Raw genomic sequence first — 46,616 nt, 5'->3', positions numbered from 1 at the left:
TTTGCGCCCGAGTACAACATGGCGGTGAATCTCATCGACCGGTTGGGGCTACATGGGTCTCGAGAGATCTTGCATCGGTCCTTCGCGCAATTCCAAGCCGACCGCTCGGTGGTAGGGCAGGCCCGCAAAGTTGACGAAGCACAACGGGCATTACGCCGGATGGATGGGGAACTGGCAAACGCCGCGGCCCGGCGCGGCATCACCCCCGGCGACCCGACGCTCGGCGGATCGCGAGGACAGGGCGCGTCGGACTCGGACGCGTATGACGGCTTCCTGGGATATGTCCAACTGCGCGAAGACATTCGGTCGCGTGAGCGGGAACTCAAGTTCGTCCAACGCAACGCAGACTTGGCATCAACCACCGACGAATTGGCCGCACTCAAACGCGGCCACGTGATCGGGTTGTACGGCAACCGGCATCGGGGCATAGCGGTGGTTATCGAACCAGCGTCCAATGCAGCCGACCCCAAGCCGATGGTGCTGACCGAGGACGGTTGGTGCGGACGGGTCGGGGTCCGGGATTTCCTCAATACGCCCGAGGTACTGGGCAACATGCGACTGGCCAAACATATTGACCGGCGGACCGGCCGAGGTCGACGAGACCTCGCGTCGGCTTTGCGCTCGACCGGTATCGACCTACCTCGCGGCCGTCAGCGCAAGCGATCCGAGGCAGCCGACGACCGCGAACTGGCAAGTCTGCGAGCACAATTGCGGGCACACCCCGCGCATAAGCTGGACAACTCCGATGAGCTGTTCCGATTGGCCGAACGCCGAAACAGGTTAGTTCGTGACATAGCCACACTGGACGCCAGTATCGCCGCGCGTACGTCGACACTGCGGGTGACTTTCGATCGGGTCGTTGGCGTGCTGACTGACCTCGGATACTTACAGAAGGTCGGCGCCGGGGCCGAAGTGACCGATCCGGGACGGATTCTGGGTCGGATCTACAGCGAGAGCGATCTGTTGGTCAGCGAGTGTCTGCGCGAAGGGATCTGGGACGACCTGCCGCCACATGAACTGGCCGCCGTAGTGGCCGCACTCGTCTTCGAGGCGCGCCGCGACACCTACTCGGGAGTCGACGCAATGCCGGGCAGCGCCGGACTGCGCGCGGCGCTGGCCGATACCGTCCGCATTTGGCAGGACATCACCGAGGTTGAGTCACGTCATCGACTGACACCGACACGCGAACCCGACACCGGATTCTCGGTCGCTGTCGCATTGTGGGCGTCGGGACGATCGTTGACCGAGGCGCTCGTCGCCGCCGGCGATCGCGGCAATCTGTTGTCACCCGGGGATTTCGTCCGATGGAACCGGCAGGTCGTCGACCTGCTGGAACAGGTGGCCAAGAGTGTCGATTCGAAGACCCGGCTGGCGGCCACCGCACGCAGCGCGATCGGCGCTATAAGACGCGGCATAGTAGCGGTCGAGCTGAAATGACCCCGCTAACTGGCGGACAATCTCCGTGGTGATCCACCTGCGTATGAGCCTACTGCGATAGCATTTGTAGCCGTATCCGACAAATTCGGTTGCCACGGTGGCAACCCCTTCGGGAGGGACTCATGACCGAGCCTGAACAGCCGAACACTCCGAGCCCGTCCGACCCGAACGCGGCGTCGGATCCCACCTCGGGTTCTACACCGGCACCTTCCACAGGCCCGGGAAATTACGCGCCCACGCAGTTCAACCCGACCACTCTGCCCACTCAGGCGCAGCCGGCTCCTGCCCAGCCGACCACCCCTGCTCAGCCCGATCCATACGGCCAGCAGACTCAGTATGGCCAACCCACGCAGTTCTCCGGCCCCCAACCACAGCAGCCGCACTACGATGCCGCTCCGGGGCAACCCGCGCAGCAACCGCAATACGGCGCGCCGGGACAGCCCACGCAGCAACCGCAGTACGGCACTCCTGGACAATACGGGGCACCGCAATCGACATCGCAACCGAATCCGACTGCACCACTTACCAATCCGGAGCCGTTCGGTCAGCCCGGACAGTATGGTCAGCCCGGCCAGTTTGGACAGCCCGGGCAGTTTGGTCAGCCGTCAGGTCAATTCGGCCAGCAGAACGACCCGTTCGGTCCGATGGGCCAGCCGACCCCGAAGAAGTCCGGAAAGCTCTACTACATCGGTGCCGGTGTTCTCGCGGCGATTGCCGCGATCGTGCTGATCACCGCATTCCTCGTCCCGGGTTGGGCGCCCAAGACACTCTCACAGGACGCCGCGCAGCAGGGTGTTGAGCGGGTGTTGACCGAAGACTACAAATCCACCAATGTCTCCAACGCGCAATGTCCGTCCGGGCAGCGGGTCAAAGAGGGTGGATCCTTCACCTGCACGGTCAAGGTCGGCGATTCGGAACGGAAGGTGACGATCACCTTCCTGGACGGCGACGGCAACTACGAGGTCAGCCGACCCAGTTAGTTCGCTACGCCCACCGCAGGGCAGTCGCGAGACGCTTCACCGATGCACCGATACCCAGTTCATCCACCAACTCATCGAGCGCCGCTCGATCGGCTGGTTCGGACGGCATGGTGTCGGTGTTTTGGTTATTGAGAGCAGGAGTCACCACGATCTCGGCGTCGGTCGCGACGGTGACGACTGTGCGTGCGGCGGCAAGGTAATCGGATGCGGCGAGGATGGCACCTCGCGCTCGTGTCGGCAGTTTCGACGTCGGATCATTGGCCGCGGCCTCAAGCGCGTCGAGACTGCCGTATTCATTGAGTAGTTTGGCACCGGTCTTTTCGCCGATGCCTGCGACGCCGGGCAGACCGTCGGACGGATCGCCGCGCAGCATCGACATCTCCGCGTAGCCGACACCGGCCCGCTTCGGATCGAGGCCGTACTTTTCAGCTACCTCGACCGGGCCCATCAGTTCGGCCTTCGCCAATCCGCGACCGACATAGAACACCCGGACCGAAACCGGGTCGTCGGCGACGACTTGCAGGAGGTCGCGATCGCCGCTGACCACGATCACCTCATCGTCGGCTTCGGCGAAGGCCAACGTGCCGATCACGTCGTCGGCCTCGTAGCCGACGGCACCGGCACTCGAAATACCGGCTGCGGCAAGAACATTCATAATCATATCGACCTGCGGAGTCAGCGTGTCGGGCACTTCTTCGACGTCAGGTGCGGTGGCAGACTCTTCCGCGACACGGTGCGCCTTATACGACGGGATGAGGTCGGTGCGAAACGCCGGCCGCCAGTCGAGATCGAGGCATACCACCAGACGCGTGGGCTCGTGCTTGGTGACCAGCGCCGCGATGGTGTCGACAAATCCGCGGACCGCGTTCACCGGCCGGCCGTCGGGGGCGGTCATCTTCTCCGGCAGTGCGAAGTAAGAACGGAACCAGAGGCTTGCGCCGTCGAGGAGCATCAGGGTGCCAGGCATGCCCGCAACCTTAGTAGGCATTAGCCTGGCAACCGTGTCTGAGTCCACGTTGCTTCCGATATCCAGTTATGCCCGACGACTCTCATCGGCGGCCAAACTCGCTGCCGACGCTGGGGTCGACCTACTGCTCGTAAGTCCGGGACCGGACCTGGAGTACCTGATCGGGTCACGTGCTCAGACCTTTGAACGTCTGACGGTGTTGGCGATCGCCGCCGACCCCGACTCGGTGCCGACCGTCGTTGTGCCGCAACTCGAACTCGCGTCACTCACCGGGTCGGCGGCGGGGGACCTGGGGCTCACGCTGTCGTCGTGGGTCGACGGTGAAGACCCGTATGCGCTCGCGCTCGATGCGGCGACCGCCAATCCCGTTGTCGCGGTATCAGATTCGATGCAGGCTTTACATCTGGTGCCCATCGCCGAGCGAATCGGCGCGACACCCACGCTCGCGACCGATGTCTTGCGCGAGCTGCGAATGATCAAAGACGACGTCGAGATCGATGCATTGCGGACGGCCGGTGCGGCTATCGACCGAGTTCATGCGCGGATGGGTGAGTTCTTGCGCCCAGGTCGGACCGAACGGGCGGTGGCCGACGACATCACGGCTGCGATCATCGCCGAGGGACATACGTCGGCGGCGTTCGTCATCGTCGGCTCCGGCCCACACGGTGCCGACCCGCACCATGAGTATTCCGACCGCGTCATCGAAGCCGAGGACATCGTGGTTATCGACATCGGTGGACCGATTGCGACTGGCTACAACTCTGACTCCACGCGGACCTACTGTTTTGCCGAACCCTCGGCCGAAATCGCCGCCGCCGTCGAGACACTGGAACGAGCACAGACCGCGGCGACCGAGGCAGTTCGTCCCGGCGTTACCGCGTCCTCGATCGACACGGCGGCCCGGGACTTGCTCGCCGAGGCCGGACTCGCCGACGCTTTCATCCATCGGACCGGCCATGGGATCGGGCTGTCGGTACACGAGGAGCCCTATATCGTCGGTGGCAACGACGTCGTGCTACGGCCGGGTATGGCTTTCTCCATCGAACCAGGCATCTACTTTCCAGGGCAGTGGGGCGCGCGGATCGAGGATATTGTCATCGTCACCGACAGCGGCTGCGAGCCAGTTAACGTGCGTCCACATGGTCTGACGGTGTTGGACGGTCGCTAGCGTATCCACCTCGTTCACACGGATCCACCTCCCGAAACTGGCGAGGTGGATCCGAGCAAATGAGGTGAATTCCCGGAAGACGCCTAGTCGCCCCGTAGGGTCGACGAACCCATGATCCGAGTCACCGTCACCTCGATGACGATCCGGCGCGGGTTGGGCCGGGGCACGCGGTAGCGGTTCGCGTAGCGATTCTCCGCATCGCGTACCTGGTCAGGTTCGCGACGGATGCGCGCGGCGCCTTCCAGCGTGAGCCATCGTGCACCGTCGACCTGGGTCAGTGCGGCATAGCCAGCACGTTCGGAGTTTCTGGCCTTCTGATTGCCGTCGGAGGTGATTACACGCGCGGTTCTGGTCTCGGGGTCATAGGTAAAGCCGACGGGTACCACATGTGGCGTGCCGTCGGGGCGAACGGTCGAGAGGGTCGCCAAGTGCCGCTCGGTGAGAAATTCGTAAGCGGGCTCGGTCAGGTCGTCGGGTGTTCGGGTCACGGCCACCACGCTATCGTCGGGCCGACCCGGCGGTGTCGACGGCACCGCGCGAATGGGATGATCGAGAGATGTCATCTGCGGACACGGGCACAATCGTTCTGTTCGGCGGCCGGAGTGAAATCGGCGTCGCATTGACCGCTCGGCTGGCTGCGGGGCGTCGAGTCGTTTTGGCGGCGCGTCGTCCGGACGAACTTGGTGCCGAACGCGCGATCGTGCTTGCCGCGGGCGCCCTCGAGGTGAACACGGTAGCTTTTGACGCCGATGACACCGACACTCATCCGGCGCTGGTCAGCGAATTGATGGCCGAACACGGCCCGATCGAAGCGGCGATCGTTGCTTTTGGAATTCTCGGTGACGCGCCGCGGTCGGAGACCGACGTTTCCCATGCGCTGCAAATCGCGCAGACCGACTACGTGGCTCAGGTGAGCATTCTTACCCTGCTCGCAAATGCTATGCGGGAGCAGACGTTACCGTCGACGCTGGTGGTGTTCTCGTCGATCGCCGGAGCCAGGGTGCGTCGAGCCAATTATGTCTACGGCTCGACGAAGGCCGGCTTGGACGGCTTTGCCAGTGGGCTGTCCGACGCCTTGCACCACACGTCGGTGCGAGTCTTGTTGGCGCGCCCCGGTTTTGTCGTCGGGGCGATGACGGCGGACCTGATGGCCACTGGCGTCAAGCCGGCACCGATGAGTTCCACAGCGGACCAGGTGGCCGACGCGGTGGCGCGTGCCTATCGGCGCGGGAAGCGCGAGGTGTGGGTGCCGTGGGCCATCCGGCCGACCATCTTCGTGTTTCGATTGTTGCCTCGGGCGATCTGGCGTCGGCTGCCGCGATGAGCGGTGGTGTACCGAGGTTCGTCGTCGTCGGAATAGGTGCCGACGGCTGGGACGGCCTCACTCGCCCCGCGCAGGACGAATTAACCAGTGCGACAACAATTATCGGATCGTCGCGGCAACTATCGTTGCTGGCCGGCCATGTCACCGCCCGGACCGTGCCGTGGCGCTCGCCAATGAGTGCGCACCTCGATGAATTGATCGCCGATGATTCTGCCGCGTTCACGCATATCGTCGCCTCCGGTGATCCGATGTTCCACGGCGTCGGAGCTTCTATCGTCGCGCGAGTCGGACGCGATGGGGTGCGCGTCATTCCCGCGGTGTCGAGTGTGAGTCTCGCCGCCGCGCGGATGGGCTGGGATCTCGCGCGGACCGAGGTGGTTTCGCTGGTCAGTGCTTCGCCTCAGACCATCTTGGCCTCGGCGAGTCATGGTAAGCGTGTGCTGGTGTTGTCTCGTGATCAGCACACACCGGCACAGGTCGCGGAGATATTGGCGCGCAATAGTTTTGCCGGATCCACGCTAACCGTATTGGAACAACTGGGTGGATCAGACGAAAAGATGTATTCGGCTACGGCCGGTTCGTGGGCGTCGCCCTCAGGCGACCCACTCAATGTAGTCGCGCTGGAGATGAGTGGGCCGTCGCGAAGGCTTGCCCCGGGCCTTCCGGACGACGATTTTGACCACGACGGTCAACTCACCAAACACGTAGTCCGCGCGGTGACGGTCGGCGCATTGGCACCGACCGGCGGACAAGTATTGTGGGATATCGGCGCCGGTTCAGGAAGCGTCGCTATCGAATGGCTGAAGACCGACATATCCAGTCGCGCTCTGGCTTTCGAATCTCACCCGGAGCGCGCGGAGCGTATCGCGTCCAATGCCGCGCGGCACGGTGTGGCCGACCGGCTGAGTATCGTCGGCAGTGCACCGGAGTCGTTCGACCAGGCGCCGGCCCCGGACACTGTCTTTATCGGCGGCGGCCTGACACGCACGGTCTTGGACGAGGTGTGGCTGCGATTAGGCGCGGGCGGACGTCTAGTCATCAACGCCGTCACTGTCGAAAACCAATCGCTTCTCGCGGAATCGTTTGCCGCACAGGGCGGGACGCTGACTCGGCTGGGCGTCGAGCATGCCGCGCCACTGGGCACAATGACTACCTGGCGCCCGGCGTTGCCGATAGTGCAGTGGGTAGTCGAGAAACGGGGCGATGACCTGTGACTGTCTACGTGATCGGAGCCGGGCCGGGTGCGCCGGATCTGTTGACACTACGCGGCGCACAGATATTGGCCCGCTGCCAAACCTGCTTATACGCGGGCTCATTGGTACCCGCCGAGATGCTGACGCACTGTCCCGACGATGCCACGCTGATCGACACTGCCCGGATGCCATTGGCGGACATCATCAACCACATAGTCGCCGCGCATGCTCGTGGCGATGACGTGGTTCGGCTACATTCGGGCGACCCGTCCTTGTATTCAGCTGTGGCAGAACAGACTCGACAGCTGGCTGAACTCGGCATCGACTACGAGATTGTTCCGGGCGTGCCAGCCTTCGCTGCCGCTGCGGCGGCAATGGGCGCCGAACTCACTATTCCGGGCGTTGGACAGAGTCTGCTGATCAGCCGAGTGTCGACGTTGTCGACCGACATGCCGCCGGGCGAGGAGTTAGCAACGCTAGCGGCCTCCGGTGTGACGCTGGCGCTGCATCTCGCCGCCCATCAAGCAGACCAGATCGTCGACGCGCTGCTGCCGCACTACGGTGCCAATTGTCCTACTGCGACAGTCGCTTTCGCGAGCAGGCCAGAGCAGAAGATTGTGCGCGGCCCGCTGAGTGAGTTGGCCAGCACGTTGGCCGCGTCCAGCATCACGCGTACCGCGGTGATCTTCATCGGCCCCGTATTAGACGCCGCCGAGCACCCCGATGCCACCAACAGCTACCTGTATTCGCAGGCTCGGATGAGCAAGTTGCGTGCTGATGAGCAGCACTGAGAGACCAACGGGGCGAGTCCTCATTCTCGGCGGGACCGCCGAGGCACGAGAACTAGCGAAAGTCGTTACCGACGCTGGAATTGACGTGGTGTCATCGCTTGCCGGGCGTGTGCAGCGCCCCCGGCTCCCGGTCGGCGAGGTGCGCATCGGTGGGTTCGGCGGCACGCGCGGGCTGGTCGATTACCTTAGAGCACAAGATATTTCAGCAGTTGTCGATGCGACTCATCCGTTTGCCGCGTCGATGACCCGCAACGCCGCAGCGGCATGCGACCAGACATCGATCCCACTGCTTCGACTACGGCGACCACCGTGGGAACCGGGACCAACGGACAGCTGGCATCGCGTTCGGGATATGACGTCGGCTGCCGAATATGTTGCGGCGCAGGGCGGTCGGATCTTTCTGACCACCGGTCGGCAAGATGTCGACGTATTCGCCGGTATCGACGATGCGTGGTTCCTCATCAGGGTTGTCGATCCGCCCACCGCCCTCGTGCCGCTAAATGCTGAAATCCTTTCCGCCCGTGGGCCTTATCGGTACGACGACGAGGCCGCGTTGATGCGGACCTACGGAATCACCACGTTAGTCACGAAAAACAGCGGGGGAGCGCTCACCCGCGACAAACTTGACGCCGCTCGTGACTTGGGCATCGACGTCGTCGTGGTTGATCGGCCGGTTGAGCCGATCGGGTTGCGCAGTGTCGACGACGCGGCTGCGGCGTTGGGATGGCTGCTCGCTGCCCAAAGCCGCACGTAGCAACGACACCGAGGGCAGGGTGCCCTCGGTGGGTCAATCAGGTGCGGTTTTCCGAAGGGTAGTGGCGGGGAGTAAAGACCAGGTCCCCGCCTGTTCGGCGTACGACCCGCGTCGTCGAAGATCCGATGATGATCAGGGTCCGCATATCGACCTGCGCCGGATCCAAATCGTCGACGGTGGTGACGGTCTGTGATTGCGTCGGTCCACCGACGTCGCGGCCGAGCAGTACCACTCGATCACCCGGAAGATGTTGCTGGAGAAGTGTTTTCAATTCCCCGACCTGCCACGTTCGCTGCGACGACCCCGGATTGTAGATAGCCACGGCGAGATCGGCGGTCACCGCCGAGCGGATCCGCTGAGCGATAACCTCCCACGGCTTCAACCGGTCCGACAGCGAGATGATCGCGAGATCGTGGCCCAGGGGAGCGCCGAAAGCAGCGGCGACTGCGGTCGCCGCGGTTACGCCGGGCAGTACCCGGACGGCGACGTCGTGCCAGCGAGGTTCGGCAGCAATCTCGGCGACGGCAGTCGCCATCGCGAAGATCCCCGGATCACCCGATGACACCACAGCGACTCGTGCACCGCGCTGCGCCAGACTCAACGCGAATTCGGCGCGTTCGGATTCGACCTGGTTGTCGCTCGCGTGAACCCGCTGGCCGGGCCGCGCGGTAACCCGGGCCAGATAGGTCTTGTAACCGATCAGATCGGTCGCTTCGGCGAGTGCCGCGGCGACCTGCGGCGTTGTTTGGGTGTCGCCCCCGGGACCAAGCCCGACAACGGTGACAGCGCCGGGTGCGACCGGTCCTCGTGCCGGGGTTGGTGCGTCATCCGTCCAACCCTGATTGAGCGGCGAGGGCACCACGATGAGAGAGAAGTACGGCACCGATGTCGGGTCGACGTCGACGACGCGGGCTACTCGCTGTTGCGAGGTCGACGCTCGTTCGACATACCAGGCTTCGTCCAACCGGCCTGATTCCTCAAGTGCGGCAACAACAGTCGGGAAAGTGCGGCCCAGCTTCATTATTGCCAGCGCGTGTCCCGCGCGTAAGGCAGCGACGAGTTCGGCCTTGGGTGCTGTCCCCGGCAGAACGGTAAGATTCTCCTCGCCCTCGACAAGCGGAATGCCGATGGCAGCCGAAGCGGCGGACACTGATGTCACCCCGGGAATAATCTCCGCGTGAAACCGGGGGGCCAGGCGTTTGTGCATGTGCATATACGAACTGAAGAACAGCGGGTCACCCTCTGCGAGCACCACGACATCGCGACCAGCGGCCAAATGCACGGCCAGCCGTTCCGCACTCTCAGCGTAGAAGTCGGCGAGCGCGCCGGCGTATCCGCCGGGATGGTCCGTCGTCTCAACAGTCACCGGATACATCAGTCGTTCTTCTATCTGTCCGGGCGACAGATAGGGTTCGGCAACGCCGCGCGCGATGCTACGTCCGTGGCGCGCACAGTGATACGCGATCACATCCGCCGCACCGATCACCCGGGCGGCCTTGACGGTGACTAGTTCGCTGTCGCCGGGACCGAGGCCGACACCCCATAGCGTTCCGCTCATTCGACTGGACTCGCGAGTGCGTTGAGGGCGGCGGCGGTGATGGCCGAACCGCCGCGCCGACCGAGAACGGTGAGAAATTCGACATCGGTGCGCGCCGCCAATGCGTCGCAGGATTCAGCCGCGCCGATGAAACCCACTGGCGCGCCGACGATCGCGGCCGGTTTCGGACCACCGGCGTCGATCAACTCGAGCAGAGCGAATAGAGCCGTCGGCGCATTGCCGATAGCGACGACGGCCCCGTCGAGTTGGGGTCGCCACAACTCGACAGCGGCGGCCGTTCGGGTGGTATCCAACTCAGCGGCTAGCTCAGCCAAGCCGGGTGAACCCAGGAAGCAACGAACCGTGTTGTCGGCAGGCAATCGCGTTCGCGTTACGCCGGATGCGACCATATTCGCGTCGCAGAGAATCGGAGCACCCGCGGCGAGCGCACTGCGCGCGGCGGCGACGAGTCCGGTGCTGGCCCGCACATCGCCGGTGAGATCTGGTTGGCCACATGCGTGAATCATCCGCACGACCACCGTCGCGAGGTCGGCGTCGAACGCCGACAAGTCTGACTCGTCGCGGATGGTGGCGAAGGACTGCCGATAGATCTCCGCGCCGTCGCGGATATAGGAATACTGCTCACTCATGATGAAAGTCAGCCTATGACATGGGCGTTCGACGATAGGTGATCGCCCCGTCCGCCCCATCGGGTACCGCCTGGACCCGCGTGTGCGCATGCGTCGGTGTGCCGCAGGCCCGCTCGCATCCCACCCAGTGTTCCGGCTCGCTAATCGCATCGGGTGTCGATTCGACCAGCGCCGCGAGGTGTTCACGTACCGGTGCGAGCGCCTTTGCACAGCCAGGGGCTCCCGCACAACTCGATGCCAGGGTCCACGGCGAGTTGGCGTCGAAGATCAACCCCATCGGCGCGAGAACTCGGACCACCGTGTCGGCGACACCTTCGCCAAGGTCGCAGATGACGATCTCCCGGTGCGGCGTGACGATCAGCGGGGCACCGATGGCCGCGAGGAATTCCGCGGTCCGTGCCGGGAGCCGCCCCAGTGGAGTAGTCGCTCCCAGTAGGACGCGGCCGTCGTCTTGGGCGAACCACCCGACCAATGGGCTGCGCACAGCGGGCCGGAGTGGTTCGTCGTGAGTTGGCGGTTCGAGTGTTGCCGCGACTCGCGAACGGATAGCGGCGAAGAGTCGGGCGTCGATGTCGGAGACACGCCACGCGTCCGGCGCAGCGGCAACGAATTGACGTGCCACGTCGAGTAAGACATCGACCGCGGCAGTCGCCGACGTCGAGCCCACGTGGTGGCCGCCGAGCACCACGTCGAACTGATCGGCGGCAGTGGCCAGGAGCGCGACGTCGGGACGTTGCGCGATCACGTCGGTGTGCCCAGCGTCGAGGCCGAACCAAAAGCGACGCGACAACGATTCAGGAGCGGCACCCGAGTTCAGGGCATCGTCGAGTTCGGCCACAATCGCGCGAATGTCGGCGATGCCATCGATTCGGCCGGATAGCGGCGACGCGACGATATTGCGCTGGCGATCGGTGGTGGAGTCGTGGACCAGACCCGAATCAGCGATCAGTGCCGCGACCGCGTCGACATCGGCGATTGCCCGCAGTTGAATATTGCCGCGGCCGGTTAACTCGAGGTAACCGTCCCCATAGTCGGCGGCTGCCGTGGCGAGGGTCTGCAGTTGGTCGGCTCGCAATGCGCCACCGGGCAGCCTTATTCGTGCTAGCGGGCCGTCGGCTGCCGAATGAGTAGCGAAAACCCCCGGGCAGCGATCGGCGACGCTGCGTTGCGCGGATTGCGCTGCCGACTCGGGCCGAAGGGTCACCTCACTAGCCTAGCTACTGCGCTATTAGGGTTGTGGTCACCATGACTGACACCGTCCAAGATTCGCGCACCGCACAGATCCTGCTGCTGTCCACGTCGGATACCGACCTCATCACCGCGGCGGCGGTCACCGATCGGATCGGCGGAGAACGACCACCATTCACCGGGGCAAATCCGTCCCGGATACTGGTCGACGACATTCCCGCGCTGGCGGCCGACGCCGACTTGATCGTCGTGCGCATCCTCGGCGGCAAACGCGCGTGGGAGGACGGACTCGACGCCGTGTTGGCACTGGCTAAACCTGTCGTCGTCTTGTCTGGCGAACTCTCACCTGATCCGGATCTGATGGCCCTGTCCAATCTGCCGGCCGGCGTTGTCGCACAGGCGCACAACTACTTGGCGGCAGGCGGCGTCGAGAACTTCGCGAACGCCTACAACTTCTTGTCCGACACCGTGCTATTCACCGGACTCGGATTCAGTGAGCCAGTCCAAACGCCGTCGTGGGGAGTTCTGGAACGGGAGGCCAGCACGGTAGACGGCGACGCACCAACCGTCGCCGTGCTGTACTACCGAGCGCAACATCTGGCCGGTAATACCCGTTACGTCGAGGCGCTTTGTGCCGCAATAGAATCCGCTGGTGCCCGTGCGATTCCGGTGTTCTGCGCATCGTTGCGCACCGCACCCGACGAACTCATTGACCTACTCGGAACCGCCGACGCGTTGATCGTAACGGTGCTCGCAGCGGGTGGTACCACCCCGGCGACCGCATCCGCCGGCGGCGACGACGAGGCATGGAATATCGAACGTCTTGCCGCCCTGGATATTCCGATCCTTCAAGGTCTATGCCTCACCGGATCGCGGGATGACTGGGCCGCTAACGACGACGGCATGTCACCACTCGATGTCGCCAGCCAGGTCGCGGTACCCGAGTTCGACGGCCGCATCATCACCGTTCCGTTCTCGTTCAAAGAATTCGACGAGAACGGCCTGCCCTGGTATCAACCCGACGTCGAGCGCTGCGCTCGAGTCGCCGGCATCGCCGTCCGCCACGCGCGACTCGGGAAAATCCCGGCCGCACAACGTCGAATTGGCATGTTGCTCTCGGCTTATCCGACCAAACACGCCCGCATTGGCAACGCCGTCGGTCTCGATACGCCGAAAAGCCTGCTCCGACTGCTCGACGCGCTGCGTGAAGCCGGCTACGACATTGGACCAGTAGACGGTGACGACGCTATTCCTGGTCTGGCGCAGGATGATTCCGATGCCCTGATGCACGCGCTGATCGCCGCCGGCGGCCAAGATCCGAATTGGCTGACCGAAGAAACCTTGGCGGCCAACCCGATTCGCGTCGCCGCGGCCGACTACCGAAAGTGGTTCGCTACGCTCCCCAGCGGTCTGCGCGACGCTGTTGACGAACACTGGGGTCCGGCGCCAGGCGAACTCTTCGTCGACCGCTCGGTTAACCCCGACGGCGATATCGTCGTCGCGGCAATGACTTTCGGCAATATCGTCCTCATGGTGCAGCCGCCGCGCGGGTTCGGTGAAAAGCCGGTTGCGATCTACCACGACCCCGACCTCCCACCGAGCCACCATTACCTTGCCTGCTATCGGTGGCTCGCCGATCAGGACTGGGGTTTCGGCGCGGACGCCGTGGTCCACGTCGGCAAACACGGCAATCTGGAATGGTTGCCCGGCAAAACCCTTGGTATGTCTGCCGAATGCGGCACCGACGCCGCCCTCGGCGAGCTCCCGCTGATCTACCCGTTCCTGGTTAACGACCCGGGGGAGGGAACGCAGGCAAAGCGCCGGGCGCACGCGATCCTCGTCGATCACCTCATTCCGCCGATGGCGCGCGCGGAGTCCTACGGTGATATCGCCCGCCTCGAACAGCTCCTCGACGAACACGCCAACATCTCCGCTCTGGATCCGGCGAAACTGCCAGCGATTCGGCAACAGATATGGACCTTACTGACGGCGGCCAAGATGAACCACGATCTGGGGCTGGCGCAGCGCCCCGACGAAGAAGTCTTCGACGACATGCTGCTGCACGTCGACGGCTGGCTATGTGAGATCAAGGACGTCCAGATCCGCGACGGGCTGCACATCCTCGGTGCGGCGCCGGCGGGGGAGGCGGAGACCGATCTGGTGCTGGCGATGCTGCGTGCCCGCCAACTCTGGGGCGGCACGTCGGCTCTACCGGGACTTCGGGAAGCCCTCGGGCTCGACGAGAGCGTATCGGGCGCCGACGTCGATCGATCCGGCGTCGATGCCACCGAAGCTGTCGCACGCGAACTGGTTTCACGCTGCGCCGCGGGGAACTGGACCGCATCGGCGGTGGCCGAAGCGGCAGCGAGCCACCCGGCCGCCGTCGCCGATATTCTCACCTTCGCGGCAACCGAGGTAGTTCCGCGTCTACGTCAGACGACCGCGGAAATCGATCGGGTGCTGCATGCCCTCGATGGGGGATTCATCCCGGCCGGGCCAAGTGGTTCACCGCTACGCGGTCTGATCAACGTGTTGCCGACCGGTCGGAATTTCTACTCGGTCGACCCCAAGGCGGTGCCGAGCCGCCTCGCGTGGGAGACCGGTCGGGCGATGGCCGACTCGCTCATCGAGCGCTATCTCGCCGACCACGACGAATATCCCAAATCCGTCGGACTCTCAGTCTGGGGCACCTCGGCGATGCGAACCTCCGGTGACGATGTCGCCGAAGTGCTTGCGTTGCTTGGAGTTTCGCCGATCTGGGATGAAGCGTCTCGACGCGTCGTCGACTTGGAACTGATTGATACCGCAGAATTGGGCCGCCCGCGTATCGACGTGACCGTCCGGATCTCCGGCTTCTTCCGGGATGCTTTCCCGCATGTAGTCGCGATGCTCGACGATGCCGTGGCGCTCGCGGCGGGCGCTGATGAGCCCGCTGAGCAGAACTACGTCGCCGCTCACGTCGGTGAGGCACTGGCCGACCATGGCGACCGACGTCGGGCGACCACGCGGGTCTTCGGTTCCAAACCGGGTACCTACGGCGCGGGCCTGCTGGAGCTGATCGACTCGCAGCAGTGGCGCAGCGACGCCGACCTCGCCCAGGTCTATACCGAGTGGGGTGGTTACGCCTACGGCCGTGGACTCGACGGCGTGGCGGCGGTCGACGACATGCGATCGGCGTATCGGCGAATCGCGGTGGCGGCCAAGAACACCGATACCCGCGAGCACGACATCGCCGACTCCGATGACTACTTCCAGTACCACGGTGGCATGGTCGCGACCGTGCGCGCACTCACCGGTTCGGCGCCGGAGGCGTATATCGGCGATTCGACCCGGCCGGACGCGGTACGCACGCGCACGCTGTCGGAGGAGACCAGTCGGGTGTTCCGGGCCCGAGTCGTCAACCCGCGATGGATCTCGGCGATGCAGCGGCATGGCTACAAGGGCGCGTTCGAGATGGCGGCAACGGTCGATTATCTCTTCGGCTACGACGCCACTACCGACGTCGTCGCGGACTGGATGTACGAGAAGCTCACCGAGTCCTATGTGCTCGACGAGACCAATCAGAAGTTCATGGCGCAGTCCAATCCGTGGGCCCTGCACGGCATTGCCGAACGGCTCCTCGAAGCAGTCGAACGCAAGATGTGGCAGGCACCGCCCGAGCAGATGCTCAACGATCTGCGCCGGGTATACCTGGAAACCGAGGGTGATATCGAAGGGCGCGGCGAGTAAAGCAGCCGACGTAACGCAACCCACAGCCGCCGGCCGGGAGCAAAACCGGCGTCTCGTTCGTTGGACAGAATATCGGCGTGTTTTCCGGCCCATTACGACCGGAACCGGCCGTGACGTCTGCGAAAGGGACACCTGACATGAAACGCCTCATCTTCCTGGCCTACCTCGTCATCGAGATCGGGGTATTCGTCGGACTCTCGATGTGGCTGAACTTCGGCTGGGCACTGCTGATCGCCATCGCCGCCGGCGGAGCCGGGCTGATCCTGCTCGCTCGGCGCGGCCGCGCGGTATTCGGCGACCTCGCTCGGGCTTCGCGCAACGAGATCGCGCCCGGCCGGCCACTGACCGACACCGCGCTGCTGGCCGTGTCGACGATGCTGCTCGTCGTGCCCGGAATCGTGACCTCGGTTCTGGGGCTGCTACTCCTCGCCAAGCCGGTCCGCCGGTTGCTGACTCCCGCCGTCGCCGCGTTCGGCGCTCGGAAATTCGCCACTGCCGTCGACCGGGCTGGCCTTTATGCGACCGGAGTCATGCCGGGCCGAGTGGTCGATGGCACGGTGTTCGTGGAGAGTACCGTCGTCGACTCGACGAATTACCCGCATGCCGTCACGCAGCCGCAGATCGAGCGGGGGCACTGAGGGCGATCGCGCCCGCGCACGGCACACTAGAAGACCTATGGCTACCCAACTGCTGGTCTCCGGTCACGTCTATACCCCGGCTTCGCCGGACGCCACCGCGTTGGCGGTCACCGACGGTGTCGTCGTGTGGGTGGGTTCCGACGCCGTCGGCGTCGCATTGCATCCCGACGCCGAGGTCATCGACCTGGCTGGACGGTTCGTCGCACCCGCGTTCGTCGACTCGCATGTACACCTGACGTCGGTCGGCCTGGCGCTGGACGATCGGATTCTTTCCGACGCCACCTCCGGCGCGGATTTGCTAGCACGTTTGCGCATCCTCGTGGCCGATCAACCGCGCGACGCGGTAGTGGTCACCGGCGGTTGGGATGATTCGGAGTGGTCCGATACCGCGACCACCGCCCAGATCGACGCCGTCGTCGGCGATCGGCCGGTCTATCTGGCACGGGTCGACGAACATTCGGCACTGGCGTCGTCGGCGTTGCGCGCCGCGGTCGACGATCTCGCTGCCCAGCCTGGGTTCACCGGTGACGGTTTACTCACCGGCGCCGCGCATCACCTGGTGCGTACCAGGGCGCGCGCATCCCTTACCCCCGCGCAGCGGGTACGTGCCCAGAGTGCGGCACTCGATCATTGCGCGGCTCAGGGAATCGTCGCGGTGCACGAGAACGGTGGACCGGAGATTTCCGGGCTCGACGATTTCGGTGAGCTCGCGAAGGTTCAGCATTCGGTCGCGGTGCGCCGACTGTGGGGGGCTCCGGTCGGCTCCGCCGAGCAGGCCACTGCGCTCCTCGCCGATACCGGCGCCCACGGGCTTGCCGGCGATCTTTTCGTCGACGGCTCGCTGGGCTCGCACACGGCGTTGCTAAGTGAGCCCTACGCCGACGCGCCGGACACGCGCGGGGTCGGTTTCCTCGACGCCGAGCAGGTGTACGACCATCTCGAGGCATGCACGCGGGCGGGGATCCAGGCCGGCTTTCATGTCATCGGCGATGCAGCGATGACGATCGTCGTGGCCGCGCTGGAGCGGCTGGCAGAACAGGTGCCGACCGCGACAATCGCGAGGTGCGCCCATCGCGTCGAACATGCCGAGATGACCTCCGCCGGACAGGCCCAGACGCTGGCGCGCTGCGGAGTCATCGCCAGTATGCAGCCGGGCTTCGACGCCGCCTGGGGAGGCGCCGACGCGCTGTACGCCAAGCGTCTCGGTGATCGTGCCGCGGCGATGAACGACTTTGCCATGCTCGCGAAAACTGGTGTGGCACTGTCGTTTTCGTCTGACGCACCCGTCACCGCGATATCACCCTGGGCGACCATCCGCGCCGCGGTGCATCATCACACACCAAGTAGCGCCGTTTCAGCTCGAGCAGCATTCGCGGCGTGCACACGAGGCGGCTGGCGTGCGGCGGGTATCAACGACGGAGTAACCGGCACGTTGGTACCCGGGGCGCCCGCGCACTATTCGATCTGGGAGGTCGACGATTTCGTGGTCGCGGGTTCAGACGAGAAAGTGCAGCGCTGGTCTACCGATCCGCGCTCGAGGGTGCCGTCACTGCCCGACGTCGCACCGGGCGCGACACTGCCGACCTGTGTGGCCACTGTTTCGTCCGGGCAGACGATCTTCGGCGACATCGGCGTCGGCGACACCGAGATCAGGGCAGATGCTCGGTGATCAGTAAAGCGGCCACGAAGCTGCGCAACGATCTCAACGCACGGGACTGGGGATGGCGGACCGCCGTCGGTGCGATGGCCGGCGGTCTGATGTGGGCGGCATTCCCGCCGCGCAATCTCTGGTTCCTCGCCGTCGCCTCCTTGGGTCTGCTGGCCGTCGCGATTGGTGCCGGACGACCCAGCGTGCGTCAGGGGGCCTGGATCGGTTTTGTCTTCGGCCTCGCCTTCTTCATTCCGCTGCTGCCGTGGATTGGCGTTTACGTCGGCCCACTCCCGTGGCTGGCGCTGGCCGTGGTGTTGTCGATCTACCTGGCCCTCTTTGGAGTGATGGCCACCGTAACTATGCGGTTGCCGGTGCCGCCACTGTGGTTCGCGTTGAGTTGGGTCGCGGTGGAGACTGCCCGATCCTCTTTTCCGTTTGGCGGATTTCCCTGGGGGAGAGCAGCTTTCAGCCAGGTCGACGGTCCGCTCCTGCCGTTGGCGGCCGCGGTCGGCGCCACCGGACTGTCCTTTGGCGTCGCCTTGTTCGGTGCGTCAGCGGCGTGGCTGCTGGTGATGTCGGTGCAGTCGTACCGACGGTCGGCCGCGGTGGATGCTCCGCGGCCCGACGATCGTCACCCGCTGCGCTCGACCCGTCTGCGCACCGCGATGGTGGTGTTTGTACTGGCGTTGGTCGCGCCGGTGGCGGCGATCGCGCTGACCCCAGAGTCACTGGACAAGACCTTGTCGCCCTCGACCGCGACGGTGGCGGTCATTCAGGGCAACGTGCCTCGGCTGGGGCTGGACTTCAACGCCCAACGTCGGGCGGTGCTCGACAATCACGTCAAAGAGACGCAGCGGTTGGCCGCGGCGATTCACGCCGGTAGCACTCCGCATCCCGATCTGGTGGTGTGGCCGGAAAACGCGTCGGATATTTCGCCACTGACCAACCCCGATGCCGCACAGGAGATTACCGATGCGTCACTCGCGGTCGGTGCACCGATTCTGGTGGGCACGCTGGTATCTAACCCCGATGGGCGATACACCAACACGGTGTTGACCTGGCAGGGCGCACACGGCCCGGTAGGTCGTTACGACAAACACATCGTGCAGCCGTTCGGTGAGTATTTGCCCTGGCGGTCGTTCTTCCGGTTGTTCTCCTCCTACGCCGATATGGCGGGCGATTTCAAGCCGGGCACCGGCTCGTCGGTTCTCACCGTGCCGGGAACATCCGGACCGGTCCGGGTGGGTGTTTCGACCTGCTGGGAAGTCGCCTTCGATCGATCCGCGCGGGCAGCCGTCGATCAAGGAGCGCAACTGCTCTATGTGCCGACGAACAACGCCACCTTCGGCCGCACCGAGATGACCTACCAACAGTTGGCGATGTCGCAAGTGCGTGCCGTCGAGCACGGTCGGACGGTACTGGTCGCGGCGACGTCGGGGATCTCTGCCATTGTCGCCCCGGATGGGACGATCACCGCGCAAAGTGAGTTCTTCACCCCCGATACCCTCGCGGCGCGAGTGGTTCTGCACAGTCAAAAGACCGTGGCCACACGGCTGGGCGGCTGGCCGACGACGGTCCTCACGCTGTTTGCCATCTGCGGCTTTTTGTTTGCGATAGCCACGCGCACTAGATTGAGTAGGCGATTGAACTCAATGCCGGGTGTCCCGCAGGGAAACGGCACGACCATAAAGGAGCCCGATGGCAGCCGGGACTGACGGTGCGCAACACCCGACCGAACAGGTCGGACCCACCGGTGAGGGCGCGCTGGTCGTAATTCCGACCTTCAACGAGCGGGATAACCTGCCCATCATCGTGACTCGTCTGCACGACGCATTGCCGGGTATTCACGTGCTCGTCGTCGATGACTCCAGTCCCGATGGCACCGGCGAGGTGGCCGACAAACTCGCCGACGCCGACTCCCTCGCCCGCATCCACGTGCTGCACCGCACCGAGAAGGACGGATTGGGGCGGGCCTACCTCGCAGGATTCGCCTGGGGACTCGACCGTGACTATCGAGTCATCATCGAGATGGACGCCGACGGTTCACACGCGCCCGAACAGCTATCTCGTCTACTCGACGCCGTGAACGCAGGCGCCGACCTCGCCATCGGATCGCGATATGTGCCCGGCGGCGAGTTGGTGAACTGGCCGAAGCGCCGCGAATTCTTGTCCAAGGGAGCCAACACCTACGCACGATTGGCACTCGGGTCGTCGATTCGCGACATCACCGCTGGTTTCCGCGCATATCGTCGCAGCGTATTGCAGACCATCGCGCTCAACGAGGTCGATTCAGCCGGCTATTGCTTCCAGATCGACCTGGCCTGGCGGACATTGCAGTCCGGGTTCATCGTCCGCGAGGTGCCGATCACCTTCACCGAACGCGCCATCGGCGAGTCGAAGATGAGCGGCGGGGTCATGACCGAGGCGTTCCTGCAGGTAGCCAAGTGGGGTATCGAAAGCCGCCGCAAGAAGTTCCGGCGCGGCTAACGCCCGTAGACACACGACGAAAATCCGCCCCCGACCTCAAGGTCGGGGGCGGATTTCGCTAGTCAGACGCTCTTAGCCGCGGCGTCGCTGCTTGAGGATGTCCAGCCGCTCATTGAGCAATACTTCGAGCTCCTCTTCCGAACGACGCTCGAGAAGCATGTCCCAGTGCGTACGAGGGGGCTTGACCTTCTTCTCCTCGGTGACGCCGCCTTCGAGGATGGTGCCCTCCATGCCGTTCTTGCACGGCCATTTCGAGGGAACTTCAGCGTCGTCGGCGAAGGGTACGTCAAAGATCTCGCCGTTGTCGGTCTTGTATTGAACGATGCGCCGAGGCGCAAGATCGTGATCTCGATCGGTCTCGTAGCTCACCGCGCCGAGTCGGCTACCTCGAAGAACTCGATCTGCCATGAAAATTCCTCTCAAATCGCTTGCGCGTTAACCTCAATATCCTACGCGCTTGTATTCTCAACCGTGTGACCAGTGTTGTGGTGGGGCGTCGACGCCCGTACGCGTGCGCGTGGTGCGGCCAACAGATAGTCGACTCCGACCGTGGACGTCGGCGCAAATACTGCAAACAGTCGTGCCGCCAGCGCGCCTACGAACAGAGAACGCTCACCGAGGGCACTTCCATTCCCGATGATGCGGTAATCCTCGCAGCGGACGAGGTAGAGAGTTTCCGGGATCGGTTGTTCGAGCTGCGGTGTGCGGCCGAGGATCTGGCAACCGCGGTAAGCGAGGGCGCGGCCGCCTCCGTCGTCGAGTCACTGCGCGATGATGTACTGAAGCGTGCAACACAAGCGGAGAGGTTCCGTTGATGTCCGATAGCCCCGTACCGGCACCGGAGGATGACACTCCGCGGCCATCGGCCCGACGTCGGGCCGCGGAGTTGTTGGCGCGCACCGACTCGAGCGAACCCGCGGTGAAATTCGCGCGGGCGGCGCGCACCGTAATGGCGGGATCACCGCCGGCGGTGGGGCGGGCCGAGCGTCCGTCCGACCGGCTGGCCCGCCTGATCGACCAGGCGAATCATGAACAGCCAAGCGCGGTAAGAGAATTGGGCCTGGCCTCGGTCGAGGTATGGCAGAACCTCACTCGACGCCGACCCCGCGGTAATCGGCCGGTCCCCACGACGATCCTGTTCACCGACTTGGTCGCCTTCTCCACCTGGGCACTGGGCGCCGGCGACGATCACGTGTTGAAACTTCTTGCGGCGGTCAACACCGCGACCGCCGAAGTGGTGAAAAGCAGGGGCGGTCAAATCGTCAAGGGTCTCGGCGACGGCACGATGGCGGTCTTCGTCGACGCGGGCGAAGCCATTACCGCAGCACACGAGACGATCATCGCGGTCAACGCCATCAGCATCGACGGCTACCGCCCGCAGCTGCGTGCCGGCGTGCATACTGGCGCACCACGGGCCGTCGGCGATGACTTCCTCGGCGTCGATGTGAATATCGCCGCGCGTGTGTCCTCTGCGGCCGGCCCCGGTGAGGTGTTCGCCAGCGACCGGGCGCTGGAGCAATGTGATCCCGAGGCATTCGCCACTCGCCGTAGGCGGTTCCGGGCGAAAGGTGTACCGAAGGAACTTCAGGTGTTCTCGGTGGTGCCTAAATACTAGCGCCGTGGATCGTGGCCACTATCGGAGTCCTGTTGCGCCGCAGTCAGTTCGGCATTGGTGGCTTTCGCCTTGCGCAGGTCACGTCCCCGACGTCGGAAGCGCCAGATGTAGTAGCAGACGATGGCGCCGACAAGCGCCGCGATGATAGCTCCCCATATGCCGGCGCCGCGGAAACCAGGGGCGCTGATATCGAGAATGTTCTGTCCGCGCATTGCGCCACTGCTGCGGCCCACCACGATTGACAGCGTCAGCAGATTGGGAATCGCGGTGATAACGGCTAGGACGACGAATCCGATCGACGGAATGTTCTTTAGCCTCTTGCGATTCACCACCGCTAGAGCGACAAACACGATCGGCAGCAGTGTGCAGATGAATCCGAGTGTCAGCCCCGACCAGATGCCGCTGCTGAACTTGCCTTCGACTCGATTGGCGATGCGCTGCGCCCACCATTGCGGCAGGAAGTTGGCGAGGATGAAATAGGTGATGACCGCTAAACCGATCGCGACGAGGATGATCGCGAATTTGCGGGCGAACCGATTTACTTTGTCGCCGAATGATTCACCGGCTGGCGGTGGTGGTGCGTCGACGTCAAGCTGTGGATTGGTGGTGAACTCGGACTGGTCGCCATAGTTGTCGGGACTCAGACTGTCGGGACTCATACAGCGAGTCTATGCACTCCGCGCCCGATTTCGCCCGATTGAGGACCGATGTCGATAGGTCACTCAATTCGATAGATGGAAGACCGCTGCGGCGGCGAGTGCTCCGGTTGCGTTGAGCGCCCAATGTGCCGCGATCGGTGCCAGCAGACTGCTGCTGCGGTAGCGGAGCCAGCCGAACACTAAACCGGCAGCAGTAGTGGAGACCACCGCGCCGACGATGCCGGCGATCTGGCCGAAGGTTCCGGCGCCGAGAATTCCGCTCAGTCCCTTGTTGCCGCCGGTCAATCCCAGCGACGAGGCGATATGCCACAGTCCGAACAGTAGCGCGCCGAACACGATGCCGATGGTGCGCGGAAATACTTTGAGTGCGGCACCCTGCAGTACGCCCCGGAACGCGATCTCTTCGGGAAGGACCGTTACGAGCGGAATGGTGACGAATGCCGCGAAGAGAGCGTCGGACGGTGAACTGTAGCGGTCGGTGACGAAGAACTGCCGGAACCAGGGGATTGCGACGGCGACACCGACGATCACCGCGACGACAGCGATTGCCGCGGCGGCCCACGGCGCACCCACGCGTAGCTGCCGAGGCGTCAAACCTAGGTCGTACCAATTCAATCCGGCCAGTGCGCCGCCGACGAGCAGTAGAGCGGCAGCGATCGGGACCACGATGACCGCCGCGAGCGAAGAGGTGAAATGGGCGAGCAGGTTAGCGGCGATGAGTGTTGCGACGACAGCGATAACCAGTGCCAATCCACGACGGTGTTCGGCGAACGCGTGTACCGCGTGCGATATCCGCGCACCTAGATCCGACACCGGGCCAGACTACGCGATGTGGCGCGTAAGTTGATGTCGGTGAGCAGCAAGCAATTTCGTATCTCGGGGCGCGCCAAGCGCGTCGCTCCATTCCAGGCGATGGAGTTCGCCAAACATGCCGACGCACTTGAGGCATCGGGTGTGCACGTGACTCGGTTGAATATCGGCGAACCGGATTTCGGCGCGCCGCCCGCCTTTCTGGACGCGATAGTCGATCTCGCCGACGGTCGCCCGATGACATACACCCCGTCGGTTGGGATAGCCGAACTTCGTACGGCAATCGCCCAGAGCTATCGCACACTCGATGACCTGGAGATCGATCCGCGACGGGTATGCGTGACGGCCGGTGCGTCGGCAGCGCTGTTGCTTTGCGCGGCAGCGTTAATAGACCCGGGTGATCGTGTTCTGGTCGCCGACCCATCCTATCCGTGCAATAGGCAGTTCGCCGAGAGTTTCGGCGCCGACGTCGCCCTGGTGCCGACGTCGGCCGCCACCCGTTTTCAACTCGATGCGGCGTCGGTTGCGGAAGCGTGGGACGAGCACACTCGTGGCGTGATGCTCGCGTCACCGTCGAATCCGACCGGAACCTCCTTGAGCACAACGGAATTGGCCGCGATCTGCGAGTTCGTCGTAGGCCGCGATGGCTGGCGGATCGTCGATGAGATCTACCTTGGTCTGACCCATGACGACGATGGCGCGCGCAGCGTACTCGCACTCGACGACGACGCCATCGTCGTCAACAGTTTCTCCAAGGTATTCGGTCTGACCGGCTGGCGGCTGGGCTGGTGTGTCGTGCCGGAGGCTTTGGTGCCGGTGATGGAGAAGCTGGCGCAGAACTACTACATCTGCCCGTCAACGCCCACCCAGTACGCGGCGCTGACCTGTTTCCAGCCCGAGACGCTGGCGATCGCGACCGAACGTCGCCGCCAGATTGTCGCGCGTAAAGAAATTGTGCTGCAAGAGCTTTCGGAGATGGGGTTGGATGTTCCGGTAGCGCCGGACGGTGCGTTCTACGTCTACGTCGACATCGCTGCGACAGGTATGACCTCGTGGGAATTCTGCGAGAAGGCGCTGGAGCAGGCTCTTGTCGCCCTGACGCCGGGACATGACTTTGGTAACCATCGTGCCGACGACTTCGTTCGACTGTCCTACGCGATCGGAACGGCTGACCTCGTCGCCGGATTGAAGCGGCTGGCGGTATTCGTTCGCGATCAGCCGAGGAGTCCCGCGCCGACGTCGTAGAGCAGGTAGAGATTCAGACCGGTGATTACCACGGTGATCGCGGTCATCGCGATTGTCGTGCCCCGTCGATTGACCATCTCGCCCATGACCGAGCGTTGACGAGTGAGCAGCAGTAGCGGTATCAACGCGAATGGGATTCCGAAGGATAGGACTATCTGCGAAAAGACAAGGGCCTCACTGGCATTGACGCCGACTGCGAGAACGATGAGCGCCGGAGCCATAGTGATCGCTCGGCGCAGGAATAGCGGTAGCCGCCAGTTCATGAAGCCGGCCATCACCACCTGCCCTGCCTGGGTGCCGACACTCGCCGAGGAGAGTCCCGACGCCATCAGTGCGATAGCGAATGCGAGAGCCGCGCCGCCGCCGACCATGGCCGCGAGTTGTGCGTGAACTTCGTCGAGATCGCTGACGTCGGTCATCCCCGCCGAGTGAAATAGCGCGGCAGCGATGCACAGCATCGACAGATTCACAACGCCGGCCAGTCCCAGACCGACAATGCAGTCCCACTTGTTGTAGCGCAGTAGGGTTTGTCGTTCGGAAGCGCTATCCGCGCGAATACGGTTGCGCTGCAACGCCGAATGCAGATACACGACATGTGGCATGACGGTGGCGCCCACAATTCCGACGGTCAGCGCGGCCGCTCCGTTTCCACCCAAGTCGGGGATCAGCCCACCGATCAGGGCTCGGTAATCCTGCTTCCCGGCGGCGAAGAACACGTAGATAAAACCTGCTCCGACGAAGGCGAGCATCGCGATGATCGCCAGTTCGAATTTCCGATATCCACGTTGTTCGAGAGCGAGAATCGTGAAAGCCACGGCGGCGGTGATGATTCCCGCGGGTAGTAGCGGTATGCCGAAGACCAGGTAGAGGCCGATCGCGGCACCGATGAATTCGGCGAGATCAGTAGCCATCGCGACCACCTCGGCTTGCAGCCACAGCATGACGTTCGTGCGGCGCGAGTAATTGTCGCGGCACAGTTCGGGCAGCGACTTACCGGTTGCCAGCCCCACCTTGGACGACAGGTACTGCACAACGATGGCCATCAGATTGGCCATCACGATCACCCAGACCAGTTGGTAGCCGTGTCCCGAGCCGGCCGCGAAATTCGTGGCGAAGTTGCCCGGGTCGATATAGGCGACCGAAGCGACGAAGGCTGGACCGAATAGCGTGGCGACCACGCGCCAGCGTCCTCTGGTCTGCAACTCGCTGACCGAGTGTGTTTCACGCTGCTGATCGCGGATTACCGCCACCCACTTCACCACCCTTCGGACCTTGGTGGCGGTAATACTAACTCATTAGTTCGGGTACCCGAACTTGAGCTCGCCGGGGAATCGCTCCGCAGAGCAAGGCGGCGATCACACACAGGCCCGCGGCGGCGAAGAATGTCGAGGTGTAGGAACCGGTCAGGTCCCGCAGGAAGCCCGCGCCGACCGCGGCTATCGCGGCGCCTAGCTGGTGAAAAGCGAAGATCCAGCCGAAGACGACCGGCGTCGAATTACCGAAAATATCGCGGCACAGTGCGATGGTGGGCGGCACGGTCGCTACCCAGTCCAAACCGTAGAAGATGATGAATACCGCTGTTCCCGCCGTGGCCTGCGGGGAGAGCAAGGCCGGGAGCACCGCTAGCGAAGCGCCGCGTCCAACGTAGTACACCACGAGCAGTAGCCGGGGATCGTAGCGATCGGTGAGCCAACCGGAGATGATCGTGCCACCGACATCGAATACTCCGACGACGGCTAGCAGGCTCGCAGCGGTCGTCGCGGGCATTCCGTGGTCGCCGGCGGCCGGAATGAAGTGGGTCTGCAACAGGCCATTGGTCGTGGCGCCACAGATCGCGAAACTTATTGCGAGCAGCCAGAATACGCGCGATCGAACTCCGAGGCGCAGACCGGCTAGGGCATCAGGCACGCCACCGTCGCGTTCGTGCGGATCGACATCACTCGCGCCGAAGGGCGGCATTCCGACATCGGACGGCCAATTGCGTAGTCCGGCGATCGCGATGGGAATGACGATCACGGTGGCAGCGGTGATGATCAACGAGGCCACGCGCCAACCGTGAGCGGTCGTGACTGCTGCGACCAGCGGGAGGAAGATGAGCTGGCCGGTCGCACTGGCCGCGGTGAGGATGCCGGTGACCAGTCCTCGACGGGCCACGAACCATCGAGTGGCGACAGTGGCGACGAACGCGGTCGACAAACACCCCGCGCCCGCGCCGACGAGGACACCCCACAGCAGCACCAATTGCCACGATGCCGTCATTGTTGTCGATGTTGCTGTGCCGACCGCGATCAGCACCAATGCCGCCCCGACCACGGGCCGCACACCCCAGCGATCCATCAGCGCCGCGGCGAATGGCGAAATCAGGCCAAAGAGCAGCATGTTGATCGACATCGCGAGTCCGATAACGCCGTGTGACCAACCGAATTCGTGGTGCAGGGGAGTCATCATGACACCGGGTGCGGATCGGAAGGCGGCGGCCGCCAGCAGCGTGACGAATGCGGCGCCGAAAACGATCCAGGCGTAATGGAGTCGAGGCATGCGGTAAAGAATCTCAGGCCCGCGACCCCAGCGGCATTGGCAGAACTGCCAATATCTGAAAGAATCCTGCCATGTTGGAATCACAGCCGCACCGAGTCGTCGTCCTGCTACTCGCGCCGGTCATCGGCTTTGACGCCACGATCCCGCCGATGACTTTCGGTGCGGCCGTTGACGATCACGGCCGCACACTCTATGACGTGCGACTGTGCTCGATAGATGGACAGCCGGTCGCGTCGACACATGGCTACACCATTGGTGTGCACGGCGATCTGCGACTACTCGACGAGGCCGATACCGTAATCGTTCCCGGCACGCGCCATCATACGGTTCGACGAGACGGGGAACTTCCGGCCGATGTCGTCACCGCCCTCGAAAGGCGTTCCCCGGAAACACGATTCGCGTCGATCTGCACGGGCGCCTTCGCGCTCGCCGCGGCAGGTGTATTCGACGGGCGGCCAGCTACCACGCACTGGCAGGCGGCGCGTGAATTCGCCGCGATGTTTCCGGCCGTCGCCGTTGACGAGAAGGTGCTCTTCGTCGACGACGGAGATGTGCTGTCGTCGGCGGGATTGTCGGCGGGAATTGATCTGTGCCTGCACATGATTCGGCGCGATCACGGATCGCGGGTCGCCAACCAGGTCGCGCGTTACGCGGTGGTGCCACCGTGGCGTGATGGCGGCCAGGCCCAGTTCATCGAGCGGCCCGTTCCCGACGACGTTGGGCAGTCGACCACGCCGCTGCGCCAATGGCTTTCGGATAATCTCGCTGAGCCGATGACGGTGACGCAGATGGCTCGGCGAGCACATATGAGCGAGCGGACCTTCGCTCGACGGTTCCGGGCCGAGACCGGTGAGTCACCGGGCGATTGGCTTGCGGCGCAACGTATCAATGCCGCACTGGCGTTCTTGGAGTCGACCGATCTCGCGGTCGACATCATCGCAGCACGGGTCGGATTGGGGACCGGCACTAACCTTCGCGCACATCTGCGCCGAGCAGTCGGTGTCGCGCCACTCGAATATCGACGCCGGTTTCGCGGCAGTGTGGAAGCGAGCTGACGTCGACCCGCGAACGGGTAACTCGAAGGGGTTGGTTACCGTGACAACCTACGTCGGGCTTAGGGTAGAGCTATGAGCGAATGGCTCGATGAGCGGAGCATGCAGGCCTGGTTGGCGTATGTGCAGATGCGGATGAAAGTCGAGGGGGAGATCGCGTTCGGACTCGAGCGCGACGGGCTGTCCGGTGCGGATTACGAAGTCTTGGCGAGTCTGTCTGCCCAATCCGACGGCAGCATGCGGGCCAAAGACCTTGCACGCGCGATGAATTGGCACAAGGCTCGCCTGTCACGCCAACTCGCCCGGATGGATAAGCGGGGCTTACTGACCAGGGCACAGGCACCCGACGACGCCCGGGGGATCGTGGTCACCCTATCCACGCGGGGGCGCTCGACACTGGACGGCGCGGCTCCCAAACATGCCGCGCTGATCCGCCGCATCTTTGCTGAACAGTTGACCGAACCGGAAGCCGCCGCGCTGATCTCGTTGTCCGCCAAGGTGATCGCCGCGGTGGACAACGAGCATCAGATCGACTGAAGTTAGGTGCGCGGTCTCGAAACACCCGGCTCGGCCTGATGATGCTGCAAGTCAGCGAGTGCCGTCGCCTAGGCTTGCGAGGCCGCCGGTGTATCGAGATGTGGTGACGTCACCTCGGAACTGAAACCAATTGGTTTGGTGCGACTGCGCTTGGCGACCGGAATGAACAGGGTGATCGCCGCGCCGACGAACGCGGCGATCGCACCGATCAGGAAGCACAGATGGAAGGTGGATTCCGCCGGTACAGCGTGGCCACCCAGATCGATGGTCGACGATGTCAGGACCATCGCCATGACCGCCGAAGCCGTGGTGGTGCCGACCGACCTCATCAAGCCATTGAGTCCGACTGCGGCACCGGCTTCTTCGATCGGTGTCGCGTCCATGATTAGCGTCGGCATCGCGGCATAACCAATGCCCACACCGGCGCATCCGATGATCGAGGCGACTAACAACTGCCATGGTGCGTTCATCAGGAGCAGGGCGGCGAGGTAGCCGACGCCAAGCACGGTAGCGCCGAGCGCCAAGGTCGGCTTCGCGCCGAAACGGTTGATCATCCCACCCGAGACCGGCGCGAATAGCAGCATCATCAGACCACCGGGAGCCATCCACAGGCCCGCCGCGAGCAAGCTCTGACCCAATCCGTAGCCGGTGGCAGTAGGTAGTTCGAGCAACTGCGGAATGACGATTGACTGCGCCATCATGCCAAAGCCGATAGCAATCGCGGCGATATTGGTCAGCAGCACGGCCGGACGCGCGGTGGTGCGAAGGTCTACCAGCGGATCGGTCTGACGCAGTTCGTAGAGCCCGAAAATCACCAACACTGCGAGGCCGCCGATCAGCAGGCCCAGCGTTGTCGGTTCGCCCCAGCCCCAGTCGTTGCCTTTGCTGACCGCGATCAGTGCGGCGACGAGGCCAACACCGAGCAAAATCGCGCCGATTGCGTCGAAATTGCCGCCGACCGCGTCGTCGACGCGGGGGACGACAACAGCGACAAGCGCGGTGATCACCACTGCGAGCACCGCGGACATCCAGAACAAGGCATGCCAATCCCATTGCTGCGCAACCCAAGCCGACAGCGGCAGGCCAACGGCACCGCCGACACCCAGGGTCGCGCTCATCGCCGCGACGGCCATTGAGGTCATATGTGGAGGCGTGACTTCGCGCATGAGGCTGATGCCGAGTGGTACGAAGCCCATTGCCAGGCCCTGCACTGCGCGACCGATGATCATCGGCAGCAGACCTGAACCGATAGCACAGATCAGCGATCCGACGACAAGGAGCCCGGCGCTGATCAGCAGGATGCGCTGTTTGCCGAACATGTCACCGAGACGACCGGCTACCGGCATGGCAACCGCTGCGGCGAGCAGTGTCGCGGTGATCACCCAGGACGCGTTAGAGCTGCTGGTGCCCAGCAGTCTGGGCAACTCGGGCTGAATCGGGATGATCAACGTTTGCATCAACGACGCGACAAGACCGCCGACGCAGAGCGTCACGACAATCCAGATCGCCTTGGCGGTGGATTGGTCGGAGTCATCGTCCGCGTGCGCGGTCTTCGACAGGTCAGCACTCACCGTGGCACCTCCTAAAGATGTGAGAATCAACGAATATGTATAGTACATATGTACGCTACATAAGCAAGTTGCCGTATTAGGGTTTGTTCGTCAGAAGACAGGGAAGGATGTGATGCCGGTGGTCGACGAAGCGGATGTCTGGCCGTCTCCGCTGTACGCGGATATCGTCGCCGAGTTCCGTCGGCTGGCGCGCCGGAAGACAAGTCAGTACGTCGGCGCGCAACTCGACGGGTCGGCATTCGCGATTCTGTTGACCCTGTCCGATGGCCGCGCACGTACGCTTCGCGAGTTGTCGGTCGAACTCGAGCTTGAACAGTCCACCATCAACCGCCAGGTCAATGCCGCGATAAAACACGGCTTTCTGGAACGTTTCGAAGTGGCCGGCCAGGTAAGTCGGCTGATCCGCCCGACGACCGCTGGCCAACAGGCCTTTCACCACGACGGAATGCTGCGGGTGGACCGGCTGAATCGTGTCTTCGGAGACCTAAGCCCGGGAACGCCACAGGCCTTGCTGACAGAGTTGCGCGCCTACAACGACGCCTACGACCGCGCGGTCGACGACGACACCGAATAGCCCAGACGCAAAACTAGAACACGTTACAGTTTTGCGGTATCCTGTCTGCTCATGGACCGATTGAGTGGGCTGGACGCGAGTTTTCTCTACCTCGAGACCCCCGAGCAGTTGATGCATGTATGCGGGGTATTGATCCTCGATCCGTCAACAATGCCCGATGGTTACTCATTCGCGTCGGTTCGCGAGACCCTGGATGCCCGCGTGCGAAAAGTCGCGCAGTTCACTAGAAAGATCCGCCGCGTTCCGCTCGACCTCGCCCACCCTGTCTGGGTACACGACGACCATTTCGACATCGATCATCATTTACACCGGATGGCATTGCCCGCGCCCGCCGGCCATGATGAATTGATGGAGATCTGCGGTCACCTCGCCGGGCTCCCGATGGACCGCGGTCGTCCATTGTGGGAGATGGTTGTCATCGAGGGGTACCAAGACGGCAGCGGTGACCCCAAGGTGGTGGTGTTCTCCAAGATGCATCATGCGACGGTCGACGGAGCTTCGGGATCCAATCTCATTTCGCACCTCTGCAGCCTCGAACCCGATGCGCCACCGTTGGCGCCGGAGTCGCCGCAGCGGCCTGCTCGCAAACCCGGCAGCCTGGAACTTTTCGGGCGGGGCGTGATCAGCACGCTGGCACAGCCACTCGCGATTCCGCGGATGGTTGTTCCGTCGGTGGGGCTGATCGCCGACACGATTGGACGCGCTCGAAAGGGCACGGCCATGGCGCCACCCTTCACCGCACCACGGACGTCGTTCAACGGCACGATTACCGGACACCGCTCAATAGCGTTGGCGGATATGTCACTTGACGACATAAAGGCTGTACGCGCGGCGACGGGTGCGACCGTCAACGACATCGTCCTCTCCATCGCGGGCGGTGCGTTGCGCGCCTATCTCAATGATCGTGGTGAGTTGCCGGACGCCCCGCTGCTTGCCTCGGTGCCGGTGTCGGTCCGCGAAGAGTCGAAGCGCGAAGGCGGCGCGAATAAGGTGTCGGCGCTATTCGCTCGCCTCGGGACTGATATCGCCGATCCGTTGGAACGCCTACAGGCGATGACCGACGCCAATCGCAATGCCAAGGAGCATCACAAGGCCATCTCCGCGGACACACTGCAGGATTGGGCCGAATTCGCCGCGCCACGCACTTTCGGTCTAGCCGTGCGCGCATACGCCGGACTCCGTCTGGCCGAAAAGCATCCGGTGGTCCACAACCTGGTCATCTCCAATGTGCCCGGACCGCCGGTTCCGCTGTACTTCATGGGCGCGCAGATCACCGGACTTCACCCGCTCGGCCCGGTCTTTCACGGTGCGGGGCTCAATATCACCGTGCTCTCCAACAACGGTGTGGTGCATGTCGGGATCATTGCCTGCAAGGAGAGCGTGCGCCATCCCGAGCGGATGGTTGCACACTTCCCAGCCGAATTGGCGCGCCTGGTCGAGGCGACTACCGCACCACAGCCGAGCTGAAAGTTGTTGGGTCGCCGAGGAATTGGCGATGTGACGGCGGTTGCCGCCCGTCGAAATCGACGACGCCGAGGTCGAGCGCCACTTCGGCGCCGATCAGAATCTCACCACTACGTTTCATAAGTTCAGGATCGTCCGCGAGTGCCGCGATGATTCGGCCGGGGAATTCGACCGACTCGGCGGCCGCTGCCATTCCCTCGTACATTTCCGGATGTGCGGCAAAGGCGGCCAGCGTGCGCTCAGTCTTGAGCAAACCCATCCACAGTGACACGACGGCGACATCGAACGGCGCGAAATCGACGGCCATGTCGTGCGCCATCTTGTCGACCGCGGCCTTGCCCGCACCATAGGCGGGGCCGTGCATGTAGCACGTCCCACCGAACGACGATGTATTCACGATCAGTCCGGAGCCATTGGCAACCAGAAGTGGTGCGGCGAAATAGGAGGCGACGTAGCTCGAGCGCATGCCGACGCCGAAGAGGTTGGTTTCTCCGAGCGGTTTGGCCCAGAACGGATCCTTCTTGGTGAGCGAATCAGGCAGTGCGATGGCATTATTGACCAGGATGTCGAGCCGTCGGTGATCCTCGCCGATCTGATCGAATAGAGCTTCCACGGCATCGTCATCGGAATGGTCGACCACCACTGGGATGCCTGTGCCGCCGCGGCGAGTGACCTCATCAGCGGTGTCGGAAACCGTTCCGGGAAGAGATGTCTCACTCTCGGAGGTGCTCCGTCCGGTGACGTAGACGGTCGCACCCGTCTCGCCGAGAGCCAGTGCGATTCCCTTACCCGCACCGCGGCTCGCGCCAGTGACCACCGCGACTCTGGTGCCATTCATGCCGACGTCGCCGCCGCGTTCTCTTGCCAACGGGCCAGCACGGTGTTGGACGCCTCGAGGAGTGCCGGCACGAATACCTGTGAGTTCAGGACGCAGCTCGCGTGTCCGCCGTCGACTTCGTGGATGGTCGCGCCTGGTATCCGACGGGCCATCGCGAACTGTCGATCCGGAGGAATCGCCTTGTCACGCAATGGAATAACGACTGCAGCGGGGGCAGTAATCGTCCCGAGCCACGACCGCGAATCATGTTTGCCGATATCGGCCACGGCCTGCCCGATAGCCCAGGCGCGTGTCGATCGGAGTTCCCCCCGCGCCCAGCGCCGGATGTCAGCGGCGGGATCGACAGGATTGGCTTGCGCTGGACGAATGCGAGAAATCGCCAAGGAACGCAACGCGGTCATCGACGCCCCCCAGCTCTGGTGGAAGAAGCGCTCACGCAGGTTCGACTGGAAGATATCCGTGCCGGCGCAGATCAGCAGGCCGGCAACCCGGTCTGGATGTTGGCGCCAAACCCGTTGAGCAACAAGCGAACCCATTGAGTATCCGGCAAATACCGCTTGTTCAACACCCAGCACGTCGAGGAGTGCTACCGCATCGTCGGCACAGTCGCGCAGCGAAAACCGCGGCGAGACAATGCCTTGCCCATGAAAGCGTTGATCGAGCGTGATGACCCGAAAACGTTGCGCCAGGGCGGGGATACTCGGAAACCAGTTGAGCAGCCCGGTAGTAGCCAGGCCGTGCAGGAGCACGATCGGGGGCGCATCGGGAGTTGGACCGGGGGTGTCAGTGACATAGGTCGTGCCACGCCCCGGAAGAGTCACAATCTGGCCTGTGGGTATCTCGACATCCGGGAGTGATGTCTGCATCCGGGCAACCCCTCACGCTCTTGTGGTCGATTTAGAACTTGTTCTACTTTGATGCAACTATGCCACAGGCGTTTTCCACGACCTATAGTCATAAAGTTGTATAGGTGTTAAGGTGCATATGCCGACTACGTGAGGGAGACCACATGCATCCGTTCCGTCAAGCCGTGGAAGCCGAAAACATCGAAGCGATCGCCGCGCTGCTCGCCGACGACGTCGTCTTCACCAGTCCCGTCGCATTCGCGCCGTATCCAGGAAAGCCGATTACCCAGGCGATCCTGGAAACCGTGATCCAGGTCTTCGAAGACTTCCGCTATATCCGCGAGTTCGGCCATGACGGCGACCGCGACCACGCGCTGATGTTCGAGGCAACGGTCGATGGCAAGAAGATCACCGGATGCGACTTCATCCACCTCAATGACGACGGGCTGATTGATGACCTGATGGTCATGGTCCGGCCGTTATCGGGGGCGACCGCACTCGCCGCGGCGATGGGTGCGCGGTTCGAATCCATCAAGGAACGCGCCACGGTTCTGGTAGGACAAGAGTCATGAAACTTGGTCTGCAACTTGGCTATTGGGGCGCGCAGCCGCCGCATGATCACGCCGAACTCGTCGCCGCTGCCGAAACCGCCGGGTTTGACGCGATCTTCACCGCCGAAGCGTGGGGATCGGATGCCTATACGCCGCTGGCGTGGTGGGGATCATCGACAACTCGTCTTCGGCTCGGTACTTCTGTGCTCCAGTTGTCGGCGCGTACCCCAACTGCCTGCGCCATGGCGGCGCTAACACTTGACCATCTCTCGGGTGGCCGCCATATAGTCGGCCTCGGCGTTTCCGGACCACAGGTCGTGGAAGGTTGGTACGGACAGAAGTTCCCCAAGCCGCTGGCACGGACACGCGAGTACATCGACATCATGCGTCAGGTATGGGCCCGCGAGGCACCCGTGACCAGTGCCGGCCCGCACTACCCGTTGCCGTATACCGGTGAGGGCGCGAGCGGACTTGGCAAGCCGCTCAAGCCGATTGTGCATCCGCTACGGCGCGATATCCCGATCATGCTCGGCGCCGAAGGCCCCAAGAACGTCGCCCTGACCGCGGAGATCGCCGACGGCTGGCTGCCACTGTTCTACACGCCACGTATGGCCGACACCTACAACGCATGGCTCGATGAGGGCTTTGCCCGGCCCGGCGCCCGACGCTCCCGGGAAGACTTCGAAATCTGCGCCACCGCGCAGATCGTCATCACCGACGACCGTGCGGCGGCGATGGCAGCGATCAAGCCATTCCTGGCCCTCTATATGGGCGGCATGGGTAGCGAGGATACTAACTTCCACGCCGAGGTCTATCGCCGGATGGGCTACAGCGACGTCGTCGACGAAGTGACAACTCTCTTTCGTAGCAACCGCAAAGACGAAGCGGCACAAATCATTCCGGACCAGGCGGTTGATGATTCGGCCATCGTCGGCGACATCGACTACGTTCGCGAGCAGATTAAGGTCTGGGAGGCGGCTGGCGTGACCACCATGCTGGTTTCGCCGGGCAGCGCGGCAGAGATCGAGCGGTTGGCTTCCTTGGTCTAACCGACGGGCCAGCGCTACATCAGCTCATTCTTCTGCACCTTGCCCATCGCATTACGGGGCAACGAGTCCACGATACGTACTTCGCGTGGCCGCTTATGTATCGAAAGTGATTGCGCGACTACATCAATCAGCGACTGGGAATTGGTGATATCGCCGACCACGTAGGCCACGATGCGCTGGCCAAGGTCATTGTCGGGTACGCCCACGACAGCAACCTCGGCAACGCCGGGTTGTGCGAGTAGTACGTGTTCGATCTCGCCCGCACCTATTCGGTAGCCGCCCGACTTGATGAGGTCGACAGATTCACGTCCGACGATCTTGTGGAATCCGCCGTCGTCGACGACCGCGATGTCGCCGGTTCGGAACCAACCGTCGTCGGTCATCTCGGCGGCTGTCTTGGCAGGATTGTTCAGGTAGCCGTCGAATAACGTCGGACCGGCTATCTCTAAACGCCCCAAGGTCTCTCCGTCGTGAGAACTGAGGGATCCGTCCTCGGCGCGCAATCGTGTCATCACCCCTGCGATCGGTGAACCGACCCAGCCGGCACGGCGCTCACCGTCGAAACGCGTACTGATGGTGATGACGGTTTCGGTCATGCCGTAGCGCTCGATTGGCGCCGAACCGGTGAGTGTCTTCAGTGCGTCGAACACCGGCACAGGTAGCGGTGCGCTACCCGATACCAATAGTCGGGCCGAGCTCAGCGCGCGCGCCGATGACTCGTCAGAGGCGACCCGCGACCAGACGGTCGGCACGCCGAAATACAACGATCCGTTCGCCGCCGCATACGCCTGCGGAATTGGCCGGACCGTGTGGATGAGTTCCGAGCCCACGCGCAGTGCACCCAGTACACCGAGCACCAGTCCATGCACGTGAAACAACGGGAGGCCGTGTACGAGGGTGTCGTCGGCGGTCCAGTCCCAAGCGTCCGCCAGACCGTCGAGTGATGCGGCGAGCGCTCGGCGCGATTGCACCACGCCTTTGGGCGGCCCGGTAGTACCGGAGGTGTACATGATCAGGGCGGTGGCATCCATCGGCGGTTCGGCGTAGGAACGACCCGATCGTGCTGTGATATCAACGGGCACAACAGGAATCGTCACGTCATCGCGACCGGCGCCCAACCACAGTGCGGCATTCGAGTCGCGCAGAATATGTGCGAGTTCGGTTGCCCCGGAGTCAGGTGCGACGGGGACGGCGGGTACGCCGGCGAGGAGGCAACCGACCACGGAGATCACTGTCGAGAGTTCCGCCTCTGCGCTGACGGCCACCACGGGCGCTCCGGCGATCCGGTCGGCAACAGCGGTGGCCGCGCCCAGCAGATCCGCCCGGCTCAGAGTTGCCTCGCCGATCGTGATAGCGGGACGGTCGGGCCCAGATACCAACGCCGACAACAAGATGTGCTCAGCCATGAGGCGAGCGTAACAGTGGCGTATTCGACGATCGAGCTGTGCGGCTCAGTGAGTGAGGAGAACTTTCAGCACCACGATGAGCGCGGCCACAGCGGCCGTCACCAAACCGGCGACAAATACCTGTGGTGTAAGCGGGTTGCCCCGGATTCGCTCGGTAACCACCTGGACCGTTGCGATGCGGAAGATGACGATCGCACCGGCGGCGAGGAAAGCCCAGCTGGCCGGGAGAATGTCGAGCCATCCGAGCGCCAGCGCGATCGCCGGCAACGACGCCGACGTAGCGATCGGCGTCGCGTCGGATAACTCCTGTAACGCATGTTCGCGTCGTCGTGCTGGCGGTAGTTCGCGGGTGTCGTCGGAGGGGATACTGCCCTGTGCGACGAATTCGGAAAAGACATGTGCCACATATGTTGTCATTCCGGTCGCGATCACGACCGCCGCCGCGTGGCCATCCACGATGGCGGCAGGTGTCGCGATGACGACAGCGGCGAGCGCAAGGATATTGCCGTACACATATGCCGAGAGACGCGCGGACGCCCGGCGCGCGGGTAGGGGACCGGCACGTCGCTCGGTCAGTATCCGATAGCCAGAGGATAGTTTGACGCGACGTACAGCTCCGGTGGCATCCATGTAGTGATGGTGCCAGAGATACCGGACGGTTGATCGGCGCTGGCCCCATAACGGGTGCGACACTATCTAGATGACGCAACACAACCCGCCCGCCATCGTGCTGGTTTCCGCCAATCACGCCGATGACCTCTACGTTCAGTTCGGTCGGTATCAGGCCGAATACCGGGTGGAATGCGTGCATTCGGCGATCGAAGCCATCACTTTGTTGAGTTCCATTCGTAGTCAAGGCGATTCGGTGGCACTCATTGTCACCGAATCCCAGCTTCCCGACATGAACCTGCTCGAAGCGGTTGCCGCCTTTCGAAGTGTCGTACCGACCGCGCGACGTGTCGTCGGCATTCACTGGAGCCGGTTCTCGATAGATACGCCCGCCCTTCGCCCAGCACTGCAGAAGGGCAAATTCGACGTCACTCTGCTCATCCCGCGGGGAAAGCGCGATGAGGAATTTCACTACGCGATCACTGAACTTCTCTCCGATTGGGGTGCAACGGTCGGACCACCGGAAGTCGAAGTGCTGCGCATCGTGTCACCCGCGCTGACTCCACTGACCATGGCGGTGCGTGACTTCCTCGACCGGATGGGGATGCCCAATCGCACCCACACACCCGATAGTCCACAAGGCCGCGAAACCATCGAGGAATTCGGCAGCGAGCCAACCTTCCCGCTGGTCCATCTGCTGCGGGAGGACGCGAGTATCGACACCAAAATCATTGCGCCGCAATCAGTTCGGGATGTGTCGACGCTGGTGTTCGGTCGTCCGTCGGATATTGAGGTCAATACCATCGCCGACCTCGCCATCGTCGGGGCCGGCCCGGCGGGATTGGCCGCGGCGGTGTACGCCGCATCCGAAGGGCTCTCGACGGTGGTCGTTGAATCCGAAGCCGTTGGGGGACAGGCCGGCACGAGTTCGATGATCCGCAACTATCTCGGCTTCCCACGCGGTATTTCCGGGATGCGGTTGGCTCAGCGCGCTCGCAATCAGGCAATTCGGTTTGGAGCCCAGATCACCACCGGATGGCCGGTTGCGACCTTGACACCTGGCATCGACGGCGAGCCTCATCGCATCGTCACCGAGGGCGGCGATGTCTGCGCGCGTGCGGTGTTGATCGCGACCGGTGTGGCATATCGACGACTCGGCGTCCCAGCTCTTGAGGAGCTGATCGGCGTCGGCGTGCACTACGGCGCCGCGATGACCGCGGCCCGCGAGATGGAGGGGCGCGACGTCTTCGTCGTTGGTGGCGGCAACTCGGCCGGGCAGGCCGCAGTGCATCTGGCCCGCTATGCACGCTCGGTCACCATTGTCGTACGTCGTGCGGATCTGACCGAGACGATGTCGCAATATCTGATCGGGGAGATCGCATTCAATCCCCGGGTTACCGTGCGCGGCTCAAGCGAGGTCGTCGACGGCGGTGGCAATGGAAGTCTGGAATGGCTGGAATTGCGTGACTCGGTTACCGGAACCACCGAACGTTGCCCGGCCGGGGGGCTGTTCCTGTTGCTGGGCGCTGCCCCGAATTGCGAATGGCTGCCACCGGAGGTCGACCGCGACGAGAACGGCTACGTCCTGACGGGCCGTGATGTCGCCAAGGCACGCTGGGTTGGCGACCTACCACCGGCAAGTCTGGCGACCAGCTTGCCCGGCGTATTCGCCGCGGGTGATATCCGTGGTGGATCGATGAAACGGGTCGCCGCGGCAACCGGCGAGGGGGCCAGCGTCGTGCCGCTCGTCCATGACTATTTGCGTCCGGCGTAACCCGCTCGACGTTGGGTCAGTGCGGCGTTGATGGGCCTTCGGGTCGAAATATCGTCCCCCTCACTAGCTTCCGAGGGCATATTGCCCTCCGAGTGCCCTCAAGGGGACGAAACTTCTCGTCTCATCACTAGTGGATGCCGGGAGGGTCGCTACGAAGTGCACGATCCGGTTTGAGTACCGACCCGGAGACCGGCTCGAGGGCCGCAGTCGGGCGGCTGCGTGCCAGGCTAAGTTACGCTACCGTAGCTTCATGGACGTGACGATGGAGCGGGCATCTGAGGTCTACGACTTCTACCTGGCGCATCAGCAGCCGATAGCAAAGGCCCGGCTGATGTACGGGATCCTCGCGTGGCGGCATAAACCGCAAGTGACCTACGCCGACGGGGCGCGCGACGTGTTGCGATCGGCATTGCGTAGTGGCGATCCGATTCTCATCAGCGCCAATCACGTTCGAGAGACCGACCCGTTCATCCTGGCGGCCACCGGAATCCTCTCGCCATTGAGATCGCATGTCGGCCGGATGCGGGTGCTCGCCAAAGACGAGTTATTCGAGGACCCCGACCAGCGCCGGAAGATCGACGCACTCGGCGGAATCCCAGTTTTTCGCTCGAAAGACCACGGGGTTCGCGCTGCCATGTCGGCCGGACAACGGATGATCGATATCTGTGCGCAGCGGATGGCGCAGGGGGACTATATGGCAGTCTTCCCCGAGGGCACCTGCAATCCGGACGATCCGGCCCGCATTCAGAAGTTGGGCAGTGGTGTGGGGCATATAGCAACGCGCGCAACGAAATTGGGTGTTTCGCCCTGGCTGCTCAGCATCAGCATCACCTATCGTGACGTGGACGGCGTTGGGACGCGGCCCCTGTCAGTAATCAACACGGCGGTCCGCATGTCCGACGCCGGACTTCGCACCCCCGCGGCGGTGACCCGTCATATCGCCGCCGATCTGCAAGCAACCGTCGACCTCGGCGCGGGTCGGAGTTCGGTGACCGTCTGAGCCTCTCGCGCGTAGCGTGGTGGTGTGAAGATACTTCTCATCCTCGTTCTGATCTTGATCGCGGCCGGCGCGATCGTCTGGTGGCTCCGCACGAGTCAGGCTCGCACACAACAGGATCTAGCAGATGCGACGGCAGACGCTCGCCAGGTTATCGAACGGCTCGGCGGCCAGGTCTACAGTCTGACGGGTACTGACGATGCGTCTCGGCAGGCGCTGGCCGACGCGGCCGAGCGGCATAACGCCGCAGGCGGCGCGATTGGTTCGGCGTCAACCCCGGCGCAGGCCCGATTGGCGAAACAGACTGCGTTGGAAGGGCTTTACTACGTTCGCGCAGCACGGACCGCGATGGGTATCGACCCAGGACCACCGATCGCAGAACTCGACGGGCAGCGCGCGGCCGGTGCGGTGACCGAGAAGCGCAGCGTGGACGTCGACGGTCGAGAATTGACCGCATCACCCGATCCGTCGGCGCAGACACCGAATTACTATCCCGGCGGTCGAGTCGCGGGCCGCAGCGTCCCCGCGGGCTGGTATTCGGAGCCGTGGTGGCGTCCCGCGTTGATCGGCGGCGCTTGGGGCGTCGGCTCGGCACTATTGTTCGGCTCGCTGTTCGGCGGAATGTCTGGCGTCGACCCATCGATTTCAGCCGGTGACGATTATGGCGCTGGGTTCTACGATGCCGGAGCAGGAGGCGACGTCGGTGATGCCGGCGGGTTCGACGGCGGTGGGTTCGACGGCGGTGGGTTCGATGGCGGCGGCTTTGATGGCGGCGGATTCGATGGCGGCTTCTGACCGCTGGCACGATTTCACCCATAAGGACTATCCGCATACAGTTCGCTAGGGGGAGGTGGCCGGCCGCCCCGGCATCTTAGCGTCGGGGTATGGATCTACTGCGTGCCCAGAAACCGTTGCTCGCGACCGCCTCCGCGATGGTGATGCTTGCCGTATTCTGTTTAATTGCAATGGTATTCGACGATCGAATGCTGCTCGGCGTCAATGTGTGGACCAAGCCGCTCAAGTTCGCGGTCGCCTTCGCCTTGTATTCGTTTACCTTGGCGTGGTTGCTATACCACCCACATCGGGGGCAGCGCTGGACAAAGAAGCTGGCGCTGCTGTTCGCGATCACGGCGATAATCGACGTGGGGTTCATCGTCCTACAGGCGTCTCGCGGAACCTTCAGCCATTTCAATACCGCGGAGGATCAGGTCAACTCCATCGGCCAGATCGTATTCATGTCCGGTGTTCCCGGGCTCTTCATCGCGAATCTCGCGATCTCCGGGATTCTCATCTGGCAGAAGGTCGGTGACCGGGCAACGACGATCGCCATGCGAGCCGGGTTGATGATTAGCGTGATCGGGATGGGTCTGGGCTACCTGGTCGGTTGGGCCGGTACCCAGGTCGCCCGCGACGCTAACGGCGGTCTCGTCGAACTCAACGCACGGCATACCTTTGGCGGCGTGGACGGTGGTCCGGGAATTCCGATCGCCGGTTGGAGCACCGTCGCGGGTGACCTTCGGATACCGCATTTTCTCGGTATTCACGGGATGCAGGTGTTGATAGTCGTGACTATTGCGATGACGGCACTCTCGCCGCGAATTACGGTGTTACGCGATGAGCGGGTGCGTTCGCTGATCGTCACGGTCTTCGGTTCCGCCTATGCGGGACTACTGGCGATCACCCTCTGGCAGGCATTGCGCGGCCAGTCGTTGGTGCACCCAGACATGCTTACCCTCCTCGCGGCGGGCACGGTTATCGCATTCGCGGTCGGCGCGCTGATCTGGTGGTGGCCGGCGACACCGTCATCGGGTGTCACCGTGCACAGCGCCGTCACGACGGGCGAGTCGGACCAGGTCACCAGCCATGCCGGTGAGATGTCGCGGTGGACGCCACACCGCACGCAGAGATCGATGTAGGTCCAGTCCGTCGACGGTGATGAGCCGCAACGAACCGGCTGCTATCTGGTCGGCGACTGCCAACGAGCTCAGTACCGCCGGCCCCATTCCTGATTCGACGGCGGTACGAATCGCCGCGCTACTGCCGAGTTCCAGTAGCGGGTCGGCTCGCCTGTAGGGCTTTAGCGCGACGTCGAGGGTGGTGCGGGTACCCGACCCCGGTTCGCGGACCAACAGCGGGGTTGCCGCCAACTCGGCGGCATCGACAGGTCGGCGCCGTCGGGCGAGCCGATGGTCTGGGCTAACCACGACCACCAGCTCGTCGCGCGCAACAGTGGTGCTGTGCAACGGTTTTGACACAGTTGGCGCCTCGACAAAGCCGATGTCGCACTCGCCGGCCTGGAGTCGGGTGAAGACTTCCGCGGAATTGTGCACTTGTAGATGAATGGTGACGTCGGGGTGTTCGGAGCGGAACTCACCGAGCCATCTGGGCATTAGATGTTCGGCCACGGTCAATGATGCCGCGACAGTCAACTCGGCGACGCGGCTTGACTGCAGGCCGTCGGCCACTCGGAGGAGATTCTCGGCATCGGAAACGATCTGACGCGCCCAGTGCACGATCATTGTGCCCTGCGCAGTGAGCTTTGATCCTGCCGTCGTGCGGGCTAATAGTGGCACACCGAGCTGACGTTCCAGTCGCGCGACCGAACGACTCGCATTGGGCTGGGCCATCCGCAGATGGCGCGCGGCGGCACTCAGGCTGCCGTAGTCGTCGACGCCGACGAGTAGTTCCAATGCGGAAAGATCTAGCGAGCGCAACGACATTCACCAACGATATATCTGATCCGCATGCCCCAGGTATGCACAACTGATATGGGCTCATATCCAGAAGACGTCTTCTGCGGGCCAGCGAACGCAGCAAGAGTGGGTATATGACCAAATCGCTGGCCCTTCCGACCTCAACCGGACACCGCCCCAATCATCCGGTTGCCGGGCTCACGTCGGGATTGATATTCAGCGCTCTGGGTGCCGGAGCGGCGTTAGGTGCGAGTCGGCTCGTTCCGGCAGTGAGTCCGTTGCTGGTCGCGATACTCCTCGGAGCGGTCGCGGCGAATGTCTGGTCGATTCCGACCCGCTTGCAACCGGGTATTGCGTTCTCCGCCAAGCGATTACTACGATGCGGTGTCGCGCTACTAGGTCTTCAGCTAGTGCTCGGTGACGTAGCCCGACTGGGCTGGGGAATGATCGTCGTGGTTGTGGCGATTGTGGGCTTGGGAGTGGCGGGCACGATGTACGTCGGAAAACTCCTCGGCCTCAGTTGGCATCAGCGGGTGCTCATCGCCTGCGGATTCTCAATTTGCGGCGCCGCTGCGATCGCCGCGACCGACGGCGTCATCGATGCGAAGGAAGAAGAGGTGGCGACGTCGGTGGCGCTCGTAGTTGTGTTCGGCACCTTGATGATTCCCCTTCTGCCATTGATGTCGCACACGCTTGGGCTATCGGAGACCGCTGCCGGGATGTGGGCGGGTGGGGCAATCCATGAAGTAGCGCAGGTGGTCGCCGCCGGTGGCGCGATTGGGGCCACCGCGTTGAGCGTCGCTGTCGTCGTCAAATTGGCGAGGGTGCTTTTGCTCGCGCCGATGATGGCGGTGCTTGCTGTCCGTCAGCGTCGGCAACTGGCCGATGCCCCGGATTCGCCGACGACGCGCCCGCCGTTGGTGCCGCTGTTCGTCGTCGGGTTCATCGGATTGATGTTGTTGCGGTCGTCGTCGGTGCTCCCGGATCAACTGGTCGACGCGGGCAAAGTCGTGCAGACCGCACTGCTGACCACCTCGATGTTCGCGCTCGGTTTGGGGGTGCGACTGACGGCGATGCGATCGGTAGGTATCCGGCCGGTAGTCCTGGCGACCTTCTCGACGGTGTGGGTCGCGGGTGTCGCTTTGGTCGGCGTGCTGCTCACCGGGCACTAGACATCGTCGGCTCAAGTCTGCGTCGTCAGCACCGGCGAGGGCTACGCTGCTCCGCGCGGCCTCATACTGCAGACTGCAGTCTGCGACGTCAGCGCAAGCGAGGGGATCTCTCCCTCGCCCGGCGCTACGTCGCAGGTTTCAGCCGCGCCGCGTGATGTTGACCGGCAGGCCGTCGGCGGGCGTCGGGCCGGTGCCGTACGTCATCTCCGGGAAGTAGCCGTGGGGGACAGTCCATTCGAAGCGCTGCAGCATCTGGTGCATGATGGCTTTGACTTCCATCCCGCCGAAGTACAGGCCGATGCACTTATGCGCACCCCCGCCAAAGGGCGCCCATGCGAAGCGATGCACCTTGTCTTCGCGACGATCCGGAGCGAAGCGTTCGGGGTCCCAGCGGGTCGCGTTCGGCCACCATTCCGCGAGTTTCATTGTGGCCCAAGGATTAATTGCGACTAGCGTGCCTTTCGGAATGAAATATCCGTCGACCTCGGTGTCTTTGATCGCCTTGCGGAACAGCATGCCGACCGGGGCGTTGTACCGCAGCGTTTCTTTGAAGGCGAGGTCAAGGCTGGGCAGCGCGTCGAGGTCGTCGTACTCCAGGGTGTCTTTGCCCAAGGCCAATGATTCCGCGCGTAGCCGCTCTTGCCATTCGGGATGCCGACCGAGGAAGTAGGTCATCATCGACACGGCGATCGAACTGGTGTCATGCGCGGCCATCATCGCGAAGATCATGTGGTTAACGATGTCCTCGTCGGTGAAAGTCTCACCTTCCTCACTCTCGCTGTGACAGAGCACGCTGAATAGATCGTCACCGGGTTCGGTACGGCGCGACGCGATCTCGGACCGGAAGAACGCCTGCAGCCGCTCGCGGCCACGCAAGCCCCGAGCCCAGGTGCCATATTTGACGTCGGCGCGGATGATCGCCTGACCGCCGCGGACAGCCGCCTCGAAAGCTTCTCCCAACTCAGCCGCCTCGTCGCCCAGTTCGATACCCATGAAGACTTCGTTGGCGACCGACAGCAACATCTCCTTGGAGCGCGTGTAGATTGGAAAGTCTTGACCCACTTGCCAATTCGCGAGCGTAGCTTCGATACGCGGATTCATGATGTCCAAATACGCGAGTAGTCGCGGCCGGTTGAATGCCTGTTGCAGAATTCGGCGGTGGGACATGTGCTCATCGAAATCCATCAGCATGATGCCGCGACGGAAGAACGGACCGATCATGGGTTCCCAGCCCTGCTCGCTGGAGAACGCGCGGTCGCGATTCATCCACGCCGCTTCGATCGCCGTCGGTGACACGAGTTGCACGATCTTGAGTCCCAGTGAACCGGACCACGACACCGGACCGAAGCGCTCGTAGCGCTCCATCGTCGAGCCAAGGGGATCGGCAAGCGCCTCGAGGGTGTGGCCCAGCAACGGGATCCCGAAATCGCCCCGCACCGGCTTGAGGTCGGATCCAGCTGGCGGCTGGGCAAGTGGTTGTTCCGACGACGGATAACGCGCTGCTACGGCGGCCAGTCCAGTTTGAAAACTCTTCTTCAACGGGGGCATGTGGGCTCCTAGACAATGTTGGAACAAATTGTGTAACTTGTGTCTTTGCCCGGAACGATACCCATCCAAGGACGGTGTGTCTGCACTATGGCCACGGCGGTGGAAAACGACAGCTCAAGCAGAACTCGCCGTGTTGGCCGATAGGTCCCGTGTAGAGGTGCACCGTGCCAGTCGACTGGTCGAATGCCTAGTCTGGACGTCAAGGGCGAGACAGTTCGCAACCGCGGACGAAGTGACGCCGACGGTGCCGACGAACCTTGAGTGGGTGGCGGCACACGGCCAGGGGCAGGAGAACTAATGGCAGTCCAACCGATAGTCCCGGAGGACTCTGCTAATCCTCGGACGGGTTTGCGCGCGAAGCGTAAGGAACGCACCCGCGACGCGATCCGCCAGCAGGCAATGAAACTATTTGCAGCGCAGGGGTATTCGAAAACGACGGTGGAACAGATAGCCGAGGCCGCCGGCGTCTCACATACGACGTTCTTTCGTTACTTCGGCTCCAAGGAGCAAGTCGTCATCGACGATGGAATGGAGGAGCGCTTCGACGCGGAAATCGCCAGCATCGAATCGGGCCT

The 46,616-nt window shown here is 63.3% G+C and carries 44 protein-coding genes (1 of these 44 cut by a window edge); 27 read left to right on the top strand and 17 right to left on the bottom strand.

Features of this window, described 5'->3' with window-relative positions; all coding sequences use genetic code 11:
* On the top strand, positions 1-1,437 hold a 1,437-nt coding region (locus tag GOEFS_RS10210; RefSeq protein ID WP_007317824.1), incomplete at its 5' end, for a DEAD/DEAH box helicase.
* A gap of 122 nt (positions 1,438-1,559) precedes the next feature.
* Positions 1,560-2,417 carry a DUF4333 domain-containing protein gene (locus tag GOEFS_RS10205; RefSeq protein WP_007317823.1) on the top strand — a complete coding sequence of 286 codons (858 nt, stop codon included), beginning with the start codon at positions 1,560-1,562 and terminating at the stop codon, positions 2,415-2,417.
* Between the two features lie 4 nt (positions 2,418-2,421).
* Here GOEFS_RS10205 and GOEFS_RS10200 read toward each other — a convergent pair whose 3' ends face one another.
* Positions 2,422-3,369, bottom strand: a complete 948-nt coding sequence (locus GOEFS_RS10200) for a 5'-3' exonuclease (RefSeq protein ID WP_040524894.1) — start codon at positions 3,367-3,369, stop codon at positions 2,422-2,424.
* A 40-nt stretch (positions 3,370-3,409) separates the two neighbouring features.
* On the opposite strand from GOEFS_RS10200, the gene GOEFS_RS10195 reads away from it, so the two are divergent.
* A complete protein-coding gene (locus GOEFS_RS10195; protein ID WP_040524893.1) occupies positions 3,410-4,552 on the top strand; it encodes a M24 family metallopeptidase in 1,143 nt (380 codons plus the stop codon).
* An 83-nt stretch (positions 4,553-4,635) separates the two neighbouring features.
* Here GOEFS_RS10195 and GOEFS_RS10190 read toward each other — a convergent pair whose 3' ends face one another.
* Positions 4,636-5,040: a PPOX class F420-dependent oxidoreductase gene (locus GOEFS_RS10190; RefSeq protein ID WP_007317820.1), complete on the bottom strand. Its 405-nt coding sequence runs from the start codon at positions 5,038-5,040 to the stop codon at positions 4,636-4,638.
* Positions 5,041-5,108: 68 nt separating this feature from the next.
* Here GOEFS_RS10190 and GOEFS_RS10185 point away from each other — a divergent pair, with 68 nt between their 5' ends.
* From GOEFS_RS10185 to GOEFS_RS10170, 4 genes are read left to right on the top strand one after another with little or no spacing between them, the layout of a single operon-like run.
* Positions 5,109-5,876 (top strand): SDR family NAD(P)-dependent oxidoreductase, encoded by a 768-nt coding sequence (locus GOEFS_RS10185; RefSeq protein ID WP_007317819.1) that lies wholly within the window; start codon positions 5,109-5,111, stop codon positions 5,874-5,876.
* Positions 5,873-7,090, top strand: coding sequence for a bifunctional cobalt-precorrin-7 (C(5))-methyltransferase/cobalt-precorrin-6B (C(15))-methyltransferase (locus GOEFS_RS10180; protein ID WP_007317818.1), 1,218 nt, complete (start codon positions 5,873-5,875; stop codon positions 7,088-7,090). The genes GOEFS_RS10185 and GOEFS_RS10180 overlap by 4 nt, the downstream gene beginning before the upstream one ends.
* Positions 7,087-7,860 carry a precorrin-4 C(11)-methyltransferase gene (gene cobM / locus GOEFS_RS10175; RefSeq protein ID WP_007317817.1) on the top strand — a complete coding sequence of 258 codons (774 nt, stop codon included), beginning with the start codon at positions 7,087-7,089 and terminating at the stop codon, positions 7,858-7,860. The genes GOEFS_RS10180 and cobM overlap by 4 nt, the downstream gene beginning before the upstream one ends.
* Positions 7,847-8,614: a cobalt-precorrin-6A reductase gene (locus GOEFS_RS10170; protein ID WP_040524868.1), complete on the top strand. Its 768-nt coding sequence runs from the start codon at positions 7,847-7,849 to the stop codon at positions 8,612-8,614. Before cobM ends, GOEFS_RS10170 begins: the two co-directional genes overlap by 14 nt.
* A 37-nt stretch (positions 8,615-8,651) precedes the next feature.
* Here GOEFS_RS10170 and cobJ read toward each other — a convergent pair whose 3' ends face one another.
* From cobJ to cobG, 3 genes are read right to left on the bottom strand one after another with little or no spacing between them, the layout of a single operon-like run.
* Complete coding sequence (gene cobJ / locus GOEFS_RS10165) at positions 8,652-10,172, bottom strand: precorrin-3B C(17)-methyltransferase (protein ID WP_007317815.1); 1,521 nt, start codon at positions 10,170-10,172, stop codon at positions 8,652-8,654.
* Complete coding sequence (locus GOEFS_RS10160; RefSeq protein WP_007317814.1) at positions 10,169-10,801, bottom strand: precorrin-8X methylmutase; 633 nt, start codon at positions 10,799-10,801, stop codon at positions 10,169-10,171. Before GOEFS_RS10160 ends, cobJ begins: the two co-directional genes overlap by 4 nt.
* 13 nt (positions 10,802-10,814) lie before the next feature.
* Complete coding sequence (cobG, locus tag GOEFS_RS10155; RefSeq protein ID WP_007317813.1) at positions 10,815-12,005, bottom strand: precorrin-3B synthase; 1,191 nt, start codon at positions 12,003-12,005, stop codon at positions 10,815-10,817.
* Positions 12,006-12,046: 41 nt separating this feature from the next.
* On the opposite strand from cobG, the gene cobN reads away from it, so the two are divergent.
* From cobN to GOEFS_RS10130, 5 genes are all read left to right on the top strand, one after another.
* Entirely contained in the window at positions 12,047-15,718 is a 3,672-nt protein-coding gene (gene cobN, locus GOEFS_RS10150; RefSeq protein WP_050949865.1) for a cobaltochelatase subunit CobN, read from the top strand.
* A 137-nt stretch (positions 15,719-15,855) separates the two neighbouring features.
* Positions 15,856-16,356, top strand: coding sequence for an FxsA family protein (locus GOEFS_RS10145; protein WP_007317811.1), 501 nt, complete (start codon positions 15,856-15,858; stop codon positions 16,354-16,356).
* A 37-nt stretch (positions 16,357-16,393) separates the two neighbouring features.
* Complete coding sequence (locus GOEFS_RS10140) at positions 16,394-18,025, top strand: amidohydrolase (RefSeq protein WP_007317810.1); 1,632 nt, start codon at positions 16,394-16,396, stop codon at positions 18,023-18,025.
* Entirely contained in the window at positions 18,022-19,722 is a 1,701-nt protein-coding gene (gene lnt, locus GOEFS_RS10135) for an apolipoprotein N-acyltransferase (RefSeq protein WP_007317809.1), read from the top strand. The genes GOEFS_RS10140 and lnt overlap by 4 nt, the downstream gene beginning before the upstream one ends.
* Positions 19,706-20,494 carry a polyprenol monophosphomannose synthase gene (locus tag GOEFS_RS10130; protein ID WP_007317808.1) on the top strand — a complete coding sequence of 263 codons (789 nt, stop codon included), beginning with the start codon at positions 19,706-19,708 and terminating at the stop codon, positions 20,492-20,494. Before lnt ends, GOEFS_RS10130 begins: the two co-directional genes overlap by 17 nt.
* A 72-nt stretch (positions 20,495-20,566) precedes the next feature.
* Here the strand turns inward: GOEFS_RS10130 and GOEFS_RS10125 are convergent, their stop codons facing one another.
* Positions 20,567-20,902, bottom strand: coding sequence for an RNA polymerase-binding protein RbpA (locus GOEFS_RS10125; RefSeq protein ID WP_007317807.1), 336 nt, complete (start codon positions 20,900-20,902; stop codon positions 20,567-20,569).
* Between the two features lie 65 nt (positions 20,903-20,967).
* On the opposite strand from GOEFS_RS10125, the gene GOEFS_RS10120 reads away from it, so the two are divergent.
* Together GOEFS_RS10120 and GOEFS_RS10115 are read left to right on the top strand one after the other, a co-directional pair.
* Complete coding sequence (locus GOEFS_RS10120) at positions 20,968-21,309, top strand: hypothetical protein (RefSeq protein ID WP_040524867.1); 342 nt, start codon at positions 20,968-20,970, stop codon at positions 21,307-21,309.
* Entirely contained in the window at positions 21,309-22,109 is an 801-nt protein-coding gene (locus tag GOEFS_RS10115) for an adenylate/guanylate cyclase domain-containing protein (RefSeq protein ID WP_007317805.1), read from the top strand. The genes GOEFS_RS10120 and GOEFS_RS10115 overlap by 1 nt, the downstream gene beginning before the upstream one ends.
* On the opposite strand, the gene GOEFS_RS10110 is transcribed toward GOEFS_RS10115, so the two are convergent.
* Together GOEFS_RS10110 and GOEFS_RS10105 are read right to left on the bottom strand one after the other, a co-directional pair.
* The gene (locus GOEFS_RS10110; RefSeq protein WP_007317804.1) at positions 22,106-22,768 is read right to left on the bottom strand and encodes a hypothetical protein; all 663 of its coding nucleotides are present in this window, start codon (positions 22,766-22,768) and stop codon (positions 22,106-22,108) included. The genes GOEFS_RS10115 and GOEFS_RS10110 overlap by 4 nt on opposite strands.
* Positions 22,769-22,831: 63 nt before the next feature.
* Entirely contained in the window at positions 22,832-23,581 is a 750-nt protein-coding gene (locus GOEFS_RS10105; RefSeq protein ID WP_007317803.1) for a CPBP family intramembrane glutamic endopeptidase, read from the bottom strand.
* 39 nt (positions 23,582-23,620) lie between these two features.
* On the opposite strand from GOEFS_RS10105, the gene GOEFS_RS10100 reads away from it, so the two are divergent.
* Entirely contained in the window at positions 23,621-24,823 is a 1,203-nt protein-coding gene (locus GOEFS_RS10100; RefSeq protein ID WP_007317802.1) for an aminotransferase class I/II-fold pyridoxal phosphate-dependent enzyme, read from the top strand.
* On the opposite strand, the gene GOEFS_RS10095 is transcribed toward GOEFS_RS10100, so the two are convergent.
* Together GOEFS_RS10095 and GOEFS_RS10090 are read right to left on the bottom strand one after the other, a co-directional pair.
* Entirely contained in the window at positions 24,793-26,085 is a 1,293-nt protein-coding gene (locus GOEFS_RS10095) for an Nramp family divalent metal transporter (RefSeq protein WP_245549812.1), read from the bottom strand. The two genes, GOEFS_RS10100 and GOEFS_RS10095, sit on opposite strands and share 31 nt — an antisense overlap.
* Before the next feature lie 25 nt (positions 26,086-26,110).
* Positions 26,111-27,361, bottom strand: a complete 1,251-nt coding sequence (locus GOEFS_RS10090) for an MFS transporter (RefSeq protein WP_007317800.1) — start codon at positions 27,359-27,361, stop codon at positions 26,111-26,113.
* Positions 27,362-27,432: 71 nt separating this feature from the next.
* Between GOEFS_RS10090 and GOEFS_RS10085 the strand changes: the two genes are divergently transcribed.
* Both GOEFS_RS10085 and GOEFS_RS10080 read left to right on the top strand, forming a co-directional pair.
* Positions 27,433-28,416 (top strand): GlxA family transcriptional regulator, encoded by a 984-nt coding sequence (locus GOEFS_RS10085; protein ID WP_007317799.1) that lies wholly within the window; start codon positions 27,433-27,435, stop codon positions 28,414-28,416.
* Positions 28,417-28,488: 72 nt separating this feature from the next.
* Positions 28,489-28,950: a MarR family winged helix-turn-helix transcriptional regulator gene (locus GOEFS_RS10080; RefSeq protein ID WP_007317798.1), complete on the top strand. Its 462-nt coding sequence runs from the start codon at positions 28,489-28,491 to the stop codon at positions 28,948-28,950.
* A gap of 68 nt (positions 28,951-29,018) precedes the next feature.
* On the opposite strand, the gene GOEFS_RS10075 is transcribed toward GOEFS_RS10080, so the two are convergent.
* Positions 29,019-30,569 (bottom strand): MFS transporter, encoded by a 1,551-nt coding sequence (locus GOEFS_RS10075; protein ID WP_083837287.1) that lies wholly within the window; start codon positions 30,567-30,569, stop codon positions 29,019-29,021.
* A gap of 64 nt (positions 30,570-30,633) precedes the next feature.
* Between GOEFS_RS10075 and GOEFS_RS10070 the strand changes: the two genes are divergently transcribed.
* Together GOEFS_RS10070 and GOEFS_RS10065 are read left to right on the top strand one after the other, a co-directional pair.
* On the top strand, positions 30,634-31,095 hold the full coding sequence (locus GOEFS_RS10070) for a MarR family winged helix-turn-helix transcriptional regulator (RefSeq protein WP_007317796.1): 462 nt from the start codon (positions 30,634-30,636) through the stop codon (positions 31,093-31,095).
* A gap of 51 nt (positions 31,096-31,146) precedes the next feature.
* A complete protein-coding gene (locus GOEFS_RS10065; protein WP_007317795.1) occupies positions 31,147-32,562 on the top strand; it encodes a WS/DGAT/MGAT family O-acyltransferase in 1,416 nt (471 codons plus the stop codon).
* Here the strand turns inward: GOEFS_RS10065 and GOEFS_RS10060 are convergent.
* Together GOEFS_RS10060 and GOEFS_RS10055 are read right to left on the bottom strand one after the other, a co-directional pair.
* The gene (locus tag GOEFS_RS10060) at positions 32,540-33,397 is read right to left on the bottom strand and encodes an SDR family NAD(P)-dependent oxidoreductase (protein ID WP_007317794.1); all 858 of its coding nucleotides are present in this window, start codon (positions 33,395-33,397) and stop codon (positions 32,540-32,542) included. The two genes, GOEFS_RS10065 and GOEFS_RS10060, sit on opposite strands and share 23 nt — an antisense overlap.
* On the bottom strand, positions 33,394-34,263 hold the full coding sequence (locus GOEFS_RS10055; protein WP_007317793.1) for an alpha/beta fold hydrolase: 870 nt from the start codon (positions 34,261-34,263) through the stop codon (positions 33,394-33,396). The genes GOEFS_RS10060 and GOEFS_RS10055 overlap by 4 nt, the downstream gene beginning before the upstream one ends.
* A gap of 143 nt (positions 34,264-34,406) precedes the next feature.
* Between GOEFS_RS10055 and GOEFS_RS10050 the strand changes: the two genes are divergently transcribed.
* Complete coding sequence (locus GOEFS_RS10050; protein WP_007317792.1) at positions 34,407-34,814, top strand: nuclear transport factor 2 family protein; 408 nt, start codon at positions 34,407-34,409, stop codon at positions 34,812-34,814.
* Positions 34,811-35,842, top strand: a complete 1,032-nt coding sequence (locus GOEFS_RS10045) for an LLM class F420-dependent oxidoreductase (RefSeq protein WP_007317791.1) — start codon at positions 34,811-34,813, stop codon at positions 35,840-35,842. The genes GOEFS_RS10050 and GOEFS_RS10045 overlap by 4 nt, the downstream gene beginning before the upstream one ends.
* 14 nt (positions 35,843-35,856) lie before the next feature.
* On the opposite strand, the gene GOEFS_RS10040 is transcribed toward GOEFS_RS10045, so the two are convergent.
* Both GOEFS_RS10040 and GOEFS_RS10035 read right to left on the bottom strand, forming a co-directional pair.
* Entirely contained in the window at positions 35,857-37,236 is a 1,380-nt protein-coding gene (locus GOEFS_RS10040; RefSeq protein ID WP_040524884.1) for an acyl-CoA synthetase, read from the bottom strand.
* A 57-nt stretch (positions 37,237-37,293) separates the two neighbouring features.
* A complete protein-coding gene (locus tag GOEFS_RS10035) occupies positions 37,294-37,878 on the bottom strand; it encodes a hypothetical protein (protein ID WP_007317789.1) in 585 nt (194 codons plus the stop codon).
* 70 nt (positions 37,879-37,948) lie between these two features.
* On the opposite strand from GOEFS_RS10035, the gene GOEFS_RS10030 reads away from it, so the two are divergent.
* The 4 genes from GOEFS_RS10030 to GOEFS_RS10015 all read left to right on the top strand — a co-directional run bounded on the left by GOEFS_RS10030 (position 37,949) and on the right by GOEFS_RS10015 (position 42,544).
* The gene (locus GOEFS_RS10030) at positions 37,949-39,631 is read left to right on the top strand and encodes an NAD(P)/FAD-dependent oxidoreductase (protein ID WP_007317788.1); all 1,683 of its coding nucleotides are present in this window, start codon (positions 37,949-37,951) and stop codon (positions 39,629-39,631) included.
* A gap of 250 nt (positions 39,632-39,881) precedes the next feature.
* Complete coding sequence (locus tag GOEFS_RS10025; protein ID WP_007317787.1) at positions 39,882-40,631, top strand: 1-acyl-sn-glycerol-3-phosphate acyltransferase; 750 nt, start codon at positions 39,882-39,884, stop codon at positions 40,629-40,631.
* A 24-nt stretch (positions 40,632-40,655) separates the two neighbouring features.
* Entirely contained in the window at positions 40,656-41,423 is a 768-nt protein-coding gene (locus GOEFS_RS10020; protein ID WP_007317786.1) for a hypothetical protein, read from the top strand.
* 89 nt (positions 41,424-41,512) lie between these two features.
* Positions 41,513-42,544, top strand: coding sequence for a hypothetical protein (locus tag GOEFS_RS10015; RefSeq protein WP_007317785.1), 1,032 nt, complete (start codon positions 41,513-41,515; stop codon positions 42,542-42,544).
* On the opposite strand, the gene GOEFS_RS22855 is transcribed toward GOEFS_RS10015, so the two are convergent.
* Positions 42,431-43,348, bottom strand: coding sequence for a LysR family transcriptional regulator (locus GOEFS_RS22855; RefSeq protein ID WP_007317784.1), 918 nt, complete (start codon positions 43,346-43,348; stop codon positions 42,431-42,433). The two genes, GOEFS_RS10015 and GOEFS_RS22855, sit on opposite strands and share 114 nt — an antisense overlap.
* Positions 43,349-43,455: 107 nt before the next feature.
* On the opposite strand from GOEFS_RS22855, the gene GOEFS_RS10005 reads away from it, so the two are divergent.
* Positions 43,456-44,493, top strand: a complete 1,038-nt coding sequence (locus GOEFS_RS10005; protein WP_007317783.1) for a YeiH family protein — start codon at positions 43,456-43,458, stop codon at positions 44,491-44,493.
* A gap of 138 nt (positions 44,494-44,631) precedes the next feature.
* On the opposite strand, the gene GOEFS_RS10000 is transcribed toward GOEFS_RS10005, so the two are convergent.
* Positions 44,632-46,041: a cytochrome P450 gene (locus GOEFS_RS10000; RefSeq protein WP_007317782.1), complete on the bottom strand. Its 1,410-nt coding sequence runs from the start codon at positions 46,039-46,041 to the stop codon at positions 44,632-44,634.
* 297 nt (positions 46,042-46,338) lie between these two features.
* Between GOEFS_RS10000 and GOEFS_RS09995 the strand changes: the two genes are divergently transcribed.
* Positions 46,339-46,616, top strand: partial view of a TetR family transcriptional regulator gene (locus tag GOEFS_RS09995; RefSeq protein WP_007317781.1) — the 5' end (the start) only. It continues 346 nt past the right edge of the window; 278 of the gene's 624 nt are visible here — the first part of the coding sequence; the start codon lies at positions 46,339-46,341; its stop codon lies beyond the right edge, outside the window.

Origin of the sequence: Gordonia effusa NBRC 100432, from assembly GCF_000241305.1 — a bacterium.
Taxonomy (GTDB): domain Bacteria; phylum Actinomycetota; class Actinomycetes; order Mycobacteriales; family Mycobacteriaceae; genus Gordonia; species Gordonia effusa.
The sequence above is the reverse complement of the archived record's forward strand: the minus strand, read 5'-3'. Positions and strand labels throughout refer to the sequence as shown.

Excerpts from the sequence above, each read along its gene's own strand:
- GOEFS_RS10110 (WP_007317804.1), bottom strand. The coding sequence starts at position 22,768 with ATGAGTCCCGACAGTCTGAGTCCCGACAACTATGGCGACCAGTCCGAG.
- GOEFS_RS10025 (WP_007317787.1), top strand. The coding sequence starts at position 39,882 with ATGGACGTGACGATGGAGCGGGCATCTGAGGTCTACGACTTCTACCTG.
- GOEFS_RS10180 (WP_007317818.1), top strand. The coding sequence starts at position 5,873 with ATGAGCGGTGGTGTACCGAGGTTCGTCGTCGTCGGAATAGGTGCCGAC.
- GOEFS_RS10030 (WP_007317788.1), top strand. The coding sequence starts at position 37,949 with ATGACGCAACACAACCCGCCCGCCATCGTGCTGGTTTCCGCCAATCAC.
- GOEFS_RS10205 (WP_007317823.1), top strand. The coding sequence starts at position 1,560 with ATGACCGAGCCTGAACAGCCGAACACTCCGAGCCCGTCCGACCCGAAC.
- cobJ (WP_007317815.1), bottom strand. The coding sequence starts at position 10,172 with ATGAGCGGAACGCTATGGGGTGTCGGCCTCGGTCCCGGCGACAGCGAA.
- GOEFS_RS10065 (WP_007317795.1), top strand. The coding sequence starts at position 31,147 with ATGGACCGATTGAGTGGGCTGGACGCGAGTTTTCTCTACCTCGAGACC.
- GOEFS_RS10090 (WP_007317800.1), bottom strand. The coding sequence starts at position 27,361 with ATGCCTCGACTCCATTACGCCTGGATCGTTTTCGGCGCCGCATTCGTC.
- GOEFS_RS10085 (WP_007317799.1), top strand. The coding sequence starts at position 27,433 with ATGTTGGAATCACAGCCGCACCGAGTCGTCGTCCTGCTACTCGCGCCG.
- GOEFS_RS10125 (WP_007317807.1), bottom strand. The coding sequence starts at position 20,902 with ATGGCAGATCGAGTTCTTCGAGGTAGCCGACTCGGCGCGGTGAGCTAC.
- GOEFS_RS10000 (WP_007317782.1), bottom strand. The coding sequence starts at position 46,041 with ATGCCCCCGTTGAAGAAGAGTTTTCAAACTGGACTGGCCGCCGTAGCA.
- GOEFS_RS10130 (WP_007317808.1), top strand. The coding sequence starts at position 19,706 with ATGGCAGCCGGGACTGACGGTGCGCAACACCCGACCGAACAGGTCGGA.
- GOEFS_RS10080 (WP_007317798.1), top strand. The coding sequence starts at position 28,489 with ATGAGCGAATGGCTCGATGAGCGGAGCATGCAGGCCTGGTTGGCGTAT.
- GOEFS_RS10160 (WP_007317814.1), bottom strand. The coding sequence starts at position 10,801 with ATGAGTGAGCAGTATTCCTATATCCGCGACGGCGCGGAGATCTATCGG.
- GOEFS_RS10185 (WP_007317819.1), top strand. The coding sequence starts at position 5,109 with ATGTCATCTGCGGACACGGGCACAATCGTTCTGTTCGGCGGCCGGAGT.
- GOEFS_RS10200 (WP_040524894.1), bottom strand. The coding sequence starts at position 3,369 with ATGCTCCTCGACGGCGCAAGCCTCTGGTTCCGTTCTTACTTCGCACTG.
- GOEFS_RS10060 (WP_007317794.1), bottom strand. The coding sequence starts at position 33,397 with ATGAATGGCACCAGAGTCGCGGTGGTCACTGGCGCGAGCCGCGGTGCG.
- GOEFS_RS22855 (WP_007317784.1), bottom strand. The coding sequence starts at position 43,348 with ATGTCGTTGCGCTCGCTAGATCTTTCCGCATTGGAACTACTCGTCGGC.
- GOEFS_RS10140 (WP_007317810.1), top strand. The coding sequence starts at position 16,394 with ATGGCTACCCAACTGCTGGTCTCCGGTCACGTCTATACCCCGGCTTCG.
- GOEFS_RS10075 (WP_083837287.1), bottom strand. The coding sequence starts at position 30,569 with ATGTACTATACATATTCGTTGATTCTCACATCTTTAGGAGGTGCCACG.
- cobN (WP_050949865.1), top strand. The coding sequence starts at position 12,047 with ATGACTGACACCGTCCAAGATTCGCGCACCGCACAGATCCTGCTGCTG.
- GOEFS_RS10115 (WP_007317805.1), top strand. The coding sequence starts at position 21,309 with ATGTCCGATAGCCCCGTACCGGCACCGGAGGATGACACTCCGCGGCCA.
- GOEFS_RS10170 (WP_040524868.1), top strand. The coding sequence starts at position 7,847 with ATGAGCAGCACTGAGAGACCAACGGGGCGAGTCCTCATTCTCGGCGGG.
- GOEFS_RS10145 (WP_007317811.1), top strand. The coding sequence starts at position 15,856 with ATGAAACGCCTCATCTTCCTGGCCTACCTCGTCATCGAGATCGGGGTA.
- GOEFS_RS10015 (WP_007317785.1), top strand. The coding sequence starts at position 41,513 with ATGGATCTACTGCGTGCCCAGAAACCGTTGCTCGCGACCGCCTCCGCG.
- GOEFS_RS10050 (WP_007317792.1), top strand. The coding sequence starts at position 34,407 with ATGCATCCGTTCCGTCAAGCCGTGGAAGCCGAAAACATCGAAGCGATC.
- GOEFS_RS10055 (WP_007317793.1), bottom strand. The coding sequence starts at position 34,263 with ATGCAGACATCACTCCCGGATGTCGAGATACCCACAGGCCAGATTGTG.
- GOEFS_RS10005 (WP_007317783.1), top strand. The coding sequence starts at position 43,456 with ATGACCAAATCGCTGGCCCTTCCGACCTCAACCGGACACCGCCCCAAT.
- GOEFS_RS10070 (WP_007317796.1), top strand. The coding sequence starts at position 30,634 with ATGCCGGTGGTCGACGAAGCGGATGTCTGGCCGTCTCCGCTGTACGCG.
- GOEFS_RS10045 (WP_007317791.1), top strand. The coding sequence starts at position 34,811 with ATGAAACTTGGTCTGCAACTTGGCTATTGGGGCGCGCAGCCGCCGCAT.
- GOEFS_RS10035 (WP_007317789.1), bottom strand. The coding sequence starts at position 37,878 with ATGGATGCCACCGGAGCTGTACGTCGCGTCAAACTATCCTCTGGCTAT.